This window comes from Alteromonas sp. CyTr2, assembly GCF_947311905.1.
Classification (GTDB): domain Bacteria; phylum Pseudomonadota; class Gammaproteobacteria; order Enterobacterales; family Alteromonadaceae; genus Alteromonas; species Alteromonas macleodii.
This window is the reverse complement of sequence record NZ_CAMZMZ010000002.1, coordinates 230,685-272,757: the sequence shown is the minus strand read 5'-3', so window position 1 is coordinate 272,757 and position 42,073 is coordinate 230,685. Positions and strand designations below refer to the sequence as shown.

Annotated in this window: 34 protein-coding genes, 1 tRNA gene and 1 pseudogene (1 of these 36 running past the window's edge); 11 read left to right on the top strand and 25 right to left on the bottom strand. The window is 45.9% G+C overall.

Going from position 1 to position 42,073, the window contains the following annotated elements:
* The 15 genes and pseudogenes from QME20_RS02600 to QME20_RS02530 all read right to left on the bottom strand — a co-directional run.
* Positions 1 to 75: pseudogene (locus QME20_RS02600) on the bottom strand (elongation factor Tu); the annotation flags it as partial.
* A gap of 63 nt (positions 76 to 138) precedes the next feature.
* Positions 139 to 2,241, bottom strand: coding sequence for an elongation factor G (gene fusA / locus QME20_RS02595; RefSeq protein WP_014951035.1), 2,103 nt, complete (start codon positions 2,239 to 2,241; stop codon positions 139 to 141).
* A 27-nt stretch (positions 2,242 to 2,268) separates the two neighbouring features.
* Complete coding sequence (gene rpsG, locus QME20_RS02590; RefSeq protein ID WP_014951036.1) at positions 2,269 to 2,739, bottom strand: 30S ribosomal protein S7; 471 nt, start codon at positions 2,737 to 2,739, stop codon at positions 2,269 to 2,271.
* Positions 2,740 to 2,814: 75 nt separating this feature from the next.
* Complete coding sequence (gene rpsL, locus QME20_RS02585) at positions 2,815 to 3,189, bottom strand: 30S ribosomal protein S12 (protein ID WP_014951037.1); 375 nt, start codon at positions 3,187 to 3,189, stop codon at positions 2,815 to 2,817.
* A 309-nt stretch (positions 3,190 to 3,498) separates the two neighbouring features.
* A complete protein-coding gene (gene rpoC, locus QME20_RS02580) occupies positions 3,499 to 7,671 on the bottom strand; it encodes a DNA-directed RNA polymerase subunit beta' (RefSeq protein ID WP_039229319.1) in 4,173 nt (1,390 codons plus the stop codon).
* 81 nt (positions 7,672 to 7,752) lie between these two features.
* The gene (gene rpoB / locus QME20_RS02575) at positions 7,753 to 11,781 is read right to left on the bottom strand and encodes a DNA-directed RNA polymerase subunit beta (RefSeq protein ID WP_014977618.1); all 4,029 of its coding nucleotides are present in this window, start codon (positions 11,779 to 11,781) and stop codon (positions 7,753 to 7,755) included.
* Positions 11,782 to 12,106: 325 nt separating this feature from the next.
* Positions 12,107 to 12,484 (bottom strand): 50S ribosomal protein L7/L12, encoded by a 378-nt coding sequence (rplL, locus tag QME20_RS02570; protein WP_015068303.1) that lies wholly within the window; start codon positions 12,482 to 12,484, stop codon positions 12,107 to 12,109.
* 57 nt (positions 12,485 to 12,541) lie between these two features.
* Positions 12,542 to 13,060, bottom strand: a complete 519-nt coding sequence (rplJ, locus tag QME20_RS02565) for a 50S ribosomal protein L10 (RefSeq protein WP_014951041.1) — start codon at positions 13,058 to 13,060, stop codon at positions 12,542 to 12,544.
* A 306-nt stretch (positions 13,061 to 13,366) separates the two neighbouring features.
* Entirely contained in the window at positions 13,367 to 14,062 is a 696-nt protein-coding gene (gene rplA, locus QME20_RS02560; RefSeq protein WP_014980521.1) for a 50S ribosomal protein L1, read from the bottom strand.
* Positions 14,063 to 14,066: 4 nt separating this feature from the next.
* Positions 14,067 to 14,495 (bottom strand): 50S ribosomal protein L11, encoded by a 429-nt coding sequence (gene rplK / locus QME20_RS02555; protein ID WP_014951043.1) that lies wholly within the window; start codon positions 14,493 to 14,495, stop codon positions 14,067 to 14,069.
* 251 nt (positions 14,496 to 14,746) lie between these two features.
* The gene (gene nusG, locus QME20_RS02550) at positions 14,747 to 15,298 is read right to left on the bottom strand and encodes a transcription termination/antitermination protein NusG (RefSeq protein WP_014951044.1); all 552 of its coding nucleotides are present in this window, start codon (positions 15,296 to 15,298) and stop codon (positions 14,747 to 14,749) included.
* Between the two features lie 4 nt (positions 15,299 to 15,302).
* On the bottom strand, positions 15,303 to 15,680 hold the full coding sequence (gene secE / locus QME20_RS02545; RefSeq protein WP_014951045.1) for a preprotein translocase subunit SecE: 378 nt from the start codon (positions 15,678 to 15,680) through the stop codon (positions 15,303 to 15,305).
* Positions 15,681 to 15,760: 80 nt separating this feature from the next.
* Positions 15,761 to 15,837, bottom strand: a tRNA-Trp gene (locus tag QME20_RS02540).
* A 167-nt stretch (positions 15,838 to 16,004) separates the two neighbouring features.
* Positions 16,005 to 17,846, bottom strand: coding sequence for an ABC transporter ATP-binding protein (locus tag QME20_RS02535; protein ID WP_014980522.1), 1,842 nt, complete (start codon positions 17,844 to 17,846; stop codon positions 16,005 to 16,007).
* Between the two features lie 239 nt (positions 17,847 to 18,085).
* Positions 18,086 to 18,709, bottom strand: a complete 624-nt coding sequence (locus QME20_RS02530) for an RraA family protein (RefSeq protein WP_187446906.1) — start codon at positions 18,707 to 18,709, stop codon at positions 18,086 to 18,088.
* 251 nt (positions 18,710 to 18,960) lie between these two features.
* On the opposite strand from QME20_RS02530, the gene QME20_RS02525 reads away from it, so the two are divergent.
* Positions 18,961 to 21,027 carry a M13 family metallopeptidase gene (locus QME20_RS02525; protein WP_202941345.1) on the top strand — a complete coding sequence of 689 codons (2,067 nt, stop codon included), beginning with the start codon at positions 18,961 to 18,963 and terminating at the stop codon, positions 21,025 to 21,027.
* Positions 21,028 to 21,164: 137 nt separating this feature from the next.
* Positions 21,165 to 21,866 carry a lysoplasmalogenase gene (locus QME20_RS02520; RefSeq protein WP_232380208.1) on the top strand — a complete coding sequence of 234 codons (702 nt, stop codon included), beginning with the start codon at positions 21,165 to 21,167 and terminating at the stop codon, positions 21,864 to 21,866.
* On the opposite strand, the gene QME20_RS02515 is transcribed toward QME20_RS02520, so the two are convergent.
* From QME20_RS02515 to QME20_RS02495, 5 genes are all read right to left on the bottom strand, one after another.
* Complete coding sequence (locus tag QME20_RS02515) at positions 21,859 to 22,257, bottom strand: ACT domain-containing protein (protein ID WP_168534236.1); 399 nt, start codon at positions 22,255 to 22,257, stop codon at positions 21,859 to 21,861. The two genes, QME20_RS02520 and QME20_RS02515, sit on opposite strands and share 8 nt — an antisense overlap.
* 49 nt (positions 22,258 to 22,306) lie before the next feature.
* Entirely contained in the window at positions 22,307 to 23,686 is a 1,380-nt protein-coding gene (gene dbpA, locus QME20_RS02510; protein WP_101566162.1) for an ATP-dependent RNA helicase DbpA, read from the bottom strand.
* Entirely contained in the window at positions 23,686 to 24,996 is a 1,311-nt protein-coding gene (locus QME20_RS02505) for an ABC transporter substrate-binding protein (RefSeq protein WP_281715391.1), read from the bottom strand. Before QME20_RS02505 ends, dbpA begins: the two co-directional genes overlap by 1 nt.
* On the bottom strand, positions 24,966 to 26,012 hold the full coding sequence (pyrC, locus tag QME20_RS02500) for a dihydroorotase (protein ID WP_014951053.1): 1,047 nt from the start codon (positions 26,010 to 26,012) through the stop codon (positions 24,966 to 24,968). Before pyrC ends, QME20_RS02505 begins: the two co-directional genes overlap by 31 nt.
* Positions 26,013 to 26,110: 98 nt before the next feature.
* Complete coding sequence (locus QME20_RS02495; RefSeq protein WP_281715390.1) at positions 26,111 to 26,653, bottom strand: lipocalin family protein; 543 nt, start codon at positions 26,651 to 26,653, stop codon at positions 26,111 to 26,113.
* 255 nt (positions 26,654 to 26,908) lie between these two features.
* Between QME20_RS02495 and QME20_RS02490 the strand changes: the two genes are divergently transcribed.
* Positions 26,909 to 27,859: an aldo/keto reductase gene (locus QME20_RS02490; protein WP_281715389.1), complete on the top strand. Its 951-nt coding sequence runs from the start codon at positions 26,909 to 26,911 to the stop codon at positions 27,857 to 27,859.
* Positions 27,860 to 27,882: 23 nt separating this feature from the next.
* Positions 27,883 to 28,266, top strand: coding sequence for a VOC family protein (locus QME20_RS02485; RefSeq protein WP_014951056.1), 384 nt, complete (start codon positions 27,883 to 27,885; stop codon positions 28,264 to 28,266).
* A gap of 78 nt (positions 28,267 to 28,344) precedes the next feature.
* On the opposite strand, the gene QME20_RS02480 is transcribed toward QME20_RS02485, so the two are convergent.
* A complete protein-coding gene (locus QME20_RS02480) occupies positions 28,345 to 29,163 on the bottom strand; it encodes a mechanosensitive ion channel domain-containing protein (RefSeq protein ID WP_014977631.1) in 819 nt (272 codons plus the stop codon).
* Between the two features lie 125 nt (positions 29,164 to 29,288).
* A complete protein-coding gene (locus QME20_RS02475; protein ID WP_014980533.1) occupies positions 29,289 to 30,506 on the bottom strand; it encodes an MFS transporter in 1,218 nt (405 codons plus the stop codon).
* Between the two features lie 279 nt (positions 30,507 to 30,785).
* Between QME20_RS02475 and QME20_RS02470 the strand changes: the two genes are divergently transcribed.
* Positions 30,786 to 32,735 (top strand): alpha-amylase family glycosyl hydrolase, encoded by a 1,950-nt coding sequence (locus tag QME20_RS02470; RefSeq protein ID WP_281715388.1) that lies wholly within the window; start codon positions 30,786 to 30,788, stop codon positions 32,733 to 32,735.
* A 323-nt stretch (positions 32,736 to 33,058) separates the two neighbouring features.
* Positions 33,059 to 33,301 (top strand): hypothetical protein, encoded by a 243-nt coding sequence (locus tag QME20_RS02465; protein ID WP_014951060.1) that lies wholly within the window; start codon positions 33,059 to 33,061, stop codon positions 33,299 to 33,301.
* 100 nt (positions 33,302 to 33,401) lie between these two features.
* Here QME20_RS02465 and folE read toward each other — a convergent pair whose 3' ends face one another.
* Positions 33,402 to 34,085, bottom strand: a complete 684-nt coding sequence (gene folE, locus QME20_RS02460; RefSeq protein WP_014951061.1) for a GTP cyclohydrolase I FolE — start codon at positions 34,083 to 34,085, stop codon at positions 33,402 to 33,404.
* A gap of 161 nt (positions 34,086 to 34,246) precedes the next feature.
* On the opposite strand from folE, the gene folM reads away from it, so the two are divergent.
* The 3 genes from folM (at position 34,247) to QME20_RS02445 (ending at position 37,047) form a co-directional block, all read left to right on the top strand.
* Positions 34,247 to 34,954, top strand: a complete 708-nt coding sequence (gene folM / locus QME20_RS02455; RefSeq protein ID WP_049588769.1) for a dihydromonapterin reductase — start codon at positions 34,247 to 34,249, stop codon at positions 34,952 to 34,954.
* A 148-nt stretch (positions 34,955 to 35,102) separates the two neighbouring features.
* Entirely contained in the window at positions 35,103 to 36,167 is a 1,065-nt protein-coding gene (locus QME20_RS02450) for an agmatine deiminase family protein (RefSeq protein WP_061486719.1), read from the top strand.
* Positions 36,154 to 37,047 (top strand): carbon-nitrogen hydrolase, encoded by an 894-nt coding sequence (locus QME20_RS02445; RefSeq protein ID WP_281715387.1) that lies wholly within the window; start codon positions 36,154 to 36,156, stop codon positions 37,045 to 37,047. Before QME20_RS02450 ends, QME20_RS02445 begins: the two co-directional genes overlap by 14 nt.
* A gap of 116 nt (positions 37,048 to 37,163) precedes the next feature.
* On the opposite strand, the gene pdeM is transcribed toward QME20_RS02445, so the two are convergent.
* Positions 37,164 to 37,868, bottom strand: coding sequence for a ligase-associated DNA damage response endonuclease PdeM (pdeM, locus tag QME20_RS02440; protein ID WP_281715386.1), 705 nt, complete (start codon positions 37,866 to 37,868; stop codon positions 37,164 to 37,166).
* Between the two features lie 40 nt (positions 37,869 to 37,908).
* Positions 37,909 to 40,515, bottom strand: a complete 2,607-nt coding sequence (locus QME20_RS02435; RefSeq protein ID WP_281715385.1) for a ligase-associated DNA damage response DEXH box helicase — start codon at positions 40,513 to 40,515, stop codon at positions 37,909 to 37,911.
* A gap of 223 nt (positions 40,516 to 40,738) precedes the next feature.
* On the opposite strand from QME20_RS02435, the gene QME20_RS02430 reads away from it, so the two are divergent.
* Positions 40,739 to 41,917, top strand: a complete 1,179-nt coding sequence (locus QME20_RS02430) for a DUF418 domain-containing protein (RefSeq protein ID WP_281715384.1) — start codon at positions 40,739 to 40,741, stop codon at positions 41,915 to 41,917.
* A gap of 140 nt (positions 41,918 to 42,057) precedes the next feature.
* On the top strand, positions 42,058 to 42,073 hold the beginning of the coding sequence (locus QME20_RS02425) for a transporter substrate-binding domain-containing protein (protein ID WP_239240904.1). It continues 926 nt past the right edge of the window; the window shows 16 of its 942 coding nt (coding positions 1-16); the start codon lies at positions 42,058 to 42,060; the stop codon falls past the right edge of the window.

Below are 42,073 nucleotides of genomic sequence, written 5' to 3'. Positions count from 1 at the left end.
TTTACCGTGGTCAACGTGGCCGATTGTACCCACGTTTACGTGGGGTTTCGTACGTTCAAACTTTTCTTTTGCCATTTTTCTCGTTTCCTAAGTTAAAAGTCCGACCCACCAATAGACCGGACCGAACCTTCATTTAGATTAAATTCTAGATTCAATAATAGCCTGCGCCACATTGTTCGGCGCCTCAGAATAATTGAAGAACTCCATTGAGTATGAAGCACGACCTTGTGTTTGTGAACGCAAGTCAGTTGCGTAGCCAAACATTTCTGAAAGCGGCACTTTAGCACGTATTATTTTAACACCTGCGACGCCATCTTCCATACCTTCGATCATGCCGCGGCGACGATTAATGTCACCAACTACATCACCCATCCAGTCTTCTGGAGTAGTCACTTCAACTTTCATTGTGGGTTCAAGTAACACCGGATTTGCTTCTGCGGCGCCTTTTTTGAAACCCATAGAGCCGGCGATCTTAAACGCCATTTCAGAAGAGTCAACATCGTGGTATGAACCGTCAAACAACGTAACCTTTACATCAAGTACTGGATACCCTGCAAGAACACCACTTCGCATCTGCTCCTGAATTCCTTTATCGACCGCTGGAATGAACTCTTTTGGTACCACACCACCGACGATTTCGTTCACAAATTCGTAGCCTGAACCTTCTTCTTGAGGCTCAATGCGCAGCCATACATGACCAAATTGGCCGCGGCCGCCTGACTGACGAACGAACTTCCCTTCAACTTCAACAGATTTACGAAGGGTTTCACGATAAGCAACCTGAGGGTTACCTACGTTACATTCAACTTTAAATTCGCGCTTCATGCGGTCGACAATGATATCAAGGTGAAGTTCACCCATACCTGAGATAATCGTCTGGCCTGTCTCGTCGTCAGTTTTCACTTTGAATGACGGATCTTCAGCTGCAAGCTTGCTTAGGGCTATGCCCATTTTCTCTTGGTCAGCTTGCGACTTAGGCTCAACCGCAATTGAAATTACCGGCTCTGGGAACTCCATACGCTCTAGCGTAATAACATGGTTAGGGTCACAAAGCGTATCACCGGTTGTTACATCTTTAAGGCCAATGGCCGCAGCGATGTCACCTGCGCGTACTTCTTTAATTTCTTCACGGTCTTTCGCGTGCATTTGCACAATACGACCAAAGCGCTCACGCTTGCCCTTAACAGGGTTGTAAACCGTATCACCCGTGTTTACTACACCAGAGTAACAACGGAAGAAGGTTAGCGTACCCACAAATGGGTCGGTCGCTATTTTAAATGCTAGCGCTGAGAACGGCTCATCGTCGCTTGAATGACGCTCTGCTTCTGTCTCGTCTTTGTCGTCAAGTACACCAGTGATGGCCTTAACTTCTGTTGGAGACGGAAGATAATGAATAACAGAGTCTAGTACTGCCTGAACACCTTTGTTTTTGAAGGCACTGCCACAGGTGGCAAGAACAATTTCGTTGTTCAGCGTACGCTGACGAAGGCCTGAACGAATTTCTTCCTCAGAAAGCTCTTCACCTTCCAAGTATTTATTCATTAGCTCATCAGATGCTTCTGCAGCCGCTTCGATCATTTCGGTACGGTACTGCTCAGCGGTATCTAAATATTCAGCCGGAATGTCTTCATAGGTAAATGTCATACCCATGTCTTCTTCATTCCAGTTGATGGCTTTCATCTTCACAAGGTCGATGACGCCATGGAAATTCTCTTCAGCGCCCATGTTGATTTGAATCGGAACACAGTTTGCGCCTAAACGCTTGCGGATTTGACCCACAACACGTTCAAAATCAGCGCCAGCCCGGTCCATCTTATTAACGAACACAAGGCGTGGCACTTGATATTTGTCAGCCTGTCGCCAGACTGTCTCTGATTGAGGTTCTACCCCAGAAGACCCACAGAAAACAACAACTGCACCGTCTAGTACACGCAATGAACGCTCTACTTCGATAGTAAAGTCAACGTGTCCAGGGGTGTCGATGATGTTGATCCTGTGTTGATCGAACTGTTGCTCCATACCAGACCAGAAACAAGTCGTTGCAGCAGACGTGATAGTAATACCACGCTCCTGCTCTTGCTCCATCCAGTCCATGGTAGCAGCACCATCGTGCACTTCACCGATTTTGTGAGACAGTCCTGTATAAAACAGAACACGCTCTGTGGTCGTGGTTTTACCCGCGTCCACGTGAGCCACAATACCAATATTGCGATAACGCTCAATCGAGGTCTTACGAGGCATAAATCTCTCTCAGTTAAATAACGTTGATTACCAACGGTAGTGAGCAAACGCTTTGTTTGCTTCGGCCATACGGTGAACGTCTTCACGTTTCTTAACCGCTGAACCTTTATTATCTGCTGCGTCTAGCATTTCAGCCGCTAGGCGTTGTGCCATAGACTTTTCGCCACGTTTACGTGCAGCTTCAACCATCCAACGCATACCTAGCGCGTTACGACGAACTGGACGTACTTCAACTGGAACCTGATAAGTTGAACCACCAACACGACGAGACTTAACCTCTACTGTTGGGCGGATGTTATCAAGCGCTTCCTCGAAGATATCTAGGTGTGCTTTGCCGGTTTTTTCAGCAACAATATCAAGCGCACCGTAAACGATTTTTTCAGCGACTGACTTTTTGCCGTCGAGCATTACGACATTCATGAATTTCGCAAGCAGTTGTGAACCAAATTTTGGCTCTGGTAGGATTTTACGTTGACCTACGACTCTTCTTCTTGGCATTTTCTATTCTCCGTATGAATTCAGGGAAAACCCAAAACTCTTAAACTTCAGTTTGGCCTTACTAACGGAGAACCGTTATGACTTAGGCTTCTTCGCGCCGTACTTAGAACGGGCTTGTTTACGATCGTTTACACCTGCGCAGTCAAGAGTACCGCGAACTGTGTGATAACGAACACCTGGTAGATCTTTAACACGACCACCACGGATAAGTACTACACTGTGCTCTTGTAGGTTGTGACCTTCACCACCGATGTATGAAGAAACTTCAAAACCGTTAGTTAGACGTACACGACATACTTTACGTAGTGCAGAGTTTGGTTTCTTAGGCGTAGTAGTATATACACGAGTACATACACCACGTCTTTGTGGACAAGCTTGTAGAGCAGCTACGTTGCTTTTTTCAACGGGCTTTCTACGCGGCTTGCGCACTAACTGGTTAACTGTTGCCATTAACTAGCTCCTGATTAAAAACTACGAAAACCCAATCACTGTGATTGGGTCCATATTAATACGATTAATTGCTTAATCGCTCTTGTTTGTGAACATTGTGCTCGTCAACATTCACTGAGCTCTGATACAAAAAACCGCGACCGTTTATCGAGCCACTTGATGGCTATCCAAAATCGGGTCGCGGAATATTAAAGATCATCGCTCTGACTGTCAAGGTGTACAAAGGTTAAGCAGTTAATTTATCTGCAATCTGTACAACTGGACTGCCAAATTGTTAGGAGTACGTTAACGTACTCCTATGATCTTGCCTTATTCGGCAGTATCTTCGTCTGCACCAGCATTAAGCGCTTCGGTTAGTGCCTGTTCTGCTTCAGCAGCAGAAACTGACATTTCTTCGATTTGCTCTTTGCGACGTTGTGCACGGCGTTCGTGGTAAGCGAAACCTGTACCCGCTGGAATTAGTCGACCAACGATTACGTTTTCTTTCAGACCGCGTAGGTCATCTTCTTTACCTTGAACCGCAGCTTCAGTTAGAACACGTGTTGTTTCTTGGAACGATGCCGCTGAGATAAATGACTCAGTAGACAGTGACGCTTTAGTGATACCAAGCAGCTGTGTTTCGTACTGCGCTGGGATCTTGCCGTGTTTTTCAATTTCACGGTTAGCCACTTTAACGTTCGATACTTCAACCTGTTCGCCTTCAAGGAACTGCGTATCGCCTGGATTAGTGATAATGCACTTGCGTAGCATCTGACGGATAACTACTTCAATGTGCTTATCGTTAATCTTAACACCCTGTAGACGGTAAACTTCCTGAACTTCGTTCACGATGTAGTTTGCTACAGCTGAGATACCACGTAGACGTAGGATATCGTGTGGAGACTCTGGACCATCAGCGATAACTTCGCCTTTTTCCACTTTCTCACCTTCGAACACGTTAAGCTGACGCCACTTAGGAATCATCTCTTCGTACGCGTCACCCTCAGCAGGTGTAATTACAAGACGCTTCTTACCTTTGGTCTCTTTACCGAAGCCGATAGTACCTGAGATTTCTGCAAGGATAGCAGGCTCTTTAGGCTTACGTGCTTCAAATAGGTCCGCAACGCGCGGTAGACCACCCGTGATATCACGAGTCTTCGAGCTTTCCTGAGGAATACGTGCTAGCACGTCACCTTCGTTAGCTACTTTGCCTTCTTTCGCTTCGATGGTTGTGAAGCTTGGAAGACGAATTTCTTGAAGACCGAACTCGTCGCTTTCAAGAATTAGCTTAGGCTCTTTAGAGTTTACTTTCGCTAGGTCTTTAACAACGATACGGGTTAGACCAGTAAGCTCGTCTTGCTGCATTTCGGTGTTAGAGTCATCAATGTCTGCGAAGCTAATCTTAGCTGCACGTTCAGTGATGATTGGGTGACTATGCGGATCCCAGTTAGCAACAACGTCGCCAGCTGCAATAGTTGCACCGTCATCCACGCTAAGTACAGCACCGTAAGGTACTTTATAGCGCTCTTTCTCACGGCCTTGCTCGTCGATAACAGTAAGTTCTGTTGAACGAGAAACGATAACCACTTTGCCGTCAGAGTTACGTACGAATTTCGCATTGTGTAGCTTAAGGCTACCCGCCGTCTTAACTTGTACGCTGTTCTCAGCAGATGCTCTTGATGCCGCGCCACCGATGTGGAACGTACGCATGGTAAGCTGTGTACCTGGCTCACCGATTGACTGTGCTGCAATAACACCAACCGATTCACCGCTGCCCACCATGTGACCACGTGCAAGGTCACGACCGTAACACTTAGCACAAACACCGAAGTCGTTGTCACAAGTGATTACCGAGCGAACCATAATTTGGTCAACTGAGTTAGCTTCAAGCATGTCTACTAACGCTTCGTCTAGAAGAACGTTACGCTCTACTAGTACTTCGTTAGTACCTGGCTTAAGTACATCTTCTGCTACCACACGACCTAGTACACGCTCGCGTAGTGGCTCAACAACGTCACCACCTTCGATTAGTGGTGTCATTTGAACACCTTCGAATGTGCCACAGTCGTCGTTAGTGATTACCAAGTCTTGTGCAACGTCTACTAGACGACGCGTTAGGTAACCCGAGTTAGCTGTCTTAAGTGCGGTATCCGCAAGACCTTTACGAGCACCGTGAGTTGAGATGAAGTACTGTAGTACGTTCAGACCTTCACGGAAGTTCGCCGTAATTGGGGTTTCGATGATTGAGCCATCTGGCTTAGCCATCAGACCACGCATACCAGCTAGCTGACGAATCTGAGCGGCACTACCACGAGCACCCGAGTCGGCCATCATGTAAACAGAGTTAAATGATGATTGCTCTTCTTCTTCGCCATCGCGGTTAATTACGATGTCAGTCTTAAGGTTATCCATCATGGCCTTAGCAACTTTTTCGTTGGCATTTGACCAGATATCGATAACTTTGTTGTAACGCTCACCCGCGGTAACAAGACCGTTTTGGAACTGTTCCTGAATTTCGATAACTTCTGCTTCTGCTGCGTCGATGATGTCTTTCTTAGCAGCAGGGATAACCATATCGTCGATACCAACAGACGCACCCGCGATCATCGCGTAGTGGAAACCGGTATACATGATTTGGTCAGCAGCAATTACTGTATCTTTCAGACCTAGCGTACGGTAACAAGCATTCAATAGTCTTGAAATTTGCTTCTTGCCCATCGCTTGGTTGATGATTTCAAACGGCAGACCCTTTGGAAGGATCAGTGAGAAAATCGCACGACCAACAGTCGTGTCAGTTAGCGTTACTTTCTCAGTTTTGTTGCCATCTTCATCGATGTCATATTCAGTAATACGTACTTTAACGCGAGAGTGAAGCTCAGCATTACCTGTACGGTATGCTTTTTCTGCTTCATTCGGGCTGGTGAATACCATGCCTTCGCCTAAGCCGTTTACTTTGTCACGCGTTAGGTAATAAAGACCCAATACAACGTCCTGTGAAGGTACGATGATTGGCTCACCATTCGCAGGTGACAGAATGTTGTTCGTTGACATCATAAGTGCACGTGCTTCTAGCTGTGCTTCGATTGTCAACGGAACGTGTACCGCCATTTGGTCACCATCGAAGTCGGCGTTGTACGCCGCACACACTAGCGGGTGAAGCTGAATCGCTTTACCTTCGATTAGTGTTGGTTCGAATGCTTGGATACCCAAACGGTGAAGTGTAGGTGCACGGTTAAGTAGTACTGGGTGTTCGCGGATAACGTCGTCTAGTACGTCCCAAACCTCTGGTGCTTCGCGCTCTACAAGCTTCTTAGCTGCTTTAATTGTTGTCGCAAGACCACGACCTTCAAGCTTACCGTAGATAAACGGCTTAAATAGCTCAAGTGCCATCTTCTTAGGAAGACCACACTGGTGAAGACGTAGCGTAGGACCAACGGTAATTACAGAACGGCCTGAGTAGTCAACACGCTTACCAAGAAGGTTTTGACGGAAACGACCTTGCTTACCTTTGATCATGTCTGCAAGCGACTTAAGTGGACGCTTGTTAGAACCGGTAATCGCACGACCACGACGTCCGTTATCTAGAAGCGCATCTACAGACTCTTGAAGCATACGCTTTTCGTTGCGTACGATGATGTCTGGAGCAGCTAGGTCTAGAAGACGCTTAAGACGGTTGTTACGGTTAATAACACGACGGTATAGGTCGTTAAGGTCAGACGTTGCAAAACGGCCGCCATCTAGTGGTACTAGAGGACGTAAATCTGGTGGAAGTACCGGAAGAACCGTCATGATCATCCACTCTGGCTTGTTACCAGACTGTTGGAATGACTCAAGCAACTTAAGACGCTTAGTAATTTTCTTACGCTTAGTTTCAGAGTTGATTGAAGGCAGCTCTTCACGCATAGCCGCAACGTCTGCGTCTACGTCTAGTGCTGTAAGAAGATCGAATACTGCTTCAGCACCCATCTTCGCTTCAAACTCATCACCGTGCTCTTCAAGTGCATCCAAGTATTCTTCTTCGTTAAGAAGTTGGCTGCGCTCAAGCGTAGTCATACCTGGCTCTGTAACCACGTATGATTCAAAGTAAAGTACACGTTCAATATCACGAAGTGTCATATCTAGCATTAGGCCGATACGAGACGGAAGTGATTTCAGGAACCAGATGTGTGCTACCGGGCTAGCTAGCTCGATGTGACCCATACGCTCACGACGTACTTTAGTCAGTGTAACTTCAACGCCACACTTCTCACAGATAACACCACGGTGCTTAAGGCGCTTGTACTTACCGCAAAGACACTCGTAGTCTTTAACCGGACCAAAGATACGCGCACAGAACAGACCGTCACGCTCAGGCTTGAACGTACGGTAGTTAATTGTTTCAGGCTTTTTAACTTCACCGAATGACCATGAACGGATCATGTCAGGTGAAGACAGACCGATTCGAATATTATCGAATTCTTCAGTCTTGTTTTGTTGCTTTAGAAACTTTAATAAGTCTTTCACATTACTCTCCCAGCGGAGTCAGTCTCTAGAGCCCGGCGCAAGCGCCGGGCCATCTCATAACATTACGTGGCTAACGCCGTATTACTTTTCTTCAAGCTCGATGTTGATACCCAACGAGCGAATTTCTTTAAGTAGTACGTTGAATGACTCTGGCATGCCAGGTTCCATTCTGTGGTCGCCATCGACGATGTTCTTGTACATCTTGGTACGGCCGTTAACGTCATCCGACTTAACGGTAAGCATTTCTTGAAGGGTATATGCTGCACCGTATGCTTCAAGTGCCCACACTTCCATCTCACCGAAGCGCTGACCACCGAACTGTGCTTTACCACCAAGAGGCTGCTGTGTAACAAGGCTGTAAGAACCAGTAGAACGCGCGTGCATTTTGTCGTCTACTAAGTGGTTCAGTTTCAGCATGTACATGTAACCAACCGTAACTGGACGCTCAAATTCGCGACCGGTACGACCGTCAAACAAAGCAATCTGACCGCTTTCTGGAATGTCAGCAAGCTTCAGCATTTCTTTGATTTCAGATTCACGAGCACCGTCGAATACAGGTGTTGCTACTGGAACACCCTTACGAAGGTTTTCCGCTAGACGACGAACTTCGTGGTCTGTGAAGCTATCGATGTCTACTTCTTGGTGATTCTCACCAAGCTCGTACACCTTCTTCAAGAAGTCACGTAGTTCAGCCAGCTCGCGCTGCTCTTTAATCATACGATCAATCTTCACACCAAGACCGTGTGCAGCCATACCCAAATGCGTTTCTAGGATCTGACCGATGTTCATACGAGACGGTACACCTAGTGGGTTAAGAACGATATCTACCGGCGTACCGTTAGCATCGTATGGCATGTCTTCTACAGGCTGGATAGTCGAGATAACACCTTTGTTACCGTGACGACCGGCCATTTTATCACCCGGTTGGATGTGACGTTTAACCGCAAGGTAAACCTTAACGATCTTAAGCACGCCAGGTGCTAGGTCATCGCCTTGAGTAATCTTGCGACGCTTACCTTCAAACTTCTTATCGAAATCAAGTTTGATTTCAGCATGCTGATCAGCGATTTGGTCTAGCTCTAGCTGTGCATCTTCACTGTTAAGTGCGATTTCAAACCACTTTTCACGCGGCAGGCTGTCAAGCTTAGCTTGGTCAACACCAGCACGTAGAAGTGCAGTTTGTGCACGTGCAAAGATACCGTCTGCAAGAATTTCGAACTCGTCAGTAAGGTCTTTCTTAACCTGACGTAGCTGCATATCTTCAATTTCTAGCGCACGCTTGTCTTTCTCTACACCGTCACGGGTAAATACTTGAACGTCGATTACCGTACCGTGAACAGAGTTAGGTACACGTAGAGACGTATCTTTAACGTCAGACGCTTTCTCACCGAAGATTGCACGTAGTAGTTTTTCTTCTGGCGTAAGCTGCGTTTCACCTTTAGGCGTTACTTTACCTACAAGGATGTCACCGCCTTTCACTTCCGCACCAATGTAAACAACACCTGACTCATCAAGCTTGCTTAGTGCAGATTCACCCACGTTCGGGATATCAGAAGAAATTTCTTCTGGCCCAAGCTTAGTATCACGAGCGATACAGCTAAGCTCTTGAATGTGGATAGTAGTAAAACGGTCTTCCTGCGCTACACGCTCAGAAATAAGGATTGAATCCTCAAAGTTGTAACCATTCCACGGCATGAACGCAATACGCATGTTCTGACCAAGTGCAAGGTCACCTAGGTCTGTTGAAGGACCATCAGCTAGCACGTCGCCTGCAACAATCGGGTCGCCAACACTACAAGTAGGCTTCTGATTGATACACGTGTTTTGGTTAGAACGAGTGTACTTAGTCAGGTTGTAGATATCGATACCTGCTTCACCTGGAAGCATTTCATCTTCGTCTACTTTAATAACGATACGGCTGGCATCTACGTAATCAACCACACCACCGCGCTTAGCAACTACAGTAACACCTGAGTCAACCGCGATAGTTCTTTCCATACCGGTACCAACTAGCGGCTTATCAGCGCGTAGTGTAGGTACTGCCTGACGTTGCATGTTCGCACCCATAAGTGCACGGTTCGCATCATCGTGCTCTAGGAATGGGATAATGCTTGCAGCAATTGAAACGATTTGCTGAGGTGAAACGTCCATGTACTTGATGTCTTCTTTCGGCATCAAGGTAGTTTCACCGCGGTGACGACATGGAATTAGGTCGTCAACCAACTCGCCAGCTTCAGTCAACGCGATGTTTGCCTGAGCGATTGCGAATTGACCTTCTTCAATTGCAGATAAGTAATCGATTTCGTCTGTTACGACACCGTCTACAATGCGACGGAACGGCGTTTCTAGGAAACCGAAGTCATTGGTACGCGCGAAGCTTGCCAATGAGTTAATTAGACCGATGTTCGGGCCTTCCGGCGTTTCGATTGGACATAGACGACCGTAGTGAGTCGGGTGTACGTCTCGAACTTCGAAGCCTGCACGTTCACGTGTAAGACCACCCGGGCCTAATGCAGAAATACGACGCTTATGCGTTACTTCTGATAGCGGGTTGTTTTGGTCCATGAACTGAGAAAGCTGAGATGAACCGAAGAACTCTTTAACCGCAGCCGAGATAGGCTTAGCGTTAATAAGATCTTGTGGCATCACGTTGTCTAGGTCGCCTAAGCTTAGACGCTCTTTAACTGCACGCTCAACACGTACAAGACCAACGCGGAATTGGTTTTCTGCCATTTCACCTACAGAACGGATACGACGGTTACCTAGGTGATCGATGTCATCTACTTCGTCTTTACCGTCACGAATCATTATTAGCTGCTTCATTACAGAAATAATGTCTTCTTTATCTAGTGTACCAGCACCAATAAGTTCTTCACGGCCAAGACGGCGGTTGAACTTCATGCGGCCAACAGAAGATAGGTCGTAACGTTCATCAGAGAAGAACAAGTTATCGAACAAGGTTTCAGCTGCATCTTTCGTTGGTGGCTCACCAGGACGCATCATACGGTAGATTTCAACTAGTGCTTCAAGGCGGTTAGTTGAAGAATCGATACGTAGCGTATCTGAAATGTATGAACCGTGATCTAGCTCGTTGATGTAAAGCGTTTCGAACTCTTTGATGCCCGCTTGGCTAAGTGCCGCTAGGTTTTCAAGGGTTAGTTCGTCGTTCGCGCTTACAATCACTTCGCCTGTGTCTTCGTTTACATAAGTAGCTGCGTAAACACGGCCAATTAGGTAATCGGCTGGAACTTCAAGTTCTGTAAGACCGGCTTTTTCTAGTGCACGCGTGTGGCGCGCAGAAATACGACGACCCGTTTCAACAACAACGTTGCCTTCACCGTCAATGATGTCAAAAGCAGCCGTCTCACCACGTAGGCGATCTGGAACCACTTCCATCATTAGTTTGTCTTTGTCGATACGTACGCTTACTTTGTCGAAGAAAGTATCTAGGATTTCTTCAGACGTCATTTCAAGTGCGCGTAAGATAATCGTTGCAGGCAACTTACGACGACGGTCGATACGTACGAATAGGTTATCTTTCGGGTCAAACTCGAAGTCTAACCACGAACCACGGTAAGGAATTACACGTGCGTTATAAAGCACTTTACCTGACGAGTGGGTTTTACCTTTGTCGTGATCAAAGAATACACCAGGTGAACGGTGTAGCTGTGACACGATAACACGCTCTGTACCATTGATAACGAACGTACCGTTCTCAGTCATCAATGGGATCTCGCCCATGTACACTTCTTGTTCTTTAATATCTTTTACGGTACCTGGCGCAGCGTCTTTATCGAACAACACTAACCGTAGTTTTACTCTTAACGGAGCAGAGAAAGTTACGCCGCGAATTTGACATTCTTTAACGTCGAAAACGGGCTCTCCCAGGCGGTAGCTTACATACTGAAGCTCTGAACTACCTGAGTAGCTTTTAATTGGAAAAACGGAACGAAATGCTGCTTCCAAACCGTATTGAGCATCTGCATCGATCTCAATAAACTTTTTGAAAGAATCAAGCTGAATTGAAAGAAGGTATGGAATTTCCAATACCTGTGGGCGTTTGCCAAAATCCTTACGGATACGTTTCTTTTCGCTATAAGAGTAAACCATGGGTTCCTCAGCCTGCTGATTTATGACCCAACCTGCTGCAAAATGCTTTAAAACGCGTGCTATGGGCTAAAAGCTACGTTTCAAATGGCGCACTAAGCAACAAACTTCCACAACCCTTTTTCGGGCAGATACACCAGCATACAACAAAATTTAACCAATTATTAGTTAACTTGTTGGATTTTTATGCTTTTTATGGGTATTTCCGAATGGCGCTTTAAGTAGTGTAACCAAGGGTTAGATTCTACACACTATACAGCGCAAAAAGGCTGGTGGTTTAAAAAACCACCAGCCTTGCCGTCTCAGGCAATAATCTGACTATGTCAGATTACTTGATTTCTACTTCTGCACCAGCTTCTTCAAGCTCTTTCTTAAGTGCTTCAGCTTCATCTTTGCTTACGCCTTCTTTGATAGCTTTAGGAGCAGACTCAACTACTTCTTTAGCTTCTTTAAGACCTAGGCCAGTCGCGCCGCGAACTGCTTTGATAACTGCAACTTTGTTGCCACCGAATGAAGTCATTACAACGTCGAATTCAGTCTTTTCTTCTGCAGCAGCAGCGTCACCGCCAGCAGCTGGACCAGCAACAGCAACAGCAGCTGCAGCAGATACGTTGAATTTTTCTTCAGCCGCTTCGATTAGTTCAACCAGTTCCATTACTGGCATTTCAGCGATTGCGTTTAAGATATCTTCTTTAGTTAGAGCCATGTTCTCTAAACTCCTGGGTATAAAATGTTAAAAAAATCAATATGCCAAAAACGCCAATTACTTGGTGTCTTTGACCGCCGCCAATACGCGCACAAACTTGCCAGGAACTTCGTTGATTGTTTGAACGAATTTCCCAACTGGTGCTTTGAAGGTTGCAAGTAGTTTCGCAAGCGCTTCGTCGCGGGTAGGTAGAGCTGCAACTGCGTCCAATTTCTCTGGACCAAGAAGACCACTACCAATAGAAAGTGCTGTAACTTTTAGCTTATCGTTAGTCTTACCGAAGTCTTTGAAAAGACGTGCCGCACCGCCTGGTGCGTCGATAGAGAAACCATAGATAAGCGGACCAGTTAAGGCGCTGTCTAAGTCTGCAAATTGACTGTCTGCTAAAGCACGCTTTGCAAGAGTGTTACGTACAACCTTTAGGTATACGCCTTGCTCACGAGCTTTAACACGTAGGTCAGTCAGTTCTGCAACTTCCATCCCACGGTATTCAGCAACGGCTACGGATAGAGCGCGAGACGCAACTTCAGAAACTTCTGCTACGATCTCTTTTTTTGCTGCTAAACCTAGTGCCACTGAGTTCACCTCTTTGTATCTGACTTTGTTTGCGGTTACCCGCTTACGCCGTCAGGGTTCACAGATTGATACCAACCCTCATGGTTGATACCGCTCTACGGTGTTTGTTACCCCAGAGAGTCTGAGTCAAACCACCGTCTGCGCAGGTTGTTGTATTAAGCAGTGTGTTGACTGTGAAAGTTCTCTTACCTCTTTCACCACACCGCACCTGCGGTCTAGGACGGGAGCTGCTTATTAGCACTGCTAATTGTCACAGCTCCAACCCATAACCTTTAAGAGATTTCGATAAGCCTAAGCTCAGCGAAATTAAAGACCTACAGAAGCCTTATCAAGAGCAACACCAGCACCCATTGTAGTGCTTAGGCTGATCTTCTTGATGTATGTGCCTTTCGCAGAAGAAGGCTTAGCTTTCTTCAATGCTTCAAGTAGCGCTTCAAGGTTTTCTTGAATTTGGTTCGCTTCGAACGCAATCTTACCGATGCTAGCGTGGATGATACCGTTCTTATCGTTACGGTAGCGTACCTGACCAGCTTTAGCGTTCTTAACTGCCGTTGCAACGTCAGGCGTTACAGTGCCAGTTTTTGGGTTAGGCATAAGGCCACGTGGACCTAAGATTTGACCTAGTTGACCAACAACACGCATCGCGTCTGGGCTAGCAACTACTACGTCAAAGTTCATTTCGCCTTTCTTAACTTGCTCAGCTAAGTCGTCCATACCAACGATGTCTGCACCAGCTTCTTTAGCTGCTTCAGCATTTGCACCTTGAGTGAATACTGCAACGCGAACGTCTTTACCAGTACCGTTAGGTAGTACAGTTGCACCACGAACGTTTTGGTCAGATTTCTTCGCATCGATACCAAGGTTAACAGATACGTCTACGCTTTCTGCGAACTTAGCTGTTGCTAGTTCTTTAAGAAGCGCTACTGCTTCGTTGATTTCGTACTCTTTAGTAGAGTCAACTTTGTCGCGGATTACGCGAGCGCGTTTAGTTAATTTAGCCATTCGATTAGTCCTCTACGTTCAAGCCCATTGAGCGAGCAGAACCCGCGATAGTGCGTACCGCTGCATCTAGATCAGCTGCAGTAAGGTCTGGCTCTTTAGTTTTAGCAATCTCTTCCAACTGAGCGCGAGTAACTTTACCCACTTTTTCAGTGTTAGGACGGCCAGAACCACTCTTGATGCCCGCTGCTTTCTTAAGCAGGTAAGACGCAGGAGGAGTCTTAGTTTCGAATGTGAAAGAGCGATCTTCGTATACAGTAATTTCTACTGGTACTGGAGCGCCTTTCTCAAGGCTTTCTGTTTTCGCGTTGAAAGCCTTACAGAATTCCATGATGTTTACACCGTGTTGACCTAGTGCAGGACCAACTGGTGGACTTGGGTTAGCAGCACCTGCTGCAACCTGAAGCTTGATAATACCGCTTACTTTTTTAGCCATTTTACATGCTCTCTTGTTTGGGTCTAACGCCTCGCAAATACAGAGATTATTTGCTCAATCGGCTTCCCGTTTCCGTTTAAAAGGGCGCGCATTATATAAGGTGATTAATTACTATGCAAGGGCTATTTAGAATAAAAAACCATCGAAAGGTCAGTATTTTTACGCTCTCGCTGTTGAACCGGAGACCTTATACAAAAAAAGCCCCGTCAAACGGGGCTTTTTAAAAATACTATACGGTAGCTTGAATAGGCTTAGCCTTTTTCTACCTGACCAAATTCTAGGTCTACTGGAGTAGAACGACCGAAGATAAGCACCGATACTTTTACGCGGCTTTTTTCGTAGTCTACTTCTTCTACAACACCGTTGAAGTCTGCAAATGGGCCATCGATAACGCGAATAACTTCGCCTGGCTCGAACAGCGTCTTTGGTCTTGGCTTATCAACGTTTTCTTCAAGACGATTTAAGATAGCGTCAGCTTCTTTCTGCGTGATTGGCATAGGGCGATCAGATGTGCCGCCGATGAAACCAAGTACGCGAGGTACGCTTTTCACTAAGTGCCATGACTCTTCCGTCATCGCCATTTCTACCAATACATAACCTGGGTAGAACTTACGCTCAGACTTACGCTTTTGACCAGCACGCATTTCTACTACTTCTTCTGTTGGTACTAGTACCTGACCGAAGTAGTCTTCCATGTTGTGCATCTTGATGTATTCAAGCAGGGTCTTCTTAACGCGAGACTCATATTGTGAATAGGCTTGAACTACGTACCATCTTTTCTTTACTGCTTCTTCTTCAGACATACGGTTATGCTCCTATTCCTGTAATAAAGCCAACTACACGAACGATGATGCCGTCTAGTCCCCATAAAATTAGTGCCATAATTAACGTCGCTGCAAGCACGATAAGTGTAGTTTGGTTCGCCTCTTGGCGAGTTGGCCACACAACCTTGCGAACTTCTGTGCGAGACTCTTTAGCAAAGCTCAAGAAGGTGCTACCTTTTTCGGTAGTTGCCGCGATGAAACCAGCTATACCAACAACTACAACAATTGCGATGGCACGGTATAGTACCGAGATCTCACCGTACATTGTATTAGCGGTTACTAAACCGGCAAGTAGTGCAAAAACCACTACCCATTTAAACATGTCCAATGCATTGGACTGATTTTCCGTCTTTTCGCTCATGTTACGATCCTAGCACTACAGCGTCGTTGTTTTACGCATCTAAAAATGCGCAACTTAAAAATTCTTAGTTTAAGTAAATTTGGCAGGGGTGGAGGGACTCGAACCCCCAACCATCGGTTTTGGAGACCGCTGTTCTACCAATTCGAACTACACCCCTGTGGTGTCGATAAGACAAAATTTACTTACACTGCCCTTGTGAGTTGTGCGTCTTTTCTAAGGAAAGTGCGGTATCGCAAGGGAGGGACGCGTATTATACTTAACCACTTTCAAGATACAAGCGGTTTATCCATCCCATCTGCGATTGAACGCTAATTCGCTCCTTGCCTATTCAACGCCTATAAATCCGCCCGTTTGGTGCGCCCAAAGCTTGGCATATATGCCATTGTGCGCAATAAGCTCGGTATGGGTTCCCTGCTCTACAATGTTGCCCTTATCCAGAACAAGTAACCTGTCCATTTGCGCAATGGTCGACAGTCGATGCGCAATAGCCAGCACGGTTTTGCCTTCCATCACTTTATCCAGACAGGCTTGAATGGCTGCTTCAACTTCTGAATCTAGTGCTGATGTGGCTTCGTCCAGCACTAATACAGGCGCGTCTTTTAACAATACGCGAGCTATGGCAATGCGCTGGCGCTGACCGCCTGAAAGCTTAACGCCTCGCTCTCCTACATGCGCGTCGTACCCTGTTCTACCGTGACTATCGGTAAGCGTAAGAATAAAGTCGTGCGCTTCGGCCTGCTTGGCTGCACGGATCATATCTTCTTCTGTCGCATCGGTTCGACCGTAAAGGATATTGTCGCGTACCGAGCGGTGCATCAGTGAAGTATCTTGTGTCACCATGCTGATTTTGGCGCGAAGGGTTTCTTGGCCTACTTCAGTGATATCTTGACCATCAATGACAATGCGACCACTCTGGGTGTCGTAAAAACGCATGAGCAAATTAACCAGCGTCGATTTACCCGCCCCAGAACGCCCCACTAAGCCCACTTTTTCTCCGGGCTTAATGGCTAAATCCAAGTTAGTGAACACATCAATGGGTTTGTTGTCTGCACCTGAATAAGAAAAATGCACATTATCGAAATTAATCCCGCCGCCATTAACCTTTAACGCATCGGCTTTTGGCTTGTCTTTTACTGCAATAGGCTGCGCTAGTGTATTCATGCCGTCCTGCACCGTGCCTAAGTTTTCGAACAAACCTGATACTTCCCACATAACCCAGTGCGACATACCGTTTAGTCGCAAACACAGACTAATAGCGATGGCGATATCGCCGGGACTCGCAATGTTTTCCATCCATAAATACACAGATAGCGCACCAATGGTAAAAATAAGAATGGCGTTAGCCATTTCCACGCAGAATTCCAATACGGTGACCAAACGCATTTGCGGGTAAACCGTTTTAAGAAAACCATCCATGCTTTCTTTAGCGTAATCCGCTTCGCGGCGACTGTGTGAAAACAGCTTCACCGTTGTGATATTGGTATAGCTATCAACAATACGTCCGGTCATTAATGAGCGCGCGTCGGCTTGCTTTTGCGAGACTTCTTTTAGTTTAGGCACCAGCACTTTTAAAATGCCAATGTACACAAAGAACCACACGATAAGCGGCATGGCTAAGCGCCAGTCTGTGCTGAAAATAAGCACAACCATAGAGATAAAATAAACGCTGATGTATACCAGCAAATCGAGAACCTTGGTTACGGTCTCTCTTACCGATAGTGCAGTCTGCATCACCTTGGTGGCCACACGGCCGGCAAACTCATCGTGAAAGAAGGTTAAACTTTGTCCAAGCAAATAACGGTGCGCCTGCCATCTAATGCGCATGGGGTAGTTCCCCATCAAGGACTGACGAGAAAATAGCGAGCGCAACAAGATAAACAATGGAATAAAAACGAGAACGGTTAAACCCATGCCAATGAGGGTAAATTTTTGGTCCGCTAAAAACGTGGCTCGGTTTTGATCAGAGAACCAGTCAACTAACTGCCCTAAAAAGCCAAACAACGCCACTTCTAACATGGCAACAATGGCACTTAGCACGGAAACAGTAAGGATTACGCCCCACATGCCTTTTGTGTAGTATTTACAAAATGCAACGATACCTGTTGGCGGTTGGGTAGGCGGCGTGTCAGGGAAAGGCTGGGTCAGCTTTTCAAAAAATGAAAACATGTAGAACTCGTTAGTTATTCAGTGACAGAGCACGTTTACGTATGCCCCAAAATGCTTAGGTCACAATTCTACACGATAACTGAAAGTGTGTTGAACTTTGCGGCGCCTTTTTACCGCAAAGCTCATTTAACATTGGTTAATATTTGGCAAAGCTTATTGCCTAATGAAAAGCTTAGTGAAGGGTTTAGTAAAGCGCTTATCAAAAACCAGTCGAAGCATGGCGAGTTATCTGCAAACCTTCACTCTGCAAAGCCCAATTTAGCCAGTATGCTTTCCACTTTTTCAGCGTGCTCAGCCTGCCACTGTTCAAGTGACATGGAGCCATCTTTCTGGGCTCGCTTTTGGGCAATGTCATAGGCTGCTAGCGCCTCATCTCTTGGAATTGCTGCAATGCCCTCTTCGTCTGCAACAATGATATCTCCGGCGTGAACCGTTACACCAGCACAGGTAATCGGCTCATTTAACGGGGCTATACACTTTTTGGCTCCTGGCTTGGGTATAACGCCCCTGGCAAATACCGGGAATTTGTTGTCACGGGTTTCTGCAAGGTCTCGTATAACACCATCAATCACGAAGCCTTTAATGCCGCGAGACTGGGCTATCGCGCAGACGTTACCGCCCGCAACAGCGAATTCATCATCGGCTTCCACAACAATAATGTCACCGGGGCTTGCGCGATATATCGCCGCATGCAGCATAAGATGGTCTCCCGGCTCACACTTAACGGTAAATGCTGGACCCGCAATGCGTGGCATGCCTTCCCACAATGGTTTTATCGCATAGTGCATGAACTGCTCTCTTGGCAGCGCATCGGCGTACTCACAGGGTGATACGCTATCGAAAGGGGTATTGTGTAAGTCCATCGCCGTTCCTTGAATGTTGTAGTGTGTGAAAAAAACACTATAGCGAAATTAGCCCTACAAGTTGTTACAAGCTGTGTATTTTCACTATAAACACTTTTTCTATCCCCCCCGCCATGCTAAAAATTAGTAAAAAGCGTGCACGCAATACGCCACACCATTCTTTCGAAGGGATGCACAGGTTTCGCAACGCACTAAAAACAATAAGCGACAAGCCCAAATGTCGCCCAATAAAATGAAAAGGAAAACTCGACATGTTACGTAGCGTTTTAAGCTTAAGCGTGGCACTGGCCCTCACGGCTTGTAGCCCACAAAATTCATCCACAGAACAACAGACACAGAGCGCGGCTACCGAAGAAGCTCAGCAACAGCTTTCTTCAGGTGTCATTAAAGAAAATATGGATCTGTCTGTTGACCCAGGTGATGACTTTTTCCGCTACGTAAACGGCAAGTGGTTTGATAATTTTGAAATACCGGCAGATAAATCGAGCTACGGTTCTTTCGTGATCCTTCGCGATGAAGCACAAGATCACGTTATGGATATTATAAAATCGTCTGCCGAAGGCGACTTTAAAGCGGGCAGCGACGAGCAAAAAGTCGGTGATTTTTACCGTGCTTATATGGACATGGAGACCCGCAATGAGCTTGGTATGACGCCGCTAAAACCTGAGCTAACTAAAATTGATACCATTGAAGACTATACCGGCCTTGCTGAGTACTTTGCTTATGCAGCTCGCTATGGCTACGGTACACCGTTTAGCCTAACTCAATACCCTGACCTAAAGTCGCCGAAAGAATACTTAATGTACACGTGGCAGTCGGGCTTGGGCCTTCCTGAGCGCGAGTATTACTTTAAGGATGACGAAACATCACAAACCATTCGTGATGCCTACGTTAAACATATTCAAACCATGTTTGAGCTGGCGGGTTTCGACGCGCCTAAAGAAAGTGCGGATATGCTGTTCGCACTTGAGACTAAAATTGCTCAGCTACATATGAAAAAAGAGCAGGCCCGTAACTTTGCTGCCAACTATAACAAACTGACAATTGAAGAACTTAAAGCGTTGATGCCTAAGTTCGACTGGGACGCTTATCTTACTGAAGCAGACATTAGCGACATTCCTTCGCTAGGCATCCTGCAAAAAGACTACATGCAAAACATTGATGGCGTTATTGCAGAAACCTCACTGGAAGATTGGAAAACGTTCCTTAAGTGGGGCTTGTTAAATGCTTCAGCCAGTCGCTTAAATGCCGAGCTTGATGAAGCAAACTTCAATTTCTACAGCAAAGTGCTTCGCGGTGTTGAAGAGCAACAGCCACAATGGCGTCGTGCAGTAAGCCTTTCAAATGCCCATGTAGGCGAGCTAATCGGTAAGGTTTATGTAAAACAGCACTTCCCGCCTGAAGCGAAAGATCGCATGATGGAAATGGTTAATAACCTGTTGTTAGCTTACAAAGAAAGTATCGAAAATCTTGATTGGATGACAGATGAAACCCGTGCACAAGCACTAGACAAGCTGTCTAAGTTTACGGTGAAAATTGGCTACCCAGACCAGTGGAGAGACTATTCAGCGCTGACAGTTAATGCCAGTGACCTGTTTGGAAACCTAAAGCGTTCTTCGGACGTGCTGTACGAAGAAATGCTTAAGAAACAAGGCGGCCCAGTGTGGACCCATGAGTGGGGCATGACACCTCAAACTGTTAATGCTTACTACAACCCACCGCTAAACGAAATTGTATTCCCTGCGGCTATCCTTCAACCTCCGTTCTTTGACATGAACGCCGAAGACGCGGTTAACTACGGTGGCATTGGCGCGGTAATTGGTCACGAAATTGGCCATGGTTTTGATGATTCAGGGTCAACCTTCGACGGTGATGGCGTTCTGCGAAACTGGTGGACTGATGAAGATCGCGGCGAGTTTGAAGCACGCACTGCGAACTTGATTGAACAGTATAACCAGTTTGAGGTTCTGCCTGACTTGCACGTAAACGGTGAATATACCCTAGGTGAAAACATCGGCGATCTTGGCGGAATCAGCATCGCACTTAAAGCTTACCACCTGTCTCTTGATGGTGAAGAAGCCCCTGAACTAGACGGTTTCACTGGCGATCAGCGTGTATTCATTGGTTACGGCCAGGTTTGGGCAAGCAAGTATCGCGAAGAAGCGTTGCGCAGCCAAGTACAAACCGATACCCATTCACCTACGAAGTTCCGCACTAACGGTGCTGTTCGCAACGTACCTGAATTCTACGAAGCGTTTAACGTGACCGAAGAAGATGCGTTGTATTTACCACCAGAAGAACGCGTGAAAATTTGGTAATTCGCGTACTCTAAAACAGTACATAGAGAGTAGCGTACATAAAATACGATAGCTAAAGCCCCATGTTTGCTTCACCAAACTGGGGCTTTTTTTGTCGTGCTGAAGTGTATGACTGAGCAGGTTCAAAAAGGCTAAATATGAATGTAAGAACAACTATTGTCTTTAGCAGCTTAGCGTTGATTTACCTGGCGACGCTGCCGCTTACCCCCTACGTGGCGCAATTCTTACCCAAAGCCCTGCCTATTGTGGTACTGGCAGTTTTCGCCTATACAAAACTTAGCACCATGCCGCGATACATGGTGTTGGCGGCGTTACTTTTTAGTCTTGCCGGAGATGTTAGTCTGGCCTTGCCCTTTGCTGATAGTTTTATTACCGGCTTGGCGTGCTTTTTTGTTGCCCATTTAACGTATGCTATGTGTTTTGCGTTGCTGCATCGCCGCCTACAAGAAACGCCCGGCGACCATATCATTTCGCGCAAACCAAAGTGGTTAATTAGTATTATTATGGTTAGCTTTGCCGTAATGATGGCAGTGCACATTCTGCCAGCGTCGAAAGCCTTGTTTTACCCTGTAGTCGCCTATATTAGCGTAATCACACTGATGGGTTTAACCGCAGTGTGGTTGGCTCAAACTAAGCTAATCGTAACCGGTGCGTTACTTTTTGTGATATCAGATGCCATTCTCGCCCAGTCGGTTTTCAAAACCCCGCTTCCACTGTCTACCTTTTGGGTAATGACAACTTACTATGGTGCCCAATATTGCTTAACCATGGGACTGGTTGATGTTTTTTTTGAGAAAAGAGAAAGAATAGGCAGGAAGAGATTGGTCAGACCTAGTTAGACAACGACGTTAAAACGTCTATCGCCAAGTCGGCTTTTTCAGCTGGCACAAAAATATGGTCGTGATAATGAGCGGCCACCACGTTGGCGCTAATTCCTGCCTTACCCAGCGCGGTGGACATAGCTGCCGTCATGCCTACCGCTTCCAAACTAGAATGTACTTCACAGGTTATACAGCGGTAATAACCTTCAAATGGCAAGTTAGCTTTCTCGGCTGCAACAACCGGAAGGATAAGCGTGGTGCCCTCGCGTTCCTGAAACATACCCTTAGCTACTGAAATTAACGTACTAGTTAAGCTATCAGCAGGCAAGGTAGTGAAAACGTAATCTTCACTACTCGCCACAGGATTCAGATTTTTCAGTAACACGCCCAAGTCAGTTTCAGCGACCACACTCAACCTTCCTTTGTATAACGTCAATACTTATTTATTGAAGCTCTTATTAAAGTTTTCGGGCTCTAATACGCTTTCCTTTGATCTTACCTTCTCTAAAGTGCGCCATGGCTTTTTTCACGCTTCGCGTTTTCACTGCGACAAAACTCATGCTGTTTTGCACTTTAATTTTGCCCAAGTCATCGCCAGGAATGCCCGCATCTTTGGTAAGTGCACCCACCAGATCGCCTGGGCGAAGCTTTTCTTTTTTACCCGCGCTTAGTGAAATACAGGTAAATTCAGGCTGAGTAATTTTGTTTTTATGAAAACGCAGGCTTTGTGCGCCTTTAAGTGGAATATCGCTTTCTTGCAATACTTCTATTTTTCGTAAAAAGTGCTCTTCGTCATCGCTGACTAGCGTGACCGCCATGCCCTGTGCGCCTGCTCGCGCCGTGCGACCAATGCGGTGAATATGGGTTTCCGGCTCTTCACTTACTGTGTAATTAATTACGCAGGCAACATCATCAATATCCAGCCCTCGCGCAGCTACATCGGTGGCAACAAGTACTTGTAGCGCATCGCTGGCGAACTGCATTAGCACCGATGTGCGTTGATGCTGTTCCAAGTCCCCCTGAAGCCCAGCCGCACTAAAGCCATCTTCGATAAGCTCCTCAACCACTTCATTTACCTGAACCTTGCGATTACAAAATACAATAGCGTTTTTAGGTTGGTAGTGGGTAAGTACCGCTTTAAGCGCCTGAGTGCGTGTGTGCGGGAGCACGTTGTAGCCCAATTGGGTGATAGCGGGTTTACTGTCTTGAGACTCAACTTTACAGGTTACCGGGTTGTGCAGGTACTGCTTGGCTACACGCTCAATTTGTTCTGTAAAGGTTGCAGAAAACAACAGGGTTTGCACTTGTTTCGGCGTTTGACCGAAAATAATGCGTAAATCGTCTTCAAAGCCCATATCTAACATGCGGTCGGCTTCATCGAGGACACGCAACTTTACGTTACTTAGGTCAACTCGACGCTTTTCCACATGGTCCATTACGCGGCCCGGCGTGCCCACAATGATATGCGGGCTATGTTTCAGTGACTGAATCTGCGGCCCCATAGGCTGGCCACCACATAACGTGGTCACTTTAATATTACCGATGTTTTTAGCCGCCGAACGGCACTGCTGAGCCACTTGATCAGCAAGCTCTCGGGTAGGACAAAGTATGATAGCCTGCGTGGTAAAATCATTCACTTCTACGTGCTGCAAGGCAGGAATTACAAAGCACAGAGTCTTGCCGCTGCCCGTCTGCGCTTGGCCTATCACATCTTTCCCCTGCAACGCCTCAGGGAGCGATTGTGCCTGTATAGGGGAAAGTTGGTAAATGCCTTGTGAGTCTAGCGCCTTGGTGATGGCAGGGTTTATATCTAAATGCTTAACTGTTTCAACTGTCATTAATTTGGGTTCCAAAGGTGCACTACACCATGTTCGGTATGATGAGCTATGCCGTATTCTTGGGACACCATGTCACTCCAGGAAGAAAGCTGCTCATTAAACTTGTCACTCATTTTCACACCGGCCGCCGCTAACTTGAGCTTCTCTAAAACCAAAACACAGGTGTCGTTCTTTGACAGTGCTAGGTAGGCCGTTGAAATGTCGTACTTACTCGATAGGGTTATTGTCTCACATTTAAATTGTTTTGGGTTACATCCAAAGTCAATTGCCCCCTGAGAACCGAAAATAGTATCAATTTCGTTGTTGATCAGTGCATCCACTAATGCCTGCCACGAATCATAGGCTTTTACTTTGAAGCCATGCTCTATTGCAACGTTATAGCGATAGTCTTCCAATAAGGTACCAACCCTAAAGTTCTTTGGTACGTTGGCAAAGGATTCAAAATAGGGCTTATCGATGCCGTACAGTCCATGAAGGTTTCTTGATACCGGCGTTATCCAGTGAAACACGCTTTCTCTTTCACTCGTGCGAATTACTGAGAATACCAATACGTTAGACTTGGTCATTGCTTCCTTTGCAATACGTTCCCATGGCGCGGAAAGGATATTCTGCTTTAGCGTCATCTCATCTAATATGTCTCTGACCAAGTCTGCTGCAATACCTTTAAGCTTTCCTCGCTCTCCCACCTCTGAAAAAAGTGGCACAATGTCGGCGATGACCCAAAGATTGTCGGTATTAGCATGCAGCTCACCTGCTAAGCTTAGTGTTCCAAAAGTAAGTATTGTGGCCGGGAAAGATGCTTTCAGTTCATCCCGTATAGCGCTAGCAAGCAATGTGAAGTTGTCTGAACCTTTGTATTGAGCAATCAGTTCGCTCAACCGCTCTGCAAAATCGGCAGAACCTTCACTTTTGCTCAGTGCGATATAGCTCACTGCTATTGTCGTTGCCTGACTGCCCGCATTCGGCGTACATCGAACATTATTTCCACATTCAAAGGCAAATAGCGGCGTGATCCAAAAATAACTATCTTCGTTATTTTCATCTCTGATCAAATTGATAAGGACGTCAGCTTTATTCGATATGGTGTCAGTAGCAGGCGTTAAATCAATACCATTTTTTGATAAGGCATTTTTAAACACTGTGAGTGAGTAAGATTGAATACTCTGCTTCTCAGAGGGAGATAGGGTACTTGGTAAATCGGGGGCGTGAGAGTAAGAGAATGCTTGTGCCCAAGTGGATGAACTCCACAGGGCACATAAACAGACAATGACAACAAAAACTACGCTTGAAATGCCTTTTCTAATTTCCACTGCAACGTTTGCCCCGCATAAAATGGAACCATATCGGTGCCATCAGCTAGGGTTACTTGTTCTGGCACCGTCCACGACTCTTTCACTAATGTCATTGTAGTCGTATTTCGTGGTAAACCATAAAAATCTGCACCGTAATGGCTAGCAAATCCTTCTAGCTTATCTATTGCTCCTAACTGCTCGAACACTTCAGCATAAAGCTCAATTGCAGACCATGCGCTATAACAACCCGCGCAGCCGCAAGCATTTTCTTTTTTATGCTTGGCATGAGGTGCCGAGTCGGTGCCTAGGAAGAATTTTTTGTTGCCGCTTGCCACCATATCGCGTAACGCTTTTTGATGCGTGTTGCGTTTTAGCACTGGCAAGCAATAGTTATGAGGGCGTACGCCGCCAACCAGTAAATCGTTGCGATTTAACAATAAGTGCTGAGGGGTAATGGTGGCTCCAACAAATTCGCTGGCGCCCGCTACGAAGCTTGCGGCATCTGCTGTTGTAATATGCTCAAACACCACTTTCAGCTTAGGGAATGCGTCAACGATAGGCCCTAAATGAGTATCAATGAACACTTTTTCACGGTCAAAAATATCAATGTGATGTTCGGTCACCTCACCATGAATTAGCAACAATAAGCCTTGCTCTTGCATGGCTTGAAATACAGGGTATAAAGCCTGAATGCCTTTTACAGCCGCATCTGAGTTAGTAGTGGCCCCTGCAGGATATAGCTTACACGCAGTTACGCCCGCTTGTTTTGCATCGATAATGTCTTGAGGTGTAGTTTGATTAGTAAGGAATAAGGTCATTAATGGCTCAAAGCTACTGCCTTTAGGTCGCGCAGCCTCAATTCGCCCTTTGTACGCCATGGCCATTTCAGCATTAACCACCGGTGGTACAAGGTTTGGCATAACAATAGCGCGCTGGAAACAACGTGCGGTTGCAGGCACTGTTTCAGCTAGCATTTCGTTATCGCGAAAGTGAAGGTGCCAATCGTCTGGCGTAGTAATGGTGAGCGTTTGCATGCCTTGTCTCTCTTAGTACTTATTCAAACAGAGGGGAAGATGCGCGCAATAATAGCACAATTCCCATTTTGCGCGCAGAACAACTCGCTCGAAAGTGGCTATGAATTCTCTTCGCCGTGCTCTACCCAAATAAGCTTGCTAACGTCGTACCCAGCCGATGTCGCTTTTTCTAGTAAACGGGTGCGAACTTCATCTGAAATAGAAGGTGCTCGCGCTAAAATCCAAAGGTAGTCTTTATCTGGGCCTGTTATCAAAGCATATTGATAACCTTCTTTATCTAGCTCCATAATTACATAGCTGGCGTAAAATGGGCCAAAGAACGATACCTTCAGGTGCCCTGTCGTTTCAGACTCTACAAAATACGCTTTGCCCTCGGCTTCATCCCATGCATTTTCTTCTCCTGAAAAACCGCGATTAATTACCTTAACCCCTCCGTCTTCGCGCATGCTATAGGTTGCCGTAACTTCGCTTAATCCTTCTTCGAAGCTATGGTCAAAGCGCGCTATTTCATACCACTTCCCTAAATAACGAGGAAGCTCAAAGCCTTCAACCGGCACTACCTTGTCAGGTACGCCAGTACAGCCAGACAAGCCCACACACACCATACCCGCCATAATCATTGAAACTAACTGCTTAAACATATGCCCTCTTTTCCTTGAACTCAGCTTTTAAAAAGCCCACTGATTAATTTAAATACACGCCTACATCGCAATAATGATCTTTATCGGTGCTGCAACACCATAAACCTTCAAGCTAGGCTAACGGTCGACAGTAAAAATACGCTCGCCTAATCAGACTTTTCTTATCGCTTGGACCATATTACAGTGCTTTTAAAACAAGCCTTGAGCTAATACAGGCCCTGCCCACTCGATATTCTCAAACAGGGAGAAAATGACATGAATGCACACTTTCCACACGCAAGCCGCTTAATATATGGATGCATGGGCTTAGGTGGCGGTTGGAACGACAAACCGGCAACCAAAGCCGATATAAGCCAAGCAAGAAGCATCATTGATACTGTACTGAGTTTAGATATTAATGTGTTTGATCATGCTGATATTTATACGTTCGGCAAAGCCGAAACGGTTTTTGGTGAAGCGCTCAAGCAAGCGCCCGAATTAAAAGACAAAATGATTATCCAATCTAAATGTGCAATACGATTTGAGGATGATTTAGGACCAAAGCGTTACGACTTTTCAGCAAATCACATTCACACGTCGGTTGAAGGCATTCTCTCTAGATTAGGAATAGAACAGCTTGATATACTGCTGCTGCATCGTCCAGATCCACTTATGGAGCTAGACGAAGTCGCCGGTACACTGACGCTGCTTCAGCAGCAAGGTAAAATAAAGCATGTTGGCGTTTCAAACATGCATGGTCACCAAATTAATTACCTGCAGTCTGCACTTTCCACACCTATTGTTGCCAACCAACTTGAAATGAGCCTTGGCTTTAGAGACTGGTTAGAAGACGGCATTACTACCAACAGTGCTGCTAATCGCGATACAGGTTATGCGCCCGGCACACTTGAATACTGCATGATGAACAACGTGCAACTTCAGGCATGGGGAAGCTTGGCACAAGGTAGATACACAGGTGCAAAAGTTGAAAATAGTAATGACCGTGCAACAGCAGACTTAGTGGCTCAACTTGCAGGTGAATATCAAACTACGCCTGAAGCGATTGTTTTGGCCTGGTTGATGCGACATCCTGCCAACATTGCGCCCGTTTTGGGCAGTACCAATATTGACAGAATTAAAGCAAGCCAAAAGGCTGAAGATGTTCATTTAAGTCGAGAGCACTGGTACAAGTTATTTGAGGCTGCTCGCGGTCAAGAGATGCCGTAAGCATAAATATTAAGGAAATTAAGATGCTGAAAGGCTTTCACCACGTTGCTATCATTTGTAGTGACTACCCTCGCTCAAAGACGTTTTACACGGACGTGTTGGGCTTCTCGATTATTGATGAAAACTACCGTGAAGCCAGAGACTCTTACAAATGTGACCTCGCGTTACCTGATGGCAGTCAGATTGAGCTTTTTTCGTTTCCGGGGGCACCGCAAAGACCGTCGCGCCCAGAAGCGCAAGGACTTAGGCACTTAGCGTTCAAGGTGGACAACCTTGATGAAATGATTAACCACCTAACGAATAAGCGAGTTGAATGCGAGCCAGTGAGAACCGATGAATACACCGGCAAACGCTTTACATTTTTCCAAGATCCTGACGGTTTACCTCTAGAGCTATACGAAATCTAAAAATCGCGTAGCCGTAATAGAAAAATGCCGAATAAGGGGTCTCTTATTCGGCATTTTTATCAATAGCGATACAAACTTTTATTGGTCGAGCATCCTGACTTCCCGCTGCGGGAATGGTATTTCAATATCATGCTGCTGAAGAGCATTAAAAATGGCTTGGTTTAGTGCATAGCGCACTTCGAAATGCCTTACAGCTGGCGCCCAAACCCGAATACCAAAGTTAATACTGCTGTCGCCAAAATTATCTACACCAATGGCGGGTGACTTTTCTTCGCTGACTCCATCTACCGTTTCAACAGCCTTGCGAATCACATCGATTACCTCATCGACCTTACTGGAATAGGCAACGCCAATTTCAAGTTCAATCAACATGTTCTCTGCAGAATTATGCAAGATTTCACCGACTATCAGTTTGTTGGGTATTTGGATGTGAACATTGTCTTCGTCAATAAGAATGGTATAGGGCAACATGACTTGATCGACCACCCCTGCAACACCACGCACGCGGATAGTGTCGCCAACAACGAAAGGACGGGTAATAATTATGGTAAAGCCAGCGGCATAATTGGCCAACATACCTTGAATAGCTAAACCTGCACCTAAACCTACAGCACCTACGGCGGCTATAAGTGGGGTTACGCTAATGCCCACATTACCTAATGCTATAATTATTACGATACCCAATACCACTAGCTTGCTGGCACCGCCGGTAAAGCGGCTCAGCGTAATATCGATATTTCTGCTGACCATCAGGTTTTCAACCATGTGGCCTATTTTATTGGCCACCCACCAGCCAAGCAGAAAAATAATGATGGCGCCTACAATTTGGAAACTGTAGGTCACTGCAAATTCTACAAGAGTGTCGTAAAGGGCTTGCGCTTGTTTTAACTCATCCATGGAACGTGATTAGACTAGAAACTGATAGGAATAACCGAAGCTTAAACAACAACGTGAGGAAAAACCAGTGCCGAGAGCAAGCCCGGCACGTTACGGTTTTAAGGAATAAAGAGCGAGCATTGCATTTAGTTGGCGTATTCGCTTGCCTCAATTTCCGCTAAACGTTCTTTGGTAGGGTTCTTAATGTAGTTATACACCAAGCCAACAAAGAGCACGGCAGCAAAACCCGTGGCTACCATAAAGCCATACTTGGCGTCGCCACCGTTGGCGTCGCTCACCAGGCCCATGATGAAAGGCCCTGCAGCCGCACCTGCTGCGGTGAAGAACAAGATTACTCCGGCTACGCTTCCGTGTTGATGTTTTGGGAAACAGCTTATGCCTTTTGAGTTAAAGGTAGGATAAATTACTGACATAAAAATGCCCGTTAGCGGGAATAGAAACAACGCAAGCTGTTTTCCGCCCCACAGACCAAGACCGAAACACAGTACAATAGCACCAGTGAACACCATAAGAACCAATGCCCAGTTGAAGTGAGACATCATCCAGATGCCTACGAAACGCCCTGCAGCACGAAGGATAAAGAATGCCGTTACCGAGTATATTGCAAGGGTCTGAGAGAAGCCTTCAGTATAACAATCGTAGGTCGCTTTAAGCGTAGTCGCATCGCACACTAAATAACTCGGCATCCACACATAAATGGCGCTTTCTGCGGCGACATATAAAAACGCGCCTACTGAAAATCCTAAAGCATAGGGGTTTTTCACTAAACTTAAGCTCTGCGCTATTGATACTTTCTTTTCACCTGAGGCTGTATCGCGAGTGTAAGCGGGGTATTTCACCAGCAAAGCACCGATTATAAGTAGCGTACAAACACCACCGGCGATTACATAAAGCCACTGCCATGCAACGCCTTGATGAATAAGATAAGCGACAATAAGAGGCCCGATAATTGCACCAACGCCAAAGAAGGCTTCTGCCCCATTCATAGTAGCTGTGTGCTGTTTGGTCGATGTTGAAATATCACCGATGAGCGCCAGCGCACCTGTTTTAAAGATGCCCACGGCAACGCCAGATAAGCTCATTAAACTAACAATCAACACAAAGTCGTTAGCAATTAAGAAGCTGTAGCATGCAAGGCCAAACAACGCTAAACCAATGATAATGGTAGGCTTGCGGCCTAACTTATCAGCCAAAAAACCAAGGAATAGGCCCGATAAGGCAATACCTAACATGGGGAGTGAATGCATTAAGCTTGCTTGAGCATTGGTGACAGAGAACGCCACTTTCACTTCTTTGATTATCTCGCCTACCGAGTCTGACGTCATCGCAAACATCATAAACATTAGGTAGGTTAGCCATCTGATAATTCTGCTACTAGGATCATGATTGGGCATAGTCTGTCTCACAAGCACGGTATGAAAGGCCTTGTTCCGCCCTTCTAAACTTCACAAAAACACGTTGATCATTGCACGCATTCAGTAGGTCAAAAATAACGATGTAATAAACTTGATAAATGAGCTTAATCGTTTAAGATAAAAGTTAACAGAATTTAAAAAGCCTGTAAACCTGTTAATTAGGATAGGTTGTATGACGCACCTAAGCGTCGCACTTTGGAGTTTTCTATGAGCTATGCTGCTGACAGTGGTGTATGTTTAGACCGAATCTTGGCATCAACCGATTTATCTGGCCTAAGTAAGAAAGATGCAACAACTTTTACGCGTCGCTTGAAGGAACATTTTCCTCGTCTTTTTGACAAATATACCTACGTTTATGGGCACCAGTATGACTGCTACTTTCATTTACAAAAACTGGTTGAAATATTAAGAGACGGGTTAAAAAGCCGTAAACCAGCCCTCAAAAAGCTTGATAATGAAAGGTTAAAAAACCCGCTTTGGTATCGCGATGAACAGCAAGTCGGCATGGCCTGTTATGTTGACCTGATGGGCCCCACTCTGAATGACTTGCATGACAAAATTCCCTACTTTAAGTCTTTAGGCGTTACCTATGTGCACTTAATGCCTTTATACGATGCGCCCAAAGGGGATAGCGATGGCGGGTATGCTGTGTCGGATTATCGCAAGGTTAATCCAACGTTAGGCACAGTGAAAGACCTGGAAAAACTTGCTTCAGCACTTCAGAAAGAGGGAATAAATCTTGTTCTCGACTTTGTGTTCAATCATACCTCTGACGAGCACGCTTGGGCGAAAGCTGCACTGGCTGGTGAGAAGCAGTTTCAAGACTACTACTACCTTTTCGATGACAGAACCATTCCCGATCAGTACGAACATACTTTAAGAGAAATATTTCCCCAGGTAAGAAGAGGTAGCTTTACCTTTAATGAACAGATAGAGAAATGGATATGGACAACATTTAACAGCTTTCAATGGGATTTAAACTACAGTAATCCTGAGGTGTTTAACGCTATCACGTCTGAAATGTTGTTTCTGGCCAATATAGGTAGCGCTGCACTGCGTTTAGATGCGTTGGCCTTTATTTGGAAAGAACTCGGAACTAACTGCGAAAATCAGGAAAAGGCCCACGTTCTTATACAAGCGTTCAACTGTTGCTTACAAATTGTAGCGCCTGCCGTGGTCTTTAAGTCAGAAGCCATCGTGCACCCTGACGAAGTACTTAAGTACATCGACAAAGATGAGTGTCAGCTATCCTACAACCCTTTGCTAATGGCACTGCTATGGAACTCGTTAGCCACGCGTAAAACCCGTTTGCTTACGCGCTCAATGAAAAAGAGCTTCTCTATTTCTGAGAACTGCACATGGGTGAACTACGTGCGATGCCACGACGATATCGGATGGACCTTCGACGACGCGGTAGCCAACGAACTGGGTATTAACGCATTCGATCACCGCCATTTTCTTAATCAATTTTATACCGGTCGTTTTGAAGGAAGTTTTGCCAACGGCGTGCCGTTTGCTGAAAACCCTTCTAACGGCGATTGTCGTGTGTGTGGTTCACTGGCCTCTTTATGTGGGCTAGAAGGCGCGCTTAAATCCAACGATTCAAAAGGCATTGATGACGCTGTGAAACGAATGATGCTGCTTTACGGTATCACCTTTAGCATTGGAGGTATTCCGCTACTTTACTCTAGTGATGAAGTAGGCAAGCTTAATGACTACAGCTATCGATTTGATGACACCAAAAAGCACGACGACAGATGGGTAAACCGAATTGCTGTTACCCGCGCAGATACGGGATTGGCGCTAGGAAACACGTCGCCTGCCAACCCTACAGAGACTGCGAGCCTTCGCGTGTTTAACGGATTGTGCAAAATGATAGCAATTAGAAAGCAGAATGCGATTTTCGGGCAGTCTAGCACCCAAATTTTAGATGCCGATAACCATCATTGCTTTGCTTTTCTTCGGGAAAATACACAGGGTCACAAGCTGCTTGTGATATGTAACTTCAGTGAGCACCCTCAGACCATTCAGCGTAGCCTTTTGGCAACACTAAAGGGCGCATCAGGCCGAGATTTGTTAACTGATGAAACTTTCGAAATGAATGCGTCACCACTATTGCTTGAGCCTTTTCAACAAATGTGGCTTCTTGCTGATTAAAGTTCGAGCTTTCGCCATATCTTGCTAATTGCTGTTTGAAAAGTGGTTAGCAAGTTTTCCGCGGCTTAGTCGCCAAATTAATTATCTTTACTGCCAGTGACTTATCGAATAAGTCATTTTTTCACAGGCACACCAATAAATACCCACTATACTTTTTATAGTGAATAGATAGTTCACGTAGCTTCCGCATAACTTTGGTAGCTTGGCCTGTGTTTGACTGGCTCTCAAACTGATTGACGCGGAAGTAGCACTCTTCTTGTTGTGTGTGGTTTGTTTCTTGCTTCACGCAGAAGTATTACACAGCGGGATTCGACTTATGTCATATGGATATGTTTAACATGGTAACGGATAAAACGATGCAAAGTGATAGTGCTTTGGAATACATGTGCCCGTATTGCGGCGCAATAAATGACTTCCAGCTAGAAACAGTTCGCGACATGTATCACGAACAGCATGAATCTTGTGGGTGCTGCAACAAAGTACTCAGTTTAACGGCGGCCGATGGTATTGGTGGCCGTATCAATTTGATTGTCGATTCACTGGATGCAGAGCTTGTTATCAAATAAAGCGCGTTGGGAAGCGTAGCAAAATGTTAGCAAACAAAAAGCCGCTTTATGAGCGGCTTTTAAAGTTCTTGAATAAAGTTCCGAAGCAAACAACCATTAACTACCGAAAGAACTCTCGTTTCAATTCATTATCAGTAAGGAAACGGCCGCCGAGCGCAGACGTTTTCGTATATGAATTAGTATCACGGATCCCTCTCGCCTTAACGCAATAGTGCGTGGCGTTAATGCTCACCGCTACGTCTTCAGTATTGGTCAACGTCTGCAACGCAACTAACACTTGTTGAGTTAAACGCTCTTGTACCTGTGGACGTTGAGCAAAGAAACCCACAAGACGGTTAATCTTTGAAAGGCCGATTACTGTATCTTTTGGAATATAAGAAACGGTTGCCGTGCCATCAATAGTAACAAAGTGGTGTTCGCAGGTGCTGGTCAGGCTTATATCAGATACCTGTACAGGCTGGTCAATCTGCATCTTGTTTTCAATGGCAGTAATCTTAGGAAATTTGCGGTAGTCCAATCCACCGAAGATTTCATTAACATACATTTTAGCGATTCGCGTGGGCGTATCACACAAACTGTCGTCAGTTAGATCAAGGCCAAGCGTGTCCATTACGTCACGCATAGCACTTTCAATTCGTTTGCGCTTTTGCTCGTCAGTAAGACCATTAGCCACCATAGGTGTTTCTAAACCTTTGGCTTCTAATGCTTCTCGTACACGTTGTGCTGGCTCTGAAATAGAGGGGTCTAGTGCGTCGCGCACAATTACCGCTTCTTTTGCTAACATTACTTTATCCGTAGTTACTTCTTTTTTGATCTTGTACGAGCATGAGTTCGTTACAGATCGATTACTTGGCAACATGACTTTTATTTAATGTCATTGCTACCGACTGTGCATTTGGCACAGAATAATAAAACCGTTACCTTTTACGAAAGAAGGACATCATCTTGAATTCACCTGTGTTAATTACAGGCGCAAGCCAACGTTTAGGCTTAGCTATGGCCAATAGTTTACTTGACCAGGGCCACCACGTTGTCGTGACTTATCGAACACTTCGTCCAAGTATTTCAATGCTTGAGGATAAAGGTGCTACAGTCTTACAGGCGGATTTTAGCACTGAGGCGGCTATTGATCGAGCAATTGATGAGATTAAGGCAATCAGTAAAACCTATCGAGCGGTGATCCACAACGCGTCAGATTGGGCGCAAGAAAAAGATAACCATGACAAGCATAGCTTGATTGAACGAATGATGTTGGTCCATGCTGTTGCCCCTTACCGCATAAACTTGGCACTTGAAAAGGCTCTTTGTGATTGCGACGTTCAATCTGACATTATTCATATGACTGACTACGTTCAAGAAACAGGCAGCGAGAAACACATGGCTTATGCGGCAAGTAAGGCAGCCCTGCACAACCTGACCCTATCATTTGCTAAGAAGCTAGCACCAAAGGTAAAAGTAAATAGCATTGCCCCAGCTTTGCTTATGTTCAATGAGGGTGATGACGAAGCTTATAAGCAAAAAGCGTTAGAAAAATCACTGTTAGAGATAGTACCGGGGGCGCAAGAGGCCGTGAAAGCCGTGAACTATTTATTTGATAGTGACTACGTGACAGGGCAAACCCTTCATCTTAACGGTGGGCGGCATTTAAGATAAAGACTGCCCCTTTTTTCTGTCATTTCAGTTTTCCTTATGGCTTAAAGTAATCGTCACCGCCAATTAATTTCATCGCCATTTGCCTTGGTCTCATGCTGAGGCATGGCTATAATCCGAACCCTATTTCGTAGCTATTTGGAATTTTACTATGCACGGCAACCGTACTATGGCGCCTGAATGGCATAACATTGATGCTGTTATGTTAGCGTGGCCTCATGCGCAAACCGACTGGGCTCCATGGTTAGAAGACGCGAGAGCGACGTATCTGAACGTGATTGCTGCAGTAAACCGCAACAATGCGGGTGTGATTTTATTATGTGCGCCGAGTGACGTAGACGATCTTAATTCTCGTTTACCAGAGAACGCTCGAGTGCTTATTGTTCCGGCCTCATTTAACGACACATGGATGCGCGACTACGGCTTCATCACGTGTAAAGACAGTGAAGGCAATGGCTCGCCGGTAGAATTTCGCTTTAACGGTTGGGGCAATAAGTTTAACGCCGCTGAAGATAATCTGGCGAATCAGCGTTATCTTGCTAGCATGTGTAAATCTGTACTTCGCAGCAGCCCAATTGTGGCAGAAGGTGGCGCGCTGGAAATTGATGAAGACGGACACCTATTAAGTACTGCCCAGTGTTTACTTAACCCTGAGCGTAATGGTGATATGTCGCTAAGCGCTTACGAAGATGCATTTAAAGATATGCTAGGCTGCAGCAAAGTTACTATTTTGCAACATGGTCATTTAGAAGGCGATGATACTGACGGTCACATCGACACATTAGTGCGTTTCACGCCGAACAAAGGCCTAGTGATCCAGGCGTGTAACAACCGTCCTAATGACAGTCACTTTGAAGGGTTGAAAGCGTTGTGCGACGAGTGCGCCCTTGAGCTGCCTGAGCATGAACAGTTTCATCTGCCGCTGCCTAATATTGTAAATGACGAAGGGGATCGCCTGCCGGCATCGTACGCAAATTACTTAATTTGTAACAACGCAATATTATTGCCTGTTTACGGTGAAGAGGAAGACGCAGAAGCCATTGAGACTGTACAAAGAGCACATCCCAATCATATTGTTGAACCAATCGATTGCAGTGTACTCGTAAGACAATACGGCAGCTTGCATTGCATTTCCATGCAGGTTCCCACAAATACATTAAAAGATTCCATTATCACCACCTTAAAGAAAGGAGTGTCATTACATGCGCCCAGCTAAGCTAAAAGTGGGTCTGGTACAACAGGCCGTTGCCGATAACGATAAAGCAACGAACTGGAATAAAAGTGCCGAGCAAATTGCCAAATTAGCCGCTGAAGGATGCGAGTGTATTTTGCTTCAAGAACTACACAGCACCCTGTATTTTTGCCAGCAAGAAGATACTGGCGCCTTTGATTTGGCTGAACCAATTCCTGGACCTGCGACAGAGTTTTTTGGTGAACTAGCCGAAAAACACAATATCGTGTTGGTGACATCTTTATTTGAAAAGCGCGGTTCAGGTTTGTATCACAACACCGCAGTCGTGTTCGACCGCAGTAAAGAAATTGCGGGCAAATATCGTAAAATGCATATTCCTGATGACCCAGGCTTTTACGAGAAGTTTTACTTCACACCGGGCGATATGGGCTTCACGCCTATTGAAACCAGCGTAGGTAAACTTGGCGTATTGGTGTGTTGGGACCAGTGGTATCCAGAAGCGGCGCGCCTAATGGCGATGGCAGGTGCGGACTTGTTGTTCTACCCTACCGCAATCGGCTGGGATTTAACTGACACAGAAGAAGAACGTACCCGTCAGCATGGTGCATGGGAAACCATTCAGCGCTCTCACGCTGTGGCAAACTCAGTACCGGTTATCGTGGCAAACCGCACTGGCTTTGAAGCGTCACCTGTTGAAGGTGACCCAGGTATTCAATTCTGGGGACAAAGCTTTGTAGCAGGCCCGCAAGGTGAGATTTTGGCCAAAGCCGAAGCTGAAGGTGAAACCACGCTAACCGTAGAGCTTGATATGGAGCGAACCGAACAGGTGAAGCGCATTTGGCCTTACTTCCGCGACCGCCGCATAGACGCCTACGACGAACTAACCAAGCGCTGGCGCGACTAACCCAAATAATGGGGTCAGAGTACATTTTCCAAGACAAATCTATGTCACAAAATGTACTCTGACCCCTTTTTTAATTCTGCCGCGGTGGAAATGTACTCTGACCCCATTTTGGTGGTTCATACTTTAAATATAATGTTGTCGTAGAGCATGAATACCTGTCGTGAGCGTTTAGGCAGAAGCGTTAGCATTACCTCTTCATCTATATCCAGCCCACCAGTGAACTGACCAAAGGCTGGCATCACAAATACATTTTCGTTGTTAGTAAAGCATTTGCCTGAATAACGGCGGCGAGTAATGGTTGTGCGCTTTTTGGGATGATAATGGCCAATAACCTGAGCACGAGTTTCACTCGTTTCTACTTCGTGTCTGAATACCATATTATCTAGCACTACTTCAAAACACGGCGTACCCGGTATGCCGTCGGGTAAATCTGGGTCATGATTACCTTCTACCCACATCCACTCGTTCACACTATCAACTAATCTGCATAAGTGCTGACGGTCATCAAAGGTCATGCGTGACATGCTGTGTTTATCGTGAAAGCTGTCACCTAAGCTGATTACTCGCAGTGGCTTGTAATCATCGATGATGCTCTCTAATCGCGTTAACGTAGCGGTGGAATCCAAGCTCGGCAACGGGTTCGCATAACTGCGTAAATAACTGCCTTTTTCTAAGTGGAGATCAGACACTATAAGCCAATCGCATGCGGGTAAATACGCCACACCGCGCGCGTCTAACAGCCACAAGTAGTCTGCATATTTTGTGATAGTGATGTGGCGCTGGCTTACTTTTTCGGTTAGCCACGCGTCAGTTATTGCCAAATTGCCCTCTTATTCTTTTCGTCTTTGCTTTTATCTAATATTATTCAACAGATGAGCCCGATAACAATGCGCGAACTTCATCTAACATGGTTTCAGCTTCGGCATATAAATTAGCTTGCTCAATGATAGCCTGCGCACCAGCGCCTTTCACTTGTTCACTACGCACATCCAGCACTATTGGAATGGCCATGGGCGACGGCTTTTCAAGATTCACTAATATCGCTGAATCTACATAGCGAATAAGTAAATTAGCGAGTCGCCGTAAATCAAGTAGCTCACGCTCTGCATCGGCCCGAGCTACTTTAAGTAAGATATGGTCGCGGTCGTGTTCACGCAACGTATCGTAAATAAGGTCCGTGGAGAACGTGACCTGCTTCATGGTTTTTTGGCTGGCGTGATAGCGCTGTTCAGTGAGCCCACTCACCACCGCCACTTGCCTGAACGAGCGCTTAAGCATAGGTGCCTGTAACATCCAGTCTTCTAACTCGTCCCCTAAAATATCCGGCTGAAAGAGGTGCTGCAGCTGCCCTTGTGTGATGGCGTTTACTGATGCTACCGATAATCCGTAATCGGTCACGCTGAAGCTTAAAGGCTTAATGCCCATTTTTTCCATTCGTCGCGTTAGCAACATACCTAAGGTTTGGTTCGCTTTGCGTCCGTCGAAGGTGTAGTACAAGGTATAGTGCGCATGTCTAAACGGAAATTGTTCTACAAGCACGTTGTCAGGACTAGGCAATTGAGAAAACGCCTGTTGAAGTTTAAGCCACTCTTGTACCTGTGCAGGCAGTGCTCTCCATGATTTCTGAGTAGCCAAAATTGCCCGTACCCCTTCCGCCAAGTAAGTAGATAGCGGCATTTGACCACCCGCGTAGCTTGGTATTTTCGGCTCTTTTGCTTTTGCAGGCTTAGCGTGTAGCTGCATGTCGCGAATAGCCTCAAAACGCAATACTTCTCCTGCAAAATAGAAGGTGTCTCCGGGCGTTAACTGCTGAGCAAAATACTCTTCTACTTCACCAATTATCTTGCCCTGATTTCCTCTTCGTATACGCTTTACTTTAAGCCGACCCGCTTCAACGATTGTGCCGATATTTTGTCTGTGCCGTTGAATAACCCGCCGATTCGCTGGCGAGTAAGTGCCATCGTCGTTTTTCGTCAGGCGTTGATATCTCTCATACGCATTAAGCGCACTGCCGCCGTCTTGAGTAAACTGCCACAGCTTATCGAAATCATCTCTATCCAACCCTTGATATGGCGTGGCGGTAAGTATCTCTTGATACAAGGTATCTGGGGTATCAGCCCTACTACACAAGCAGTTCAATATAAATTGCGGGACAATGTCCAGTGCCCCTGGCTGTGGGCTTTCCCCGTCTAGCTCCCCTTTTTCAATAGCGGAGATCGCCGCCTGACATTCCAGCGCTTCAAAACGGTTTGCCGGTACGAGCAACGCTTCACTTGGCTCGTCGAGCCTGTGGTTTGCTCGCCCTATGCGCTGCAGTAATCGGCTCACGCCTTTTGGTGCGCCAACTTGAATAACCTTATCCACGTCCCCCCAGTCGATACCTAACTCCAAGGCCGACGTACATACAATTGCCCTCAGCATGCCGCTTGCCATCATGGCTTCGGTCTTACGACGCTGCTCTTTGCTCAAGCTACCGTGATAAAGGGCAATGGGTAGCGCAGCCTTGTTTGCCTCCCACAGCATTTGAAACAACAGCTCTGACTGAGCTCGCGTATTCACAAAAACCAGCGTGGTTTTGGCGTTTTCAATGGCCTGGTAAATATCATCGATGGCGTAGCGAGCCATAAAGCCGCCAAAAGGCATGCGCGCTTTAGAGTGCAGCATTTCCACCTTAGGTTTTTCACCCGCTTTCACTTTTACAATATTAGCTACACCGTCACTGCCAGCCAGCCACGCACCTAGCGTTTCGGGAAAAGCGACGGTGGCTGATAAGCCAATACGCTTACAATGCGGTGATAGAATGCTTAACCGCGCGAGGGCGAGTGAAAGAAAGTCTCCGCGCTTGTTGGCCATTAAACTGTGCGTTTCGTCGATGATCACGCGTTTAAGCTTGCCAAAAAGCTTGTCGGCATCGGCGTAGCTCAACATCAGCATGAGCGATTCTGGTGTGGTAAGCAGGATGTTTGGCGGCTTTTTACGTTGACGCTGGCGCTTGTGTGAGGGCGTATCGCCTGTGCGTGTTTCTGCCGTTATCGGCAGCGCCATCTCTTCAATGGGCTGTAACAAATTACGATGAATATCTTGCGTGAGTGCTTTCAGCGGCGATATGTAAAGGGTATGTAGGCCGTTGAACCCATCCTTTTCTTTTCCTTTTGTTGCCTGTTTGTTTATTGCTTTTATTTCTGCTTGTTCACTGGTTCCGGTCTTCTTAACAAGCTCCTGGTTTTCCGAAATCTCATCAAGTTCACTCGTACCGAATGCCTCAGCAAGCTCGCTCATACCAAATGTCTCTGCAAGTTCGACTAGGCTAGGTAAAAAGCCTGACAGGGTTTTGCCAGCGCCGGTTGGCGCAATCAATAATGTACAGTCATGCTGGTCTTTCTCCACCAGCATGGTGTGTTGATAATCGCGTAGTTGCCAGCCTTTTTGTTCAAACCAATGGGCAAAGACTGAAGGAAGTGAAGTCATTGATGGTTCTTGTTAATACTTTTAGCACTTATACGGCAAAACCTTGGTTAGGTTTACTTGTCACGCCTTACGATAGATTCACAATGTAATCATCCTCAGCGCGTTTAATGTTTAGATACATTTTTCACTTCGACCTTATGCATTTTCTTAGCGTAAACTTCAGCGCAGAGTTTTTGACCTTCTTATGCTTCACGAATTAGCGATTTTCTTACAAGGACCGTACATGCGAATTCATTCAATAGACGCCGTTAGAGGTTTAGCCATTCTTGGCATCTTATTCATGAACATTACGTTTCACCAAAACGGTTACGCTAACTATGCTTTTTTTGAAGAGCCGCTATTATCAGACACGGTTATTTCACTTTTTAACACGCTGTTTTTGGATGGACGATTTCGTTCTCTGTTCTGCTTGCTGTTCGGTGCAGGTCTGGCAATTCAATTTGAGGCCTGTGAAAAGCGCGGACAACATTTCCTAGATTTCTCACAAGCCAGACTTAAGTGGCTGTTTGTATTTGGGCTACTGCATGGCGTATTTATTTTCAGCGGCGACATTTTGCTTTATTACAGCCTGTGCGCATTTTTTATTTTAAAACACTTCACGCTCCCTCAAGATGAACTCAAAAAGAAAAGTATTCATTACCTTATTGTGGGAAGCGCAATTATGTTAGTTGGTGGGCTCGTCATGGCGTTTGTGTTCGACATGGGGGCTGAACTGCCAACGCGACCCAGTGAAACATTTAACGAAGAAGTCGCCTTGTGGCAAAGCGGCTATTTAACGCAGCTTGGTATTCAAGCGTCATTTATGCTGTCTACGGTTATTGTCGCGCCATTCACTATGCTGTGGCAGTCTATGGGGCTTATGATGTTTGGCGCTTATTTGTATAGGGCAGGCTTTTTCAATCACGGCTTCTCGTCACTACTATTTAAGAAGTTAGTATTGGTTGCTATCGTCACATCCATCATTACTGCACTTCCGCAATTTTTATTCGAACAGGTAACATTAGATGTGATTCCCATGTTCACTAGCATTCCAGCCATTTTCTGTGCTTTGGTATACGCTCACCTATTGATAAATATAAGACATACTGCGGCGTGGTGGTATCAGTCGCTTATAAACTGCGGCAAAGTTGCGTTCACCCTCTACTTAACCCAATCAATAGCACTCGCTGTACTATTTCGCATCGTCATGCCCGCTTATTTTCCAAACTTTATTTACAGCGTAACGTTGCTTGATTTGCTTCTTGTCACCATCGCCTTCACCGCAGTACAAGTTATTTTGGCGAACGGCATTACTAAGCACTTCAACCAAGGTCCCTTTGAAGCCCTATGGCGAAAAATGTATTTGCGCAGTTTTCACAAAAAGCAAAAATTGAAACAGGACGAAATAGAGCAGCTCACCTAACGCCATATCGCTTGCATCTTGAAAATTGTGTCTATACTGAACGGTAAACGTAACCTAAATAAGTAGGCCTGCTAAGCTTTACTCAATGTTAAAGGTTAGCAGGTCCAATGGCTTTTCCTTAGCCATTGAGGTAAATAGGCATGATACAAAATCGAC

Bases quoted from the DNA above. Each gene is read 5' to 3' on its own strand.
- fusA (WP_014951035.1), bottom strand. From the start codon at position 2,241: ATGCCTCGTAAGACCTCGATTGAGCGTTATCGCAATATTGGTATTGTG.
- rpsG (WP_014951036.1), bottom strand. From the start codon at position 2,739: ATGCCAAGAAGAAGAGTCGTAGGTCAACGTAAAATCCTACCAGAGCCA.
- rpsL (WP_014951037.1), bottom strand. From the start codon at position 3,189: ATGGCAACAGTTAACCAGTTAGTGCGCAAGCCGCGTAGAAAGCCCGTT.
- rpoB (WP_014977618.1), bottom strand. From the start codon at position 11,781: ATGGTTTACTCTTATAGCGAAAAGAAACGTATCCGTAAGGATTTTGGC.
- rplL (WP_015068303.1), bottom strand. From the start codon at position 12,484: ATGGCTCTAACTAAAGAAGATATCTTAAACGCAATCGCTGAAATGCCA.
- rplA (WP_014980521.1), bottom strand. From the start codon at position 14,062: ATGGCTAAATTAACTAAACGCGCTCGCGTAATCCGCGACAAAGTTGAC.
- rplK (WP_014951043.1), bottom strand. From the start codon at position 14,495: ATGGCTAAAAAAGTAAGCGGTATTATCAAGCTTCAGGTTGCAGCAGGT.
- nusG (WP_014951044.1), bottom strand. From the start codon at position 15,298: ATGTCTGAAGAAGAAGCAGTAAAGAAAAGATGGTACGTAGTTCAAGCC.
- secE (WP_014951045.1), bottom strand. From the start codon at position 15,680: ATGAGCGAAAAGACGGAAAATCAGTCCAATGCATTGGACATGTTTAAA.
- QME20_RS02535 (WP_014980522.1), bottom strand. From the start codon at position 17,846: ATGTTTTCATTTTTTGAAAAGCTGACCCAGCCTTTCCCTGACACGCCG.
- QME20_RS02530 (WP_187446906.1), bottom strand. From the start codon at position 18,709: ATGGACTTACACAATACCCCTTTCGATAGCGTATCACCCTGTGAGTAC.
- QME20_RS02525 (WP_202941345.1), top strand. From the start codon at position 18,961: ATGTTACGTAGCGTTTTAAGCTTAAGCGTGGCACTGGCCCTCACGGCT.
- QME20_RS02520 (WP_232380208.1), top strand. From the start codon at position 21,165: ATGAATGTAAGAACAACTATTGTCTTTAGCAGCTTAGCGTTGATTTAC.
- dbpA (WP_101566162.1), bottom strand. From the start codon at position 23,686: ATGACAGTTGAAACAGTTAAGCATTTAGATATAAACCCTGCCATCACC.
- pyrC (WP_014951053.1), bottom strand. From the start codon at position 26,012: ATGCAAACGCTCACCATTACTACGCCAGACGATTGGCACCTTCACTTT.
- QME20_RS02495 (WP_281715390.1), bottom strand. From the start codon at position 26,653: ATGTTTAAGCAGTTAGTTTCAATGATTATGGCGGGTATGGTGTGTGTG.
- QME20_RS02490 (WP_281715389.1), top strand. From the start codon at position 26,909: ATGAATGCACACTTTCCACACGCAAGCCGCTTAATATATGGATGCATG.
- QME20_RS02485 (WP_014951056.1), top strand. From the start codon at position 27,883: ATGCTGAAAGGCTTTCACCACGTTGCTATCATTTGTAGTGACTACCCT.
- QME20_RS02480 (WP_014977631.1), bottom strand. From the start codon at position 29,163: ATGGATGAGTTAAAACAAGCGCAAGCCCTTTACGACACTCTTGTAGAA.
- QME20_RS02475 (WP_014980533.1), bottom strand. From the start codon at position 30,506: ATGTTTATGATGTTTGCGATGACGTCAGACTCGGTAGGCGAGATAATC.
- QME20_RS02470 (WP_281715388.1), top strand. From the start codon at position 30,786: ATGAGCTATGCTGCTGACAGTGGTGTATGTTTAGACCGAATCTTGGCA.
- QME20_RS02465 (WP_014951060.1), top strand. From the start codon at position 33,059: ATGGATATGTTTAACATGGTAACGGATAAAACGATGCAAAGTGATAGT.
- folE (WP_014951061.1), bottom strand. From the start codon at position 34,085: ATGTTAGCAAAAGAAGCGGTAATTGTGCGCGACGCACTAGACCCCTCT.
- QME20_RS02450 (WP_061486719.1), top strand. From the start codon at position 35,103: ATGCACGGCAACCGTACTATGGCGCCTGAATGGCATAACATTGATGCT.
- QME20_RS02445 (WP_281715387.1), top strand. From the start codon at position 36,154: ATGCGCCCAGCTAAGCTAAAAGTGGGTCTGGTACAACAGGCCGTTGCC.
- QME20_RS02435 (WP_281715385.1), bottom strand. From the start codon at position 40,515: ATGACTTCACTTCCTTCAGTCTTTGCCCATTGGTTTGAACAAAAAGGC.
- QME20_RS02430 (WP_281715384.1), top strand. From the start codon at position 40,739: ATGCGAATTCATTCAATAGACGCCGTTAGAGGTTTAGCCATTCTTGGC.